This is a genomic window from Candidatus Solincola tengchongensis (assembly GCF_015711935.1).
Taxonomy (GTDB): Bacteria; Actinomycetota; Geothermincolia; order Geothermincolales; family RBG-13-55-18; genus Solincola_A; species Solincola_A tengchongensis.
Genome location: NZ_JACVJJ010000031.1, coordinates 57,672 through 115,342, shown reverse-complemented (window position 1 = coordinate 115,342; position 57,671 = coordinate 57,672). Strand labels below are relative to the sequence as shown.

The window sequence follows — 57,671 nt, the reverse complement described above, 5'->3', positions numbered from 1 at the left end:
GCTGCGGACCTCCAAGGGGGTCCCGGAGCGCCTACTGGGAGGGCCCGGGAAGGCGGCGGAGATGGAGCGCCTCGGCCTGCTGCTTAAAAGAGGGGGGCGCGTGTACCTCACCCCGCGCGGGATGTTGCTCTCCAATGCGGTAATCGTCGAGCTCCTGTCCGCTTGACGTGCCATCATCGCTGCGGGTAACTTATTTATTGAGTAGCACTCAAAGGAGGAGAGTGCTAATGCTCGACAAGAGGCAGCAGAAGATACTGAAGGCGGTCGTCTACAAGTATATAATGACCGGGGTCCCGGTGGGCTCCAAGTCCCTGGCGGAGAGCCTTAACCTGGGCATCAGCCCGGCCACCATACGCAACGAGCTGAGCAAGCTGGAGGGGATGGGATACCTCTACCAGCCGCACGTCTCGGCCGGAAGGGTGCCCACGCCGCTGGGATACCGTTTCTACGTGGACTCCCTCATCGGCCGTACCCGCCTGAGGGAGGAGGAGAAGGAGGCCATCCTCACTCTTTTCTCCAGCAAGACCAAGGAACTCGAGGACCTCCTCCAGGAGACCACGAACCTCCTCTCCCGGCTGACCAGCACCGCGGCCATGGTCATCGCTCCCACCCTCCGACGCAACCTAATCAAACACATCGACCTGGTGAGGCTGGCCGGGGAGGCCATGCTCCTGGTGATCATCACCGACACCGGGAGGGTGGAGAAGAAGCTCCTGGACCTGGAGCCGCAGGAGCAGGAATTGGACCTGGAAGCGGTGCAGGGCTACCTGAACCGCCACCTGCAGGGCAAGGGCTCCGATGACCTGCGGGAGTTCCGCGTGGGCAAGGGGATGCGCGATCCCAGGGCAGTGCGGCTCGCGGAAAGGGTGGCGGAGGCCATAAGGGACATCCTCACCCAGGAGCAGTACGAGAAGATATACGTTGGCGGGACCACCAACCTGCTACGCTATCTGGATGAGGAAGGAAGGAGCCGCATAGAGAGCCTGCTCCGCCACTTCGAGGAGCACTACTTCCTCCTCAACCTCCTCGGCGAGGTCATCCGGGCAAAGGAGCTCACCGTGCGCATCGGTGACGAGAACGTCTTCAAGGAGCTGCAGTACTTCAGTCTGGTGGCCACGCCGTACGCGGTTGGCGAGGAGACCATGGGCACGGTGAGCGTCCTGGGGCCCACGCGCATGGACTACGCCAGGGTGATCCCCACCGTCGACTTCATCGCCAAATCCCTCAGCCGGACCCTGGAGATGCTGAGGGGTTGAGGGGGTGAAGTGCGGGTAGCATGAAGGACTATTACGCCGTTCTGGGAGTCTCCCGCCACGCGGACCAGGAGGAGATAAAGAGAGCCTACCGCAGGCTGGCCCGCCGCTACCACCCCGACGTGAACCGTGGCGACCGGGAGGCTGCGGAGCGCTTCAAGGAGATAAACGAGGCCTACGAGGTGCTCGGGGACCCTGCGAAGAGGAGGAGGTACGACCTCTACGGGGAGAGCGGCGGGATCCCCTCCGTCTTCGAGGGGGGGTTCGAGGGGTTCGGGGATCCCTTCAGCGACCTTTTCAACCTCTTCTTCGGGAGGGGTCGCACGCGCGCCGCGCACGCCCCGCGCCGGGGGAGCGACCTGGTGACGGTGGTGGAGATATCCCTTGAGGAAGCCTATCGGGGGGTGAAAAGGGTCGTGGAGGTCCCCCGCCGCCAGACCTGCGACTCCTGCGGCGGGACCGGCGTGGAGAGCGGATACGCCATGGACCTCTGTCCGGAGTGCGGCGGGGAGGGGAGGATCACCCACACGCGGCGCAGCGCCTTCGGCACCTTCACCTCCTCCACCACCTGCCGCCGCTGCGGCGGTATGGGAGAGATAAACACCCACCCCTGTACCCGCTGCGGTGGGGGTGGGGCGGTGGAGAGCCTGGATCCCGTGGAGGTGGAGATACCGGCGGGCATCGACGACGGGGACCGCATCCGCGTTCCGGGGAGAGGGGAGGCGGGCTACATGGGAGGCCCTCCCGGCGACCTCTACGTGGAGGTCCGCGTATCGGAGCACGAGTTCCTGGAACGTGATGGGCACGACCTGCGGGCGGTCGTCGAGTTGAGCATGGCCGAAGCCGCCCTGGGCACGGTGGTGGAGGTGCCCACGCTGGAAGGCACGGAAAGGCTCACCATTCCCGCGGGCAGCCAGCCGGGACAAGTCTTCAGGCTGCCGGGAAAGGGGATGCCCCGCCTGCATTCCCGCGGGAAGGGAGACCTCTACCTGGTCCTGGACGTCCAGGTCCCCCGCGACCTCACTGCGGAACAGAGGAGGCTCCTGGAGGAGTTCCAGAGGCTGGAAGCGGAGAAGCGCAGGGGGCAGGGCTGGCGGGAGCGCTTGAGAAAGGCGATGAGGCCGCAGCATTGACTATTGCCAGATTTTACCTTGAAGATCTCGCGGATACCGCGGACTGCGCCTTCCTTGAGGATGAGGAGCACCGTCATTCCCGCGTGCTGCGCCTGAGGCGCGGCGAGGAGGCCTTGATACTTGACGGCAGAGGGACTGTCTGCCGCGCCGTGGTGGCGGAAATAACTTCCAGCCGAACCAGGCTGGAGATCCTGGAACGCTATCGGGAGGAGGAGGAGAGGCCGCGTTTTTACCTCTTCCAGTCCACCCTTCCCTCCTCCCGGATGGAGGAGGCCCTGCGCCGCAGCGTGGAGCTGGGCGTGGCGGCGGTCATCCCCTTTCTGTCGCTGCGTTCGCGCCCCATGCCGGATACCGGTAAGCTGGAGAGGTGGAGGAGAGTGGCGCGGGACGCGTCGCGAGTGGCCGGTAGGGCCTACCTGCCGCGGCTGGAGGCGCCCCTTGCATGGGAGTGCCTCCTGGAACGCATAAACTCGTGCCCCGTCGCCCTCCTGGCCGACGAGCGGGGAGGCGTGCGCCCGGCGGAGGTCCTCGGAGGTGAGGAGGACGAGATTGCCTTTATCGTCGGCCCGGAAGGGGGGTTCCAAGGGACGGAGAGGGAGCAGCTGCTCGAGGCGGGAGCGGTCTCCGTTACCCTGGGGAAGTACAACCTGCGCGCCGAATCCGCCGGGGCGGTCATCCTGGCCGCGGCCAGGGCTTGCTACGGCCTCCTTTGATTTTCGGGTATTGAGGGGCCTGAGGCGTAGGGAGAGGCGTAGAGAAAGGTCGGAGAAACTCCGGAAGAAGATGGGAAAGGTCGCCCTGTACTGCCTGGGGTGCAAGGTAAACCAGGCGGAGAACGAGGAACTGGCCATGAGCCTCGCGAGGCTCGGACACCGGCTGGTGAGGGAACCGGCCGAGGCCGACCTCTGCGTGGTCAACACCTGCACGGTGACCGCGGAGAGCGACCGCAAGTGCCGGAAGCTCATCCGCGGTCTGGCCCGCAGGGGAGCCAGCGGCATCGTGGTCGCCGGCTGCTACGCGGAGACGGAGCCGGAGGCCCTGTCCCGGCTGCCTGGCGTCCAGGCCCTGATCCCCAACCATGAGAAGGGGGATTGGGTGGAGAGGATACATGCCATGCTCCCGCCTCCGGGAGAGCCGGATGCCCACCATGCTGGCCGTTCCCGGGGTTTCATCAAGGTACAGGACGGGTGCCAGAGGAAGTGCTCATATTGCGTGGTCCCTCTCGCCCGCGGACCGGAGCGTTCCCGGCCAGCGGGCGAGGTCCTGGAGGTCGCCTCACGCCTGCTGGAAAGGGGATGCCGCGAGCTGGTGTTGAGCGGGGTCAATCTGGGAAGATATGGAAAGGATGGCGAATACGACCTCGGGGACTTGGTGAGGGATGTCCTCGGCCTGGGGCGCGCTTTCCGGGTGCGCCTGAGCTCCATCGAGCTCGAGGACCTGCGTCCGGAGTGGCTCGAGGAGTGGTCAAGGGAACCCCGGGTCTGTCCCCACCTGCACATCCCGCTGCAGAGCGGCGACGACCGCATCCTGCAGGACATGGGCCGGGGATACGACTCCTCGCGTTTCCTGGCCCTAGCGGAGGCGTTGCGCCGGCTGTGGCCCGCCGCGGCACTGACCACGGAGGTGATAGTCGGGTACCCGGGCGAGGACGGGGCAGCCTTCCGGCGCACGGTGGAGGTGCTGGAGCGCGCGGGCGTATCCAGGGTTCACGTCTTCCGCTTCTCCCCCCGCCCCGGCACCCGAGCCTGGGGGAGGAGGGACGAGGTGGACGTCGCGGAGGCGGAGAGGAGGTCGGAGTTTTTGCGTGCGCTGGCCGAGAGGTGGCGTCTGGACCACATCCGGCGCCACATTGGTGAGGAACGAACCCTCCTGGTGGAGGGGGAGTGCCGCCGAGGAGGGGAAAAGGTGGCCTCGGGCACCACGGAGGATTACATAAAGGCCGTCCTGCACGGAGACGGCGGCCGTTTGCCGCCCGGCTCCCTCGTGCGGGTGAGGCTGGAGGGGGTGGCCGAGGGGAGGGCTCTGGCCGTGCCCTTGAGAGGTTGAGGGATAGACGGCCGGCGCTGGAGGGATCGAAAAAAGTCCTTTTAAAAGGGAGCCATCAAAGAATGCGGGAGCCCGTATCGAGGCGTGACGAACGGAGGAGGGGGCAAGGGAGGTGAAAATGGAGGACTGCATCTTCTGCCGCATCGCGAAGGGGGAGATGGACGCCGACATCGTCTACTCCGACGACCGGGTGGTGGCCTTCCGGGACATCAACCCCCAGGCGCCGGTGCACGTGCTGGTCGTTCCCCGCGAGCACCTGCGCTCGGCCTTCGACCTGGGGGAGGAGGACGGTGAGCTGCTCGCCCGGATCTTCAAGGTCATCCGGCGTATATCCGAGGATGAGGGTATAGCGGGCACAGGCGTGCGCATCCTGACCAACGTGGAGAGGGGCGCGGGACAGAGCGTCTTTCACCTCCACTTCCACGTCCTGGGAGGGAGGCCGATGCTCTGGCCGCCGGGTTGAGATAGGAGGTCGATAGGGACTTGTCGCAAAGAAAGAAGGCGCAGGAGACGGAGGGCGGCAGGAAGGAGCTCAAGATCCTGGTCCCGGGGAACCAGCCCATGGTCAACTTGCTGGGAGAGAGGGACGAGCTCCTCAAGATCGTCGAGAAGTCCTTCCGCAGTAGCATCCTGGTGCGCGGCAACGAGATCACCATCTCCGGGGAGGAGGAGGAAGAGCTCGAGGCCCTGGCCAAGCTCTTCGAGGAGCTCATCATGCTCCTCTCATCGGGGATGGACCTCACCCCGGAGAGCGTGGAGAGGGCCATAGAGATGGTACTGGCCGAGGAGGAGCTCAAGCCCACGGAGGTCTTCTCGGACATCATCATCTCACGCCGGGGAAAGGCCATACGCCCCAAGACCCCCAACCAGAAGCGCTACGTGGAGGCCATCCGCAACAACACCATCGTCTTCTCCATCGGGCCGGCGGGTACCGGGAAGACCTACCTGGCCATGGCCATGGCCGTGAAGGCCCTCCTCTCCCGAGAGGTGGGAAGGATAATCCTCACCCGGCCTGCGGTGGAGGCGGGGGAGAAACTGGGGTTTTTACCCGGCGACATCTACCAGAAGGTGGACCCCTACCTCCGCCCGCTCTACGACTGCCTCTACGAGATGCTCGATGTGGAAAAATTCACCAGGTACATGGAGCAGGGGGTCATAGAGGTGGCCCCTCTGGCCTACATGCGGGGTCGCACCCTCAACGATTCCTTCATCGTCCTAGACGAGGCACAGAACACCTCTCCGGAGCAGATGAAGATGTTCCTCACCCGGCTCGGTTTCGGCTCCAAGGCCGTGGTCACCGGCGATATAACCCAGATAGACCTCCCCGGCGGCCAGCCCTCGGGGATGAACGTGGTGCGGGAGATACTCGCCGGCATAGAGGGCATCGAGTTCGTCTACCTGGACGAACGCGACGTCGTGCGGCACAAGATAGTCCAGGAGATCGTCAAGGCCTACCGCCTTTACGACATGCGTTCCGGGAAGGGCGAAGATGGAGGGAGGTGAGCGTCGGCGCCCACCTTCTGGAAGAACCTGGGACCCCGGACGGCGGCGCCCTTAGAGCGGGCTGGTGTATAATATCCTTAAGGAGCCATGGAAGACAAGGAAGGTTCAAGACGGTCCCGCAGGGGACGGAAGGCAGGTTTTCCCGCCTCGGGAAAGGCAAGGTCGCTTCTGGTCTCCCTCACCACGCTTTTCATCCTCCTCGCCGTCCTGGTCCTCGAGTACCTGCCTCGTCCGGCGCGCTTCGAGGTGGGCAAGCCGAGCACGGAGACGGTCATCTCCCCGCGGGATTTCGAGGTCCTCGACGAGGAAGGCACCGAGGCCCTCCGCGAGCAGGAGAGGCGGAAAGTGCAGGACATCTTCGTCAACCGGGCGGCCCTCGACCGAGCCCTGGCGCGCCTGGAGGCCTTCTTCTCACGGGTGGCCGAGCTGCGAGGAGGGGAGAGAACGGGAACGGAGGGGACGGCGGCGCTTCGCCAGGAGTTCGGCGTGGGTATTAGTGATGCCACCTTGAACCTGATCCTGAACGCCTCACCGGAGGATTCCAGGTTGCTTCATTCCTCCGTCTCCCAGCTTTTGAGCCAGGCCATGTCCCGTCCCGTCTCTTACGACAACCTGGAGAGCGTGAAGGCCGAGGCGGCGGATAAGGCCATGTCCCTCTCGCTGCTTGAGGAATTCCGCAGGGCGGCGGCCGACCTGACCTCCGCTTTTCTGGCCATCAACACGGCCTACTCCGCGGAGACGGTGCAAAGGGACATGGAAGAGGCTGCCAGGGCCGTTCCCCCGGTCTACGTCCACTATGTGGCCGGGCAGAAGATTGTGGGCAAGGGGGAGATCATAACCCCCCTCATCCTGGCCTCCCTGCGTGAGGTGGGGGCGCTGTCGCCCATGGGCAGCTACCAGCAGGTGGTGGGGGTGGCGCTCATGGCCCTCCTGCTGTACGCGGGGGCGGCCTGGTTCTTCCTGCGCTACCGGGAAGCGATGCTCGCGGAGTGGAGGACCGTAGCCGCGCTGTGCCTGCTCTTCCTGGCCTACGTTTTCCTGTCGCGCCTCTTCGCTCTCTTCGCGGACCAGAACCCCCTCTGGGGATACCTCGTGCCCTCGGCGCTGGTGGGGTTGACCATGGCCGCCATGCTGGACAACCTCACCGCCCTTTTTACCGGGGTGCTGGCGGGCGTCCTGGGCGGGATCCTTCTCAAGGGCAACTTCCCCCTTGCTGCCTACGTCCTGCTCTCCGGGGTGGCCGGTGCCCTGGCCGTCACCCGCCTCAGGAAGAAGGAGATGCTCTTGAAAGCCGGCGTGGGGATCTCCCTGTTCCTCGCCGTCGGGGCCATGCTCACCGCCTCCCTTTTCAAGGAGTTGCGCCTGGTCTTCCTCTCCGGAGCCATAGGCCTGGGCAACGGGGCCCTGTGCATGCTCCTCGCTCTGGGGGCCATACCGGTGATGGAGAGGATATCCGGTGTCTTCACCCCCATGCACATGATGGAACTGGCCTCGCCCGACCATCCGTTGATGAAGCTCTTGATAAACAAAGCGCCGGGGACCTACAGCCACAGCATCGTGGTGGGAAACCTGGCCGAGGCGGCCGCCCAGGCCATCGGGGCCGATGCCATCCTCACCAGGGTGGCCTCCTATTACCACGACGTGGGGAAGGTTAAGAGGTCCTCCTTCTTCGTGGAGAACCAGCCCGAGGGATTCAACGGGCACGACGGTCTGAAGCCCAATCTCAGCGCCCTGGTGATAACCGCCCACGTGAGGGAGGGTGTGGAGCTGGCCAGGGAATACCGGTTGCCGCCGGAGGTGGTGGACATCATCCACCAGCACCACGGTACCTCTCTGGTGCGCTATTTCTACGCCCAGGCCCTAAAGGACAAGGGGCCCACGGAGAGGGTGGTCGAGACCCGCTTCCGATACCCGGGGCGCAAGCCGCAGACCAAGGAGGCGGCGGTGGTCATGCTGGCCGACGCCGTGGAGGCCGCGGCCAAGGCTCTGGAGCGGCCCACCCCGGTGCAGCTGGAACAACTGGTGCGCAACATGATCCGGGAGAGGTTGGACGACGGGCAGTTGGACGAGTCGGGGCTCACCCTGGCCGACCTGGAGAGGATAACCAGGGAGTTCACCCGCGTCCTCTGCGGCATGTACCACGTGCGCGTGGAATACCCGGCGCTGGTGAAAAGGGAGGGGGCGTGAATGCGGGTGCTGGTGAACCGCCGCTGCCGCTCCGTGCTAGACGAGGGGGCCCTGCGCAGGGCTTGCCTCAAGGCCTTGCGCTCCGAGGGAGCGGCGGAGAACAGCGTGCTGTCCCTGACCGCCCTGAGCGAGAGGGAGATGGCGGATTACAATCGAAAATACCTTAACAGGGATGGGCCCACGGACGTGCTGGCCTTCCCGCTGGGGGAGGACGACGGGGAAACCCGCCTCCTCGGGGACGTCCTCGTATGCCCTTCCTTCGTACGCCGCCACCGGCGGCGTTACGCGGTGGAGGAGGGGAGGGAGCTGGAGCTGGTGGCCGTGCACGGCGTGCTCCACCTCCTTGGTTACGAGGACGAGAGCGAGAAGGGCGCGGGGATCATGGATCGCAGGGCCAGGGAGATCCTGGGGTTGAGGGGGGAGGAAGGAAGGTGAAAGCGGCCGCGTCGTGCGCCATGGCCACAGCCGCCATCACGGGATGGGCCGTTGCCTGGAGGGCGGCGGCTCTGGTGGGCCTGCTCCTGGCGGCGGCCTTTCTGGCCATGGCGGAGATATCCCTGGTCAGCGTGAACCGCTATCGGGTACGTTCCCGGAGGGAGGAAGGGGATCGGAGGGCGGAACGTCTGGAAAGACTGCTGGAACACCCCAGCCGCTTCCTCTCCACCATCCTCATGCTCACCCTGCTTGTCCAGGTGGGGGCTTCGGCCCTGGCCACCGGACTGGCCCTGGAGCTGGGCCTTCCCGGCCCCACGGCCGTGGCCACGGGGGTGATGACCTTCCTCATCTTCATCTTCTCCGAGATGGCCCCCAAGACCTACGCCACCAACCACCCGGAGCGCACCGCCTTTCTGGTCGCCCCGGCGGTAAGGGCACTATCCGCCGTCTTCTACCCTCTGGTCCGTTTTCTCATCGCCATCTCCAACGGGGTGATCAGGCTATTCGGGGGAAAGACCATGCGTGAGGGGCCCTTCGTCACCGAAGGGGACATAAAGGCCCTGGTAACCGCTGCGGAGGAACAGGCGGTCATCGAGGAGGAGGAAAAGAAGCTCATCCATTCCATATTCGAGTTCGGCGACACTCTGGTGAGGGAGGTCATGATCCCGCGCACGGACATGGTCATGCTGGAGGAGGGGGCGAGCATGGAGGAGGCCCTGGAGGTCATCATGAGCTCCGGTTTTTCCCGCATTCCCGTGTACCGGCGCGACTTCGACCACATCGTGGGGGTGCTCTACGCCAAGGACCTGCTGCCATACCTCAAGCGCGGGGAGAGCGACGCCCGGCCCAGGGACCTCTTGCGCGAGGCCTATTTCGTCCCCGAGACCAAGCGGGTGAGCGAGTTGCTCAACGAGATGCGGGCCCTCACCATCCACATGGCAATCGTTCTCGACGAGTACGGAGGCACCTCCGGGCTGGTGACCATAGAGGACCTCCTGGAGGAGATCGTGGGGGAGATCTTCGACGAGTACGACAGCGCGCGAGAGCTCTACGAGAGCCTGGGGGACGGGCGGTACACGTTCGACGCCCGCATCTCCATCGACGACCTCAACGAGTTGCTGGGGACCAAGCTCCCCGCCCATCAGTGGGATACCCTGGGAGGGCTCATGTACAACCTCATGGGAAAGATTCCCAAGCAAGGGGAGGCGGTGGAGTTCGAGAACCTCAGGCTCACCGCCCAGAAGGTGGTGGGGAGGCGGATAGCCAAGGTCCTCCTCGAGGTGCTGGACCGTGAGGGGAACGGAGGAGAAGGGCATCAGGGAGGGTAAAACGGGCTGGCTGGAAGCGGGCCGCCTTCTCGGCGAGGGCATGGCCCTTTATTTCACCCTCCGCTGGGGAGGAGTGAGCCCGCCGCCCTTCACCTCTCTCAACCTCTCCCTGAGCGACGGCGACCATCCCCGCAACGTAATGGAGAACCGCGCCCGGGTGGCGCAGAGGCTGGGGGTGGAGCTGCGGGACGTGGTCTTCATGCGCCAGGTGCACGGGACCAGGGTGTGCAGGGTCTTCAGGGGCGGGAGGCATCGGGAGAGGGTCGTGCCGGCCGCCGACGGCCTCTTCACCACCAGACCCGGTCTGGTACTGGCGGCTCTGACCGCAGACTGCGTTCCCCTGGCCCTCGGTTTCCCCTCCCCGCGGGGTGTGGCCATGCTCCACGCCGGATGGAGGGGGACCATCAACGACATCGCCGGAGAGGCTCTCCGCAAGCTGCGCGCCATGGGGGTGAGTCCCGAGGAGGTCCGCGCGGTGATGGGTCCGGCCATAGGTCCCTGCTGCTACGCGGTGGATGAAGGCAGGGCACTCCTCTTCGTCGAAAAATACGGGGAGGAGAGCGGCGTAGTGAGCGGAGACGGGGTGTCCCGAGTGGATCTCTTCCGCGCCAACCGCATAAACCTGTTGCGGGCCGGACTGCGCGAGGAGAACATCCACCAAGTGGGTGGGTGCACGTGTTGCGACGGTGATTTCTTCTCCTTCCGCAGAGAGGGCGTGACGGGCCGGCAGGGAGCCTTCGTCCTGCTGCTCCCGGGCGAGCGGCGGTGAGGCACGTGAGGCGGCAGGCGGTGGGGAGGGCCCTCTCCGGAGAAGGCCTCGGAAAAGTCTTCCAGAACAAAGGGCCGGCGGCGGGAGACGGTTTCGGTTCGCAGAGGGTAACGGCGAAAGGCAGGGAGCGAGGATGGCCGAGGTAAGGGCACACGTATGGGTGAGCGGACGCGTACAGGGGGTTTACTACCGCTCCTACGCCCAGGACGCCGCCCGCCGGCTGGGCGTTCGGGGTTGGGTGCGCAACAACCGCGACGGTCGAGTGGAGGCGGTCTTCGAGGGCGAGGAGGAGGCGGTGAGGAGGATGATCGACTGGTGCTGGAAGGGTTCCCCGTCCTCCCGGGTGAGCGACGTAGAGGTTGCCTGGGAGGAATACCGGGGGGAGTTCGACGATTTCCGTATCACCTACGGCGGTTGAGGGTCGAACGGTGAGGGAGACCGACATTCTGCTGCGCCTGCTCATGGCCACCGCCTGCGGGGGGCTCATCGGCATGGAGAGGGAACGTGGGGACCGTCCTGCCGGTTTCCGCACCTACATCCTGGTCTCGTTGGGCGCCGCCCTCTTCACCGTGCTCTCGCTCATCGCCTTCCCGGACTCCGACCCCGCCCGCGTGGCCGCGCAGGTGGTGGTGGGCATCGGCTTTCTGGGCGCCGGGGTGATCGTCATCTACGGGGGTACCCACGTGGTGGGCATCACCACGGCGGCCACCATGTGGGCCACGGCGGCGGTGGGGATGGCCTCCGGAGCGGGGTATTTTCTCACCGCGGGTTACTGCACGGGCATCGTCCTTCTGGTGCTCATCGCCCTTCCGTGGGTGGAAACGCGGATCATATCTCGCTTCCAGAGGAGGAGGCTCTACTTCACCGTGCGCTCACTCCCCAGGGAGGACCTGGTACAGGAGGTGCAGGGCGTCCTGGCTGCACACCACATCCCGCACATGTTGTTGAGGATGGAGAGCTGCAAGGCGGGGGAGGGGGAATGCATGCTCCTCCTCCGGGCCACGGTCTCCGGGAAGGTGGACCTCCTGAAGGTGGTCGAGGAACTGAGCGGGCTTACCGGCGTGACCTGGGTGGGCTTCGAGGAATGAGCGCCGCGAGGCGCGGAGGGTCGGAACGGACATGTCCATAGAGGAAAACCTGCGCCGGGTGAGGGAGCGCATAGCCCGGGCCGCCGCGAGGGCGGGAAGGGACCCCGCCGGGGTGGGGCTGGTGGTGGTCAGCAAGGGAAGGACGGTGGCGGAGATACGGGAGGTCCTCGCGGCGGGGCACCGGGTGCTGGGAGAGAACCGGGCCCAGGAGCTGCGGGAGAAGATGTCCTCCATCGCGGAGGACGTGGAATGGCACTTCGTTGGCCATCTGCAGACCAATAAGGTTAATATGGTGGTGGGGAAGGTGAGGCTCATCCATTCCCTGGACAGCCTGAAGCTGGCGGAAGCCGTCTCCTCTCGGGCATGCCGCCTGGGGACGGTGCAGGAGGTCCTGGTACAGGTCAACATCTCCGGAGAGGACAGCAAATTCGGAGTGGCCCCCGAGGAGGCGCGGGGGTTGCTGGAGAGGCTGGTCGAGCTCCCGGGGTTGCGGGTGAGGGGCCTTATGACCATAGCCCCCCTCTGGGCGGAGGGGGAAGAGGCCCGGCCTTATTTCAGGCGACTGCGGGAGTTGAGGGACGAGTTGAAGGAGGACTTCCCGGCAGTGGACCTGAGCTGTCTGAGCATGGGTATGACCCAGGATTACGAGGTAGCGGTGGAGGAAGGAGCCGATCTGGTCCGAGTGGGCACGGCCGTCTTCTCGGGTTAAAATCTTCATGGGAGGTATGCCATGGCTGGATTCTTTCGCAAGGCCCTGATCTACCTGGGGCTGGTGGAGGACGACGAGTTCGAGGACCTGATGGAATACGAGGAGGCCGAGGTCCCGGAGGCCCCTCCCTCCCGGCGCTCCATGCGCGAGGAGGCCAGGGTATCCTCCCTGCAGCCCGTGCCGAACCGTCAGGTGAGGGTGCACATGGTGGAGCCGAAGTCCTTCAACGACGCCGAACAGATCGGCCAGAAGTTCAAGGCGGACATACCGGTGATCATCAACCTACAGCAGGCGGACCCTGAGCTGGCCAAGAGGCTCATAGACTTCGCCAGCGGGCTCACCTACGGGCTCGACGGGGGGATACAGCGCGTCGCCGACCGGGTGTTCCTCCTCACACCGCACAACGTGGAGGTCTCCGCCGAGGATAAGCGCTGGCTCCGGGAGAGGGGCTTCTTCAACCAGTTCTGACCGCAAAGCCCGGAGCTCGCCAACGTCCGGGACGGGCGGCAGGCGGTGGAGTGGGATCTATCTTGTTTTATACGTTCCAAACGAGGTGCGCATGGCCAGGATAGCTTTTATCGGGGGCGGGAGGATGGCCGGGGCCATGCTCTCCAGGCTCGTCGGTTCCGGTTGGTGCCGCGGTGAGGATGTCGTGGTCTCCGACGTCGACCGGCGGAAGCTCGAGGACCTGGCGGCGGAATACGGCGTCGCCGTGACCACGGACAACCGGGAAGCGGCGGCCGGTTCGCAGACGCTGGTCCTGGCGGTCAAGCCCCAGCAGCTCGACGGGGTGCTGGAGGAGATAGCGGGAGTGCTGCACCCCGGCCAGCTCATCGTCTCCATCGCCATGGGCAAGTCCACGCGCCACATCGAGGGTAGGCTCCCGGAGGGCTTGCCGGTGGTGCGGGTCATGCCCAACAACCCGGCCATGGCCGGGGCCGCGGTGTCGGTCATCAGTCCGGGAAGGCACGCCCGCGAGGAGGACCTGGAGCGGGTGAAGGAGATCTTCGGTCTGCTGGGCGAGGTCTATCAGGTAGACGAGGCCTACCAGGACGCGGCCATGGCCGTCTCGGGATGCGGGCCTGCCTATTTCTACCTCGTCGCCGAGGCCCTCGCCGACGCCGGGGTGAAGCTGGGCCTGGACAGGGAACTGGCCCTGAGGCTGGTGGCGGGCACCATGCTGGGCGCCGCCCAGATGCTCCGCCTCTACGATTACGGACCCTCGAGGTTGAAGGACATGGTGGCCTCGCCGGGCGGGTCCACCATCATGGCCCTGGAGGCCCTGGAGGAGGGTGGTTTACGGGCCGCCTTCTTCAAAGCCGTGGAGGCCGCCTACCGGAGGGCCAAGGAGGTGTGAGTTGCGGCTGCTGGGGGAGGTCCTTTGGTGGGCGCTTTTCGTCTATATGTGGTTGATCATATGCCGGGTGCTCATAAGCTGGCTTCCGGTGCGCTGGCCCCGCGGGCTGCGCCCCATGGTGGTGCTGGTCTACGACCTCACGGAACCGGTCCTCTCCGGCTTGAGAAGGGTCATACCCGCCATACCACTGCGGGGCGGAGCCGCACTGGACGCGTCACCCTTCGTGGCCGTCTGCATCATCGCCCTGCTGCATTGGATAATCTCGTTGTTATTGAGATAGATACTGTAGACGATAAAGATGATCGGGTACCGTGAGGCGCTCTGGTTTGAGGAATACGGGGAGGACCCGGAAACGGGAGACGGTGGGTGGTTAAAAGGAGGCGGTTGAATTGGCTATCGGCCCCATGGATATCCATCACAAGGAATTCAGCACCGTGCGCGTGGGCGGATACAACAAGGAGGAGGTGGACTCCTTCCTGGACATGGTGGCGGACGAGCTGGACCGGCTGCTGCACCGCAACCAGGAGCAGGCCGAGCTCATCGAGAGCATGCGGGAGAAGGTTGCCCAGTTCGATTCCATGCAGCAGACCCTGCAGAACGCCCTGATCAACGCCCAGAGGAGTGCGGACAACATCGTCCAGGAAGCCAGGATGCAGGCCGAGGCGCAGCTCAAGGAGGCCCAGGAGAAGAGCCTGCGCATGCTGGAGGAGGCCAAGGCGGAGAGGGAGCGCATACTGCAATCCTTCGCCGGGATACGGGAGCAGGTGTTGAGGTATATCGCCACTATAAGGGAGATGTTGGACAGGAACCAGGGACTAATACGGGAATACGAGGCGCGCCTGGCCTCCGCCGAGGTCCGCGAGGCGGTGGTCGAGAGGCCAATAGCCGCCGGCGTAGAGGCTCCTGTGCCGCCTCCCCAGCCGGTTGCCGCACCGTCGGGCGTACCGGAACCGGAGGCGTTTGAGACACCGGCCCGCAGTGTGGGGGAAACGGCACCCGTAACCCCGGTCATGGAGGCTGCGCCCCAGGCGCCCCCCGTAGAGACGGTCCCTCCCCTCCGGGAGGAGAAGGCGCCCCCCGCCTTCGCGGCGCCGCCTTCCAGGCCGGAATCGGCCCCGGAGTCGCGGCCGGAACCCCAACAGCCCAGGCCCTCGGTGACCCCGGAGCAGGAGATGGAGATGTTGGAACGTTCCCTCAGGAAGGAGAAGAAGGAGGAACCGGCGCCTCCGCCCCCGGAGCCGCAGCGGGAGGAGAAGCATTTCTTCTGGGAATAAGGATGTGAGAGGGAAAAGGACGGGATCTTTAGAGGGTTGCGTCGGCGACGCGCGGGAGGGGAGCTCAAGAATCCCGTCAATCGAGCGTGTATGGGTATGTCGGGCCGGCCCACGGCTCCAGTAGAAGAGAAGGCCTCCGCGGACCGCAGGCGGAGACCTTGTCCTCTGGGAGCGGACGGGGGTGACTCGCGGTTCCGGTAGCCACGGATCTCAGAACCTGGCAGGGCGACTACGGAATAGCGGCTTTTAATAGTTAAAAGATTACTATTTAATGGTTATATATGCTGAGAGCCGGGCTTCCACCTCCTGGGTGGAGATTCCCCTCACCAGGATGGTCTTGTTGCGCGAGGCCGTCCCGCGTATCAGTTCCAGTTCGGATACCGCCTTACCCAGCATCCTGGCGAGGAGCCGCAAGGCCTCGCGGTTTGCCTTTCCCCTCTCCGGAGTCGCGTGAAGGGCGAGGACCAGCCGTCCCTCCCGCACCTCCAGCGGACCGCTGCGGGAGGAACCGGGACGTACCCTCAGCTCGATGAGCACCCCGTCGTCACAGGGCCTGAGAGGGGAGGCATTTCCTTCCATGAGGACGATTATAGGCCATTCAACGCTTCCGGTCGGCTACTTTCGCCGGACCGCAAATCAGCCGGCGCACGGCAGGGGTAGCGAGGCCACCCTCACTCGCCCGTAGGCGCCTCCCACCTTAGATGACCGCGGACCTTCCCCGGAGGAAGGGACTCCGCATGGGGGCACAGTTCCGGAACGTGGATGCCGTTCCCCACCGCGCACACCGCGGCGTTTCTGTTGCGCCCCGCCGGTCCGCGTGATAATAATGGAGCAAAATAGCCGGAGGATACGGAGTGAGGACGGTATGGACTACCGATCGACGCTGAACCTGCCGCGTACGGAATTCCCCATGAAGGCCGACCTGCCGCGCCGCGAACCGGAGATACAGCGCTTCTGGAAGGAAATGGATATCTACCGCCGGGTCCTGGACAAGAACCGGGGGCGGCCTTCCTTCATCCTCCATGACGGGCCTCCTTACGCCAACGGTGATATCCACCTGGGTACGGCCCTGAACAAGATACTCAAGGACATCATCGTCAAGTACAAGAGTATGCGGGGCTACTTCTGCCCCTACGTGCCGGGCTGGGATTGCCACGGACAGCCCATCGAACACGAGGTGGAGAAGAGGCTGGGAGAGGATAGGGGAAAGCTGGACGTCATGGAAGTCCGTAAGCGCTGCCGTGAGTACGCCCTGCATTTCGTGGAGCGGCAGTCCTCCCAGTTCCAGCGCCTGGGGGTGCGTGGGGATTTCGAGAACCCCTACCTTACATTGAGGCCCGCCTACGAGGCGGTGAACATACGCGTGCTGGGCGAGCTGGCCCGCAGGGGCCTGGTATACCGCAGCCGTAAGCCCATTCACTGGTGTCCACGATGCATGACCGCCCTGGCCGAGGCGGAGCTCGAATATCGCGAAAAGACCTCCCCCTCCATATACGTGAGGTTCCCCCTCCTGGACCCCGTCCCGGGTCACGAGGGCCGGGAAGCGGCCGTGGTTATCTGGACCACCACCCCCTGGACCCTCCCGGCCAACGTGGCCGTGGCTCTGCACCCGGAGATGGAGTACGTGCTCTTGGAGGCCGGAGGCTCGGTCCTGCTGGTGGGGGAGCCACTCCTGGAGGGGGCACTGCGGGACATGGGGCTGGAGGAATACCGGGAACTGGGGCGGCTTCCCGGTAAGAGGCTGGAAGGCCTCAAAGCGAGGCATCCCTGGAGGGAGAGGCCTTCCCTCTTGGTGGTATCCGAGTTCGTGACCACGGAGCAGGGGACCGGGGCGGTGCATATAGCCCCGGGTCATGGTGAGGAGGACTATCAGGTGGGGTTGGAATACGGCCTCCCCATGCCCATGCCCGTAGACGACAGAGGCCGTTTCACCTCCGAGGCCCCGGAGTTCGAGGGGCTGTACATCGATGATGCCAACCCGAGGATAACCGCGGACCTGCGCAAAAGAGGCCTGCTCCTGGGGGAGGGTGAGTTGAGCCATCCCTATCCCCACTGCTGGCGGTGCAAGGGCCCGGTAATCTTCCGCGCCACCCCTCAGTGGTTCGTGGGGGTGGACCGTGAATACGAGGGTTCCACCCTGCGCAAGAGGTGCCTGGAGGCTGTGGAGGGGGTGAAGTGGATTCCCGGCTGGAACATCCGCCGCATGGTGGGGATGCTGGAGAGCAGGCCCGACTGGTGCATATCCCGGCAGAGGGCCTGGGGGGTCCCCATCCCGGCCTTCTATTGCCTGAACTGCGGCCGGGAGCTTATGACCCCGGAGACGCTGCGGAAGGCGGAGGAGCTTCTGGCCTCCGAGGGGTCCGACGCCTGGTTCCTTCGGGAAGCGGAGGAGATCCTGGGGCCTGGTTTCCGCTGTCCGGAATGCGGCGGGACGGAATGGCGCAAGGAGACGGACATCCTGGACGTATGGTTCGAGTCCGGGGTCAGCCACGAGGCCGTGCTCCTGCAGTGGGAGGACCACTACTGGCCCTGCGACATGTACCTGGAGGGGAGCGACCAGCACCGGGGGTGGTTCCAGACCTCGCTCCTCACCGCGGTGGGGACGCGGGGGGAACCGCCTTACCGCTCCGTGCTCACCCACGGCTTCGTGGTGGACGGGGAGGGCCGCAAGATGTCCAAGTCCCTGGGCAACGTCATAAGCCCCCTGGAGATATGCGACAGGCTGGGCGCGGACATCCTGCGCCTGTGGGTGGCGGCGGCGGATTACACGGTGGACATCCCCGCATCGGGAGAGATCTTCGACCGGCTTGTGGAGGCCTACCGACGCATTCGGAACACCCTGCGCTTCCTTCTGGGGAACCTCTACGATTTCCGTCCCGGCGAGGACGACGTCCCCCCGGGGGAGATGGAGGAGCTGGACCGCTGGGTCCTCTCCCGGCTGCAGAGGCTGGTGAGCAGGTGCACCCAGGCCATGGACTCCTATCAGCTGCATGTGCTCTTCCATTCCCTCCACAACTTCTGCGCCGTGGACTTGAGTGCCCTGTACCTGGACATGCGCAAGGATTGCCTGTATACCTTCGCTGCCGGTTCGCGGGCCCGACGCTCCGCCCAGACGGCGCTGTACAGGCTGTTGAGGGCCATAACCCTGCTCATGGCCCCCGTCCTCTGTCACACGGCGGAAGAGGTGTGGCAGGCCATGCGCGCGGAGGGGGATCCGGAGAGCGTGCAGCTCGCCGACTGGCCGGAGGTGGACGAGGGGTTGCAGGACCCCGCCCTGGAGGACGTCTTCGAGGGACTGCTGCGGTTGCGCGAGCAGGTGACCAAGGCCATCGAGGAGAAGAGGGGCACCAAAGAACTTGGCACCTCGCTGGAGGCCATGGTGAGGCTCACCCTGCCCCGCTCGTGGGAGGAAGTGGTGGAGCCCAGGAAAGACCTGCTGCCCACCCTCTTCATAGTCTCCCATGTGGAGGTGCGCTACGGGTCGGGGGAGGAGATTAAGGTGGAGGTCGAGCGGGCACCGGGTCGGAGGTGCTCGCGGTGCTGGAACTACCGTCCCTCGGTGGGAAGCGATTCCGCCCATCCGGAGATCTGCGACCGCTGCCTCCCGGTGGTGAAGGCGGCAGAAGGGTGAGGGTTCACGGCGGGAAGGGGCTTCGCCAGGCGCGAGAGAGCACCGTTTCGGGGTTGTCGGCTCACGAAAATGGTGCATAATATTAGGGATAAACCGTTGGGTCGGACCGGAGGACAACGATCGACTTATGAACAAGAAGAAGATGGCCGCCTTCAAGAAGATCCTGCTCCGCGAGAAGGAGATACTGGAGAAGCAGTACCGCGACCTGGAACAGGGCAACCTGCTCGCCTCCCAGTCGGACTTCTCGGGCGAGATGCCCTTCGAGGAGGAATACGCGGCCAGCGGCACCAGCACCTTCGAGCGGGAGAGGGACCTATCCCTCTCCGAGAACGTGAAGGACCTCCTCCAGAAGGTCAACGAGGCGCTGGAGCGCATCGAGAACGGGACCTACGGGATCTGCGAGATGTGCGGCCTCCCCATACCCGAAGAGCGCCTCGAGGCGCTTCCCTACGCCAACCTCTGCATATCTTGCAAGCAGAAGGAAGAACAGGCTATGCGCTGATGGCGGCCACGACCGCCGCCGCCCTGGCCGCGGATCAGGCCAGCAAGGCGCTGGTACGCCGATTCCTTCCCCCGGGAAAGAGCCTGGATTGGGGACCCTTCTCCCTGCGGCAGGTTCGCAACCCGGGAACCGCCTTCGGGTTGATACGGGGACAGTCCCTACCGTTCTTCCTGGGCAGCGTGGCCCTGCTTCTGGTGCTCCTCCTGGTTCTCTGGAGGTTCCGAGGCACGGAGGGGAGAGCCTTCACCGCGGCCCTGGGCTTGATAATCGGGGGGGCCCTGGGTAACATCATCGACAGGATGTTCCTGGGGGCGGTGGTCGATTTCGTAGACCTCCGTTTCTGGCCGGTATTCAACCTGGCGGATACGGCCATAGTCCTGGGGGTGGGAACGGCCCTCGCGCTGGTGATCCGGGACGTGTGGAGGGAGGGGAAGGACGCGGCGCGGGGTTGAGGTCCAAGGCTCAGTTGTGGCGCCACACACCGGCATAGGCGAACCGAAGGAGAAACATTGCGTCCCGAACTCTTCAAGATAGGCCCCCTGACCGTCCATTCCTACGGCTTTTTCCTCGCCCTGGCCTTCATCGTGGGCATGCTGGTGAGTTTTATGTACCTGCGGCGTAAGTTCCTCGACGCCTACGTGGTCTTCGAGCTGGTCCTGGCCGCCGCCGTGGGAGGGATAGTGGGGGCCCGGCTCTTCTACGTCTTGGGCCACTGGAGAGAGTTCTCCGACCGCTGGTGGGAGGCCTTCAAGTTCTGGAACGTGCAGGGGCTGGTGTTTTACGGCGGCTTCATCCTGGGCATACTGGCCGCCGTGGCCGTGGTCAGGCTGAGGGGCGTCTCCGTGGGACAGGTCCTGGATTCGGGTGGGCTGGCCGTCCCCGCCGCCCTGGCCGTCGCCCGCGTGGGATGCTACCTAAACGGGTGCTGTTTCGGGAAGAGCTCCGGCCTCCCCTGGGCGGTGACCTTTCCCCTGCGTACCCAGATGGAGATGGGCATGCCCCGCAATCCCGTCCACCCCACCCAGATCTACGAACTGCTCATGGACCTGGGCATCTTCGTCATACTCCTCGCCGTACACCGGCGTTTCCGCTACCGCGGCGAGATAATGCTCTCCTTCATCATGCTCTACGCGGTGGCGCGGTTCTCCAACGAGTTCTTCCGCTATCACACCCAGTCCGGGGCCAACCTCTTCTTCCAGGCGCTGAGCGCCGCGGCCTTCCTGGCCGCTGGACTGGTCCTGGTTTTCCGGAGAAGGCTGCTTGCCGAGGACAGGTGACTTGCGCGTCTTCAACTTCACCGTAGACCCGGGAGATGCCGGCAAGAGGCTGGACGTATTCCTCACCGAGCGGACCGGCCTCACCAGGAGCAGGGTCCAGGAGCTCATCGCCGGTGGGAAGGCCAGGGCGGGAGGCGAGGCCAGGGATAAACATTATCGGGTACGCTGCGGCGAGGAGGTCGTCCTGGAGCTCCCGCCGCCCGAACCTGCAGGGCCGAGGCCGCAGGACCTGGGCATCCGGATACTCCATGAGGACAGCCACCTCGCGGTGGTCTCCAAACCGGCGGGCATGGTGGTCCATCCCGCCGCCGGACACCGGGAGGGGACCCTGGTAAACGCCGCCCTCTTCTCGCTGCGCGGGCTCTCGGGGGTCGGCGGCGTGGAACGCCCGGGCATCGTCCATCGCTTGGACCGCGACACCTCGGGCCTTCTGGTGGTGGCCAAGGACGACCGTGCCCACCTGCTCCTGCAGGAGTTGGTGAGAGAGCGTAACCTGAAACGCCTCTACCTTGCCCTGGTGCACGGAGTGCCTGCCTCCCCGCTGGGAACGGTGGAAGCCCCGGTGGGCAGGGATCCCCGGGACCGCAAGAGGATGGCCGTCACCTCGCGCGGAAGGCCCTCGGTGACCCATTTTCGGGTGCTGGAGGACTTAAGAGTGGCATCGTTACTGGAGGTGGAGCTGGTCACGGGGAGGACGCACCAGATAAGGGTGCACATGTCCTATATCGGACACCCGGTGGTGGGGGACGAAACCTACGGCAGAAAAGGGAGGCTGGAGAGGGAGCTGGGGCTCTCCCGGCAGTTCCTGCACGCCTACCGCCTGCGTTTCAACCACCCCTTCACCGGGGAGGAAATGGAATTCGAGGACCCACTGCCTGGGGACCTGGCCGGAGCCCTGGAACGATTGCGCGACATGACCTCCTGAATGCTTCCCCCGTCACTGCCGTTCCGGCCGCGGCTCACCTTTGGGACTTCGGGCAAAAGGAGCCTGCATCCTCGCGGATATCGAGTACCCGCGGGTAACCTTTTACGGCCCACGCGGCACCGTTCGCCCCCCGAAAGGTCACGTTCTCGGGGAACGTCTCAACCTCCATGTGGATTGTGAGGATAGTTTATGTAGAAAGGAGGCGAAATGTGCCGGCGTCCCGCGAAGAGCAAGGCAGCCATATATAACGGCACATCAGGAAGCCTGGTAAGGATCCAGCTGCTGACCCTCTTCCACCGCAACCCCGGGATGAAGGGCACCGCCGTCGAGCTGGCGGAGGCCATAGGGAGGGACCCGGATGCGGTGGAAGAACAGGCGCGCAAGCTAGCCCAGCTGAGGATCCTTGAGGAAGTGAACGAGGAAGGAGGCTCGTCCTACCGTTATCTCCCTCCCCGGAGCATCCCCGGCGTCAGTGGCCTCCGGCGCTCCGGTGCCCTGGAGTACAACTGACGGGCGAAGGGAAGGCCCAGGAGGAGGAAGGCCGGCGGGCCCTCATTCCCCGTCCTCTCGGGAGAGAAATTCGGGATCCAGCTCCAGGAGCTGTCTTTCCAGTTCCTGGATGAGACGGTCCAGGTTCCGGCGTCGCTCGAGCAGCGCCCGGCGCCGGGATTCCAGCTCCTCGCGCAGGTCTCCGGCGCTCGTCCGGGTGGGGCAGACGTCCGTGAAGGGGCACCAGGGACAGATGGGGTTGGGGTTGGGCGGGAACTTTCCCGCTCGGATACCCTCCGCCACGCGGGAGAGTCGCGCTCGCACGTCCAGAAGCGAGTCCTCGTCCCGCGGGGAGGTGGTGAACCTCTGGTTGATCAGGAGGTAATAGAAAGTGAGCTTGGCGGGGGTTATCCCCCATAGCTCGCGGCAGGCCATCTGGTAGATGGGAAGCTGGAGGTCCTCGCGCAGGCGCCTCAACTCGGGGAGCCTCCGGTTGGTCTTGTAGTCGATGACCTCGTAACTTCCGTCGGGATGACGGTCCACCCGGTCGATGACCCCGGTGAGCAGGTATCCGTCCATGGGTATCTCGAAGCGCTGTTCCACGGCCACCGGGAGGCGGAAATGGTCCCGGTTGCGGAGGTAGAAGGACTCCAGGACCTCCCTGGCGTGGGACAAGAAGCTCCTCTCCTCCTCCTCGTCGGCGTATCCCTCGCTCTCCCAGCATTCCTCGAGGCGGGTCAGGAGTTCCTCCAGGGAAGGGGGTTCGGGGACGTCGCGCCCGTAAAACCATTCCAGGGCGGCATGAAGGCTCCTCCCGAAGGAGAGGTAGGGCGACGGCGGGACCTCCAGTCCGTCCACGTACTGGAAACGGTAAGCGAGGGGGCACCTCTCATAGGTGCTCGCGGCCGTGTAGCTCAGCCTTAACTCCACTCTTGTCCTCCGTGCTCACTCGGGCTCAGGTGCGGCAATGTCCCGCCCTCTTTGCCTTCCCTTACCCGCACTCCGTCATCAATCTTCGCGGCGACCGCTCCACGCCCCTTTCCCTTCCGGGCAAGGGGTGTGTCGTAGGCGAAGGTTATAATAACCTAAGCCCGGGGCGAGCCGGAAATCCGCCGCGCGGGCGGCGAGGTCGGAGGTAGAAGACCCCCGGGGCTCCAGGAGGGCTGGGTGCCCGTCATATCCCCAGCGCTGCAGGCAGTGGGTGACCGGGAGGCGGGAGGTGAAGGTTGGGAGTACCCTTCGCGCATCTGCATAACCACACCGAGTATTCCATGCTCGACGGCGCAGCCCGCATCCCCGAGATGCTGGAGGCCGCCGTGGGGATGGGCTATGAGGCCCTAGCCATCACCGACCACGGTGGGATGTACGGGGTCATACCCTTTTACCGCAAGGCGCTGCAGATGGGCGTCAAGCCCATCCTGGGGGTGGAGGCCTACCTGACCGCCGGATCCCGCTTCGACCGCCGGCCGGCCAAAGAGGACCCCAACTATCACCTACTGTTGCTGGCCGAGGACCGGGAAGGATACCGCAACCTCATGAAACTGGTCACCCTCTCCTTCATGGACGGCTATTATTACAAGCCGCGCATGGACAAGGAGATCCTGCGGGAGTACCGGGGTGGCGTCATAGCCTTGTCCGCATGCATCAAGGGAGAGATAGCCGCCCGTCTTCTGGAGGACGACTACGAGGGGGCGAAGAGGGCGGCGCGCGAATACCTCTCCATCTTCGGGGATGGCAATTTCTACCTGGAGCTCATGGACCATGGCCTGCCCGAGGAGAAGAAGGTCAACCCCGGCCTGGTGCAGCTGGGGGAGGAGCTGGGCATAGGCCTGGTGGCCTCCAACGACCTGCACTACGTGCGCCGGCAGGACCACCTCCACCACGATGTGCTCCTGTGCATCCAGACCAACTCCACCCTGGACCAGGAGGACCGCCTCAGGTTCTCCAGCGACCAGTTCTATCTCAAGAGCTACGAGGAGATGCGCACTCTGTTCGCCGACCGGCCCGAAGCCCTCTCCAACGCCGCGGAGATAGCCGAGCGCTGCAACGTGGAGCTGGAGTTCGGGAGATACCTGCTCCCCAAGTACAAGGTCCCGGAGGGATACGACCTGGACGGTTACCTGGAGAAGCTGGCCTGGGAAGGCCTGCGGAAGAGGTATCCGGAGGTCACGCCGGAGCTGGAGGAGAGGCTGCGCCACGAGCTCTCGGTGATAAAAGACATGGGTTTTTCCGGTTATTTCCTCATCGTCTGGGACTTCATCAGGTTCGCCAAGGAGCAGGGCATAATCGTGGGGCCGGGAAGAGGCTCGGCCGCCGGGTCGCTGGTCTCCTACTGCCTGGGGATCACCACCGTGGACCCCATACGTTACGACCTCCTCTTCGAGCGCTTCCTCAACCCCGACCGCCGGACCATGCCGGACATCGACATCGATTTCTGCTACAAGCGCCGCCCGGAGGTCATCGAGTATGTGGCCCGGAAGTACGGTAAGGACCGCGTAGCCCAGATAGTGACCTTCTCCACCATGGCGGCGCGTGCGGCCATCCGCGACGCGGGAAGGGTGTACAACCTGGAATACGGCAAGGTGGACCGCCTGGCCAAGATGGTCCCCGAGCAGCAGAACATCACCATCGACAGGGCCCTGGAGCTCTCTCCCGAGCTGAGGGAGGCCTATGAGGGAGACGAGTTGGCCAGGAAGATCATCGACACCGCCCGCAAGCTGGAGGGCATCACCAGGCAGGACTCCATCCACGCCGCGGGGGTGGTGATAGCCGACGACGAGCTCTCCAGCTACACTCCCCTCCAGAGGCGCGGCCCCGAGGAGGAGGTGGTGACGCAGTACGACATGGAGGCCATCCAGGCCATCGGCCTCCTGAAAGTGGACTTCCTGGGATTGCGCACCCTCACCGTCATCAGCGACACCCTGGACAACATCCAGAGGCGACGGGGCATCCGCCTGGACCTGGACGAGCTCCCCCTGGACGACCCGCGCACCTTCGAGCTCCTGCAGAAAGGGGATACCGTGGGTGTGTTCCAGCTGGAGAGCCCAGGCATGCGTTCCCTGCTTCAGGACCTTAAGCCGGAGCGCTTCGAGGACCTCATCGCCGTCCTGGCCCTCTACCGCCCCGGCCCCCTGCGCAGCGGGATGGTCAAGGATTACGTCGACCGCAGGCACGGAAGGGTCCCGGTGACTTACCTGCACCCGGACCTCGAACCCATCCTCGAGCAGACCCGGGGAATCTTCATCTACCAGGAACAGGTCATGCGCCTGGCGGTGGAGCTGGCCGGGTACTCCATGGCTGAGGCGGACGGGCTGCGGGCGGTGGTGGCCAAGAGCAAAGCGGAGGAGATGAAGTTCCACCGCGACAAGTTCATAGGCGGGATGGTCTCCAAGGGCTATCCGCGTTCCCTGGCCGAGAAACTCTTCGACCTCATAAGCCATTTCGGCGAATATGGGTTCAACAAGAGCCATTCCACGGCCTACGCGGTCATCTCCTACCAGACCGCCTTCCTCAAGGCCCACTATCCCCAGGAGTTCATGGCCGCCCTGCTCTCCAGCGTCACCGGGAACAAGGACAAGGTGCAGGTCTTCGTCAACGAATGCCGCAAGATGGGCATACGCGTCCTCCCGCCGGATATCAACGAGAGTTACAAGGAGTTCACGCCGGTGGACGAGGGAATCCGCTTCGGGCTGGCCGCCATCCGCAACCTGGGAGAGGCTCCCGCCGAGCGCATTATCGCCGTGCGCCGGGAGGGAGGGCCCTTCCGTTCCCTCATGGATTTCTGCCTACGCGTGGGACAGGGCGTGGTGAACAAGAGGGCCTTGGAGAGCCTGATAAAGAGCGGGGCCTTCGACTTCCTGGGCTATTCGCGCAACCATCTCCTGAAGACCTATGAGAGGGTGGCGGACCTGGCGGCGGAGAAGCTCCGCCACCGGGAGGAAGGGCAGCACAGCCTCTTCGAAGCGGCGGGAGGAGAGGAGGAACCCGACCCCGTCGAGACCCAGCCCCCGCTGGAGGAACTGCCCCGGGACCAGCTTTTGGCCTACGAGAAGGAGATGCTGGGGATATACGTCACCGATCATCCTCTCATGCAGTACAGGGAGGCCCTGGAGCGCCAGGTGGAGAGCGAGATCGCCGACCTGGCAGGACTGGGTGACGGTGCCGTGAAGTGGATAGGGGGTATCATCACCAGCAAGACGCAGCGCATCACCCGCAAGGGAGAGCTGATGGCCAGCCTGGCCCTCGAGGACCTCACCGGAAGGGTGGAGGTGACCGTCTTCCCGGCCCTTTACCTGCAGCACCGCGAGGCGCTCCGGGAGGACAACATCATATGCGTGAGGGCCAGGGTGGAGTCCAGGTCGCGAACGGAGTCCAGGGAAGGCGAGGAGGAGGCGGCTACCCTCCGGGTGGTGGCCCTGGAGATCGCCGAGCCGCGTTTGAAGGCACCCGAGGAATGCGACCTCTTCATCCGCCTGGAGGACGGCCACGTGGAACCGGAGACCATGGACCGCCTGAAGGACATACTCTCACGCCATCCGGGCGGAACCCCGGTGAAACTGGAGCTGCGCTGTGGGGATTCCCTCCGGGTCTTCAAGCTCCCCGAGGGCCTGTGCGTCAATCCCGACGGCTCTCTATACGCGGAGGTTCTCTCTCTGCTGGGCGAGGGATGCATAACCCTGCGCTGAGGATGATGCCGGGATGCACGCTCCCGTGTACAATTATCTATACCCGTGGACTGAGGGCACTGCGGGTGAGTGTGAGGCGGAAGCGAACGGAGAGGGCGGGATGAAAGTCTGGAACAGCGAGGACTACGGGAACCTGGAGGAGCTCCGGAGGGCCCTGGGCTGGGACTACTGGTTGGAGGGGGGCCCTCTCGAGGAGGTCCGTTCCATCATCGACAGGGTGAGGCATGAAGGCGACGCCGCGCTTGTGGACCTCACCGCGAAACACGACGGCGTGGACCTGGCCAAGGTCGGCCTGAGGGTCACCGAGTCGGAATTGCTGGCCTCGCGGGAAAAGGTGGAGCCCGGCTTCGTGGACGCCCTGCGCGTGGCGGCGAGGACCATCACCGCTTTCCACCGTCGCCAGGCCTGGGAATCCCAGTTTTGGGATTCCGAGGAGGGTGCACGGGTGGGACAGATGTACCGTCCCCTCCGCCGGGTAGGGGTCTACGTGCCCGGCGGGAACGCCTCCTACCCCAGCACGGCCCTGATGACCGTCATCCCCGCTCAGGTGGCCGGCGTGGGGGAGATCGCGGTGTGCGTGCCCCCGGGAAAGGGGGGTGAGATCAATCCCTACACCCTCTACACCCTGCATCACCTGGGGGTCAAGGAGGTCTACAGGGTCGGCGGCGCGCAGGCGGTGGCCGCCCTGGCCCTGGGCACGGAGAGCATCGGACGGGTGGAGAAGATCGTCGGTCCCGGGAACATCTACGTGACCCTGGCCAAGCGCGAGCTCTTCGGGCTGGTGGGAATCGACATGCTGGCCGGGCCCAGCGAGCTGGTCATACTGGCCGACGATAGCGCCCGCCCGGAACTGGCGGCGAGGGAGATGGCCGCCCAGTTGGAACACGGGGGAGGCGCGAGGGCCTGCCTGGTGAGCCCCAGCCGGAAGGTCATAGAGGAGGCGGAGAGGGAACTGGAGGTGTGCCTGCGCAGGGATGCAGGATGGACCGAGCCGCAGGCGGTGTTGGTGAGGGACCTGGAGGAGGGAACACGCCTGGTGGATGTCCTGGCTCCCGAGCACTTGCTCATCGACACACAGGACCTCACCGGGACCCTCAGCCACATCCACAACGCGGGAGCGGTCTTTCTGGGACACGACTCCACAGTGGCCATGGGGGATTACGCCGTGGGGACCAATCACGTGCTTCCTACCAAGGGAGCGGCGAGATACGCTTCGCCGCTGGGAGTCTACGACTTCATCAAGCGTACCAACATCGTCTTCTCCAACCCCCGGGCGAACAGGAACCTGGCCTGGGTAGTGGAGACCCTGGCCCGGGTGGAAGGCCTGACGGAACACGCGGAGGCCATGCGGCGAAGGCTGGAGAAGGAGGGGGCATGAGCGAGCGCAGCTCCGTGGTGGAGCGGATCACGGGCGAGACGCGGGTGAGCGTGAACCTCCGCCTGGACGGAACCGGGGAGGTCGACGTATCCACGGGGATCGCCTTCTTCGACCACATGTTGACCCTCTTCGCCTTCCACGCGGGATTCGACCTCCGGCTGCAGGCGCGGGGTGACCTGGAGGTCGACCAGCACCACACCGTGGAGGACGTGGGCCTTTGCCTCGGGTCCGCCATCCGGGAGGCCCTGGGAGATAAACGAGGCATCCGGAGATACGGGTGGGCCCTCCTGCCCATGGATGAGGCCCTCTGCCTCACGGCGCTGGACATCAGCGGGAGGCCGCACCTCAGCTATGGAGTGGACCTGCCCGTGCAGCTCATATCGGACTTCGACCCCACATGCGTGCGAGAGTTCCTCCAGGCCCTGGTGAACCAGGGCGGCTTCACCCTGCACGTGCGGGGGATGGCCGGGGAAAACCCTCACCATATCCTGGAAGCGGTCTTCAAGGGTTTGGGGAGGGCTCTCCGCGAAGCAGTGCTGAGGGACGCGGGCATGGAGGTACCCTCCACCAAGGGATCGCTCTGAGCCCATCCCGGCAACCTTTCGATAAAGGGGCGGTGGTGCCGGCCCCCTCCTCGCGGAGGCGGACAAAGCGTGAACCTTCCCGAGGTTGTATGTCATAATCGGAGCGGCATCTTTCTCGTACCGCGGCCCTCTTCCGGGAGGTATGCATGATCGCCGTCGTGGATTACGGCATGGGAAACCTGCGCAGCGTGGAGAAGGCCTTCGCCTTCCTGGGGCACCGGGTCAAGGTCACCGGCGATCCCCGTGAGGTGGCCGCCGCCGAGGGCGTGGTGTTGCCCGGGGTGGGGGCCTTCGGGGATGCCGTGCGCGAGCTGGAGGAGAGAGGCCTGACCGGTGCCCTCATGGAGGTCCTCGAGGAGGACCGCCCCTTCCTGGGGATATGCCTCGGCTACCAGTTACTGTGCGGGGAGAGCGAGGAGAGCCCCGGAGCGAGGGGGTTGGGTTTCCTGCCCGGACGCGTGGTCCGCTTCGGGGAAGGCCTCAAGGTTCCCCATATGGGATGGAACGACGTGCATGTCCTGAGGCCTCATCCCCTTCTCGAGGGCATCGAGGACGGGACCTTCTTCTACTTCGTCCATTCCTATTACGTTCTCCCGGATAGGGAGGAGGACATACTCATGCGCACCGAATACGGGGTGAGCTTCGCCTCCGGTGCGGCGGTGGGTAAGGTGGCCGCCTTCCAGTTCCATCCCGAAAAGAGCTCCACGGCCGGGCTGCGCATCCTGGACAACTTCGCCCGCTTTTGCCGGGAGGGATGGCCGGAGAGTGGTTATCCCCGGGAGTGGTGAGGGTTGTTCCGCATCTATCCCGCGGTGGACATCAAGGGTGGCAGGTGCGTCCGCCTGGTGCGCGGAGACATGGAGAAGGAGAGGGTCTTTTCCGACCGCCCCTTGGAGATGGCCGTGCGGTGGCAGGAGGAAGGAGCCTCCTTCATCCACGTTGTGGACCTGGACGGTGCGGTGCAGGGCCACCCGGTGAACCTGGAGAGCATCCGGGAGATATTGCGCAGAGTGCGGATCCCCGTTCAAGTGGGAGGCGGGGTGCGTACCCTGGACGATGCGCGGAGGCTGCTGGACATGGGAGCGGCCCGGGTGATAATGGGGACCCGCGCCCTGGCGGACCCCGCCTTTCTGCGCCGCGCTGCGGAAGACCTGGGCGAGATGCTGGTGGTGAGCCTTGACATGCGGGGGAAGAGGGCGGCGGTGGGGGGCTGGACCAGAGAGCTGGAGCGACCGCTGGAGGAGCTGGTGGAGGAGCTGGCGAGCGGAGGCGTGACGAGGGTCCTGTACACGGACATACTCCGGGACGGCACTCTCGAGGGATATGCCGGGCACGTCCCCCGTGAACTGCTGGGTCGCGGTCTCGGCGTCATCGTCGCCGGAGGTATCTCCACGCGCCAAGACATCCAGCGCCTCAAGGAGCTCTCTTCCCTCGGGGTCGAGGGAGCGGTTGTGGGACGTGCCCTGTACGAAGGGAGAGTCTCCCTCCCGGAGATCCTGGACCTCGAGGAGGGGGACGGGAGATGATGGAGTGGGGGAAAAGGAGGCCCGGTGCCGTATGACCAGCCCCTCCTAGGGGCGGAGCGCGCTACCCATCCTAGAGGATGGCTCTGATTCGCGCCGGGCTGTGCATGGGCAGCAGCCCTGACGTGGACGACGTGGAGGGAGTAAAAGCAGGGAATCCCCGAGCTCCCGGCTGGGGCGAGGGGGGCTTGCCGTGAACCGGAGGAGAGGCGGACGTGCATACCAAGCGCATCATACCCTGCCTGGACGTGGACAAGGGAAGAGTGGTCAAAGGGATAAACTTCGTCCGGTTGAGGGATGCCGGCGATCCCGTGGAGCTGGGGGAGATATATGACCGCGAGGGGGCGGATGAGTTGGTGTTCCTGGACATCACCGCTTCCCACGAGGGCCGGGAACTGGTCTTTGACATGGCGGCCAGGGTGGCGGAAAAGGTCTTCATCCCCTTCACCGTGGGCGGGGGGATAAGGAACCTCGACGACATCAGGCGCATGCTGGCCACGGGTGCGGACAAGGTCTCGCTCAACACCGCAGCGGTGGAGAATCCCTCCCTGGTGGAGGCAGCCGCCGGCAGGTTCGGCTCCCAGTGCGTGGTGGTGGCCATCGACGCCAAGAGAAGAGATGGAAATTCCTGGGAGGTATACGTGCATGGGGGAAGGACCCCGACCGGCCTTGACGTCCTGGAATGGGCACGCCGCGTCGAATCGCTCGGGGCGGGGGAGATACTCCTCACCAGCATGGACCGCGACGGGACCAGGTCGGGTTACGACCTGGAACTCACCCGCGCGGTGGCTGAGGCGGTGCGCATACCGGTCATCGCATCCGGGGGAGCGGGCAGCCTGGAGCATCTGGCGGAGGTGATCATCGAGGCGGGAGCGGACGCCGTTCTGGCCGCCTCCATATTCCATTACGGGGAATACAGCATACGGGAGGCCAAGGAATTTCTCCGCCGGCGCGGGATTCCCGTTCGCCTGTGAAGGAAAGGGGCGCCACGGAAGCGGTTTACATGCGCGGAAGGCATGTGGTAGAAATAACATCTAAAGCGGCCTCTCGGGCTTTAACAGGCTGGAATGAGGCTCTTTAAGGCGGGAAGGCCTCGCTGGAGGCCGGAAAGAGGTAAGGGGGGTCGAATGAGATTTATGAAGGTCAGGACGTTCTTGATCCTTCTGGCGGTGGCCGCGCTGGCGGGTTCCTTGCTCGCCCTCGCGGGCTGCGGCGGCCAGGAGGGCGCCACGACAAAGGAACCCATAAGGATCGGGGTGGTTCTCTCCGAGAGCGGGGCCAATGAACCGCTGGGAAAGCCGGAACGCAACGCCATAGAGCTCTTCGTGGAGAGGCTCAACGCGAGCGGGGGCATTAAGGGTCACCCGGTGGAGGTGATCATCAAGGACGACCAGAGCGATTCCAACAAGGCACAGCAGGCGGTCATAGAGCTCCTGGAGCAGGAAGACGTGGTGGCGGTCATCGGCTCCAGCGGAACCGGCCCCACCCTGGCCATGAAGCAGGAGTGCACCAAGAGGCATATCCCTCAGGTATGCATGGCCGCCGGGGCGAACATCATGGAGGGGGATATAACCTGGATATTCCGCACCCCTCCCACCGCCACCGAGGCGGGCAAGAAGGCTCTCGAGTACATAAGCGAGGTCCTCAAAGTAAAGCGGGTGGCGCTGCTCTATGACACCAATGCCTTCGGGACTGACGGCAAGAACGTGGTGGAGAAGGAGGCATCCTCCTTCGGCCTGGAGGTGGTGGCCTCCGAGGGATACCAGACCAACGACACCGAGGAGACCATAGATACACATCTTACCAACGTTATGACCGCGAAGCCGGAGGTGATTCTGGTCTGGGGGACCAACCCGGGACCGGCCATCATCGCCAAGCGCATGCGTGACAAGGGCATCAACATCCCCTACGTGGGCAGCCATGGTATCGCCAACCAGCAGTTCATCCAGCTGGCGGGCGAGGCGGCCAACGGCGTGGTCTTCCCGGCCGGCAAGATGCTCATCTATCAAAAGGTCCTGGAACCCGGTTCCCCGGAGTATGAGTTCATAAAAGACTTCGACGAGGCCTACCGGGAGGCGTACGGGCAGCCCATCAACACCTTCGCCGGGCACGGCTGGGACGCCATACTCATCATCACCGAGGCGCTGAAGAGGGTGGGTCCGAGCGCCACCCCGGAGGAGCTTCGCGATGAGATCGAGAGGACTGAAGGCCTGGTGGGCACAGCAGGCATCTTCAATTACTCGGCTCGGGACCATAACGGCCTCTCGCCGGACGACCTTGTGATGGTGGAGATCGTGAACTCCCAGTGGGAGCCGGCCGGGCGTTAAGCCTAAGCCCATAGCGAGAAAGCGGCGGCGGGGAGGCTGGTTGGGAAGCCGGCCTCCCCTTTTTGGAACGCCGGCGCTGGGAAACCCGTTACTTTACCCCAGGGAACGGGGGTAAGGCCGGGGGAAAGGATTTTTCGCCGATGCTCGATTTTTTCAGGAATTGCCCCCAGTACCTGGCCAACGGCATGGCCAACGGATGCCTCTACATCCTGGTGGCCATGGGCTTCAACATCATCTACACCTCCACGGGGATCATCAACTTCGCCCAGGGAGAATTCTCCATGTTCGGGGGCCTCTTCGCCTACGCGCTGGCGGTCTCGGCCGGCCTTCCCATCCCCCTGGCCGCCGTGCTGGCCGTGCTGGCCACAGCGGCGATAGGGGGGGCCATGGAGAGGGTGATGATCTATCCGCTGCGCAGGGCGGGGGTCCTGACGGCCATCATCGCCACCATTGGAGCTTCCATATTCTTCAAGTCACTGGGGCGGGTCTTCTGGCCCAGTGAGGCCTATAAGGTCCCCGAGTTCACCCCGGGCACCTTCCGGCTTCCGGGAGCCACCGTCTCCAGGCAGTTCCTATGGGTGGTGGGGCTCACCGTAACCTGTGTCGTGCTGCTCTATTTCTTCTTCAACCGCACCAAGGCGGGGAGGGCCATGCGGGCATGTTCGGTCAACCGGCAGGCGGCCACCCTGGTAGGGATCAACGTATCCCGCATGTCCCTCTACTCCTTCATCCTGGCCGCGGCCCTGGGCGGGGCAGCGGGCCTTATAAGCTCCCCTTATGCCAGCTACGGCATGGGCCTGGAGATGGGGGTGAAGGGTTTCACGGCCTCTGTGGTGGGAGGTTTGGGCAACACCTTCGGGGCCGTGGTGGGAGGGTTGGTGCTGGGGCTCCTCGAGGAGCTCATTCCGGGGTTCCTCACCGTGGTGCTGGGCGTTTCCACGGGGTACAAGGGGGCGGTGGCGGCCGTGTTGCTCATCGTCGTGCTCCTCTTCCGGCCGCAAGGCCTCCTGGGGAGGGGTATGGTGGAGAAGGTTTGATGCCGGCTACGACGACTTGACGGCATGAAAAAAGGTCGGGCTTTCGGCGTGTTGGGATGAGGCGAGATGGTGAAGGGTTCGCGGGACGGCGGTGAATCCCTTAAAGGAGTATGGGCGGGGCGCGCGCTGGCATCCGCCGTGGAGACCGCGCGATCCCTCGTCCGCTCCTACTCCGTGTTTCTTGGGCTGGCCATCTTTTTGGGCCTCCTCCCCCTCTGGGCGGACCGTCTTTCCAAGCCCCTGGGCATACCCATCCTCATGGTCATGCGCCTGGTGGGGATATATACCATCGCCGCCGTGGGGCTGAACCTGCTCATGGGGTACGCCGGCCAGGTCTCCCTGGGACACGGGGCATTCTTCGGCATCGGTGCCTATACCTCGGCGCTGCTGTGCCTGAAGGCCAAGTTCCCGCCCTGGTTGGGAATCCCCGCGGCCGTTGTGGCCGCCGCCCTCATCGGCTTCGCCGTTGCGCCGGTGTTGAGATTGAAGGGCCATTACCTGGCCATGGCCACGCTGGGGCTGGGCATGGTGTTCTTCGTCTTCATGCGCGAGATGACCTGGCTCACGGGAGGGAACGACGGCCTACGGAACATACCCGCCCTCTCCCTGCCCGGACTGGCCGTGGGAGAGGGCAGGAACTACCTGCGCTCCGAGTACTTCTTCATTTGGGCGACCGCGCTTCTTGTGCTGCTCTTCTGCTTCAACCTGGTGCGCTCCCGTTCCGGGAGGGCCATGCGCGCCCTGCACCAGTCGGAGGTGGCTGCGGAGGTCATGGGGGTGGACGTCTCCTGGGAGAAGATAAAGGTCTTCGCCCTCTCCGCGTCCCTGGCCGGGCTGGCGGGCGGGATCTTCGCCCATATCCAGGGGTACATCGATCCCAACCTCTTCACTATCCTTCTCTCCATTCAGTTGGTGACCATGGTGGTGGTCGGGGGGATGGAGAGCATCTGGGGGGCGGTGGCCGGGGCGGGGGTCATTACCTTCATCCCCAAGGTGGTGGAAGCTATACCCAAGTGGCTGGGGGAAGTACCCCGATGGGTGGAGAAGTACAGCAACTACGAGGGCATCATCTTCGGGCTCATACTGGTGCTCACCATGATCTTCATGCCCTCGGGGATAACCAAGGGCCTGTCGGACATGATCCGCTTCCGTCGCAACCCATTCGTCAACCCGCTGCGCAGGAAGGGGCCGGAATGAGAGGGGCAACGTCATTGAGGTTAACGGCGGCATCGTGGAAGAAAGGGAGCGTACCGATCCCATGGAAGACATCCTTGTGGTCGAGGGGCTGACCAAGACCTTCGGCGGGCTGGCCGCGGTGAAGGAGGTCTCCTTCCGGGTGCGCCCGAACATCATCAAGGCCATCATCGGTCCCAACGGGGCGGGCAAGACCACCCTCTACGACTTGTTGACCGGCCTTTACCGCCCTGACGGAGGCAGCGCGGTCTTCATGGGCAGGGAGATACTTGGGCTGCCCCCGCACCGCGTCACCGCCCTGGGCATTGCCAGGACCTTCCAGACCGTGCGCATCTTTCCCGGGATGACGGTACGGGAGAACGTCATGGTAGGCCTGCATCACCGGACGCGTACCGGCATGTTCGCCTCGGCTTTTCGCCTTCCCAGGGCCCGCCGCGAGGAGTCCTGGATGTGGGAGGAATCCCTCGCCTATCTGGACATGGTAGGATTGGAGATGCAGGCGGACAACCTTGCTGGCTCCCTCCCCTTCGGCCAGCAGCGCCTTCTGGAGGTGGCCAGGGCCCTGGCCACATCGCCCCGGCTCGTCCTCCTGGACGAACCGGCCGCCGGGCTAAACGACTACGAGACCCGGGAGCTGGGGGAGGTCATCAGGCGCATAAGGGACGGTGGCGTGACCGTCCTCCTGGTGGAACACGACATGGGGCTGGTGATGAGCATCTCCGAGGAGGTCCTGGTCCTGGACCACGGGGAGGTGATCGCCGAAGGCACTCCCGAGGAGGTGCGCAACGACCCGCGGGTCATCGAGGCCTACCTGGGAGCGGAGATAAACGAGGGCCAAAGAGCATGAGAGGTGGGGCATGGTGGAGGGATTGTGTCACGCCATGGCTCTCGGGTGGAACGGCGCCTGGTTTGGGGTTCGGAGATTCAAGGCTCGAATGGCCGTTCGGTCAATGCCGCAAGGATGCGCCGAGACGGTTGAAGCGAGTGGAGCCCCCGGCTCCGCCCTCCCGGGGATGGAGAGGAAAGCGGCCGGGGAGTGCGGAGGACGGTCGATATGGAGGTGAAAGGCGTGTTTCCGCGTCGGGCGGGACAGGACGTGCGCCGAGGCGGACGCTCGGGCGGAATCGGCATGCCCCTGAGATGGAGGGAATGACTTGCTGGAGATAAACAACCTCTCCGCGTTCTACGGGAACATCGAAGCCCTGCGCGCCGTGGACCTCTGGGTTCGGGCGGGGAGGATCACCACCATCATCGGGGCCAACGGGGCTGGAAAAACCACCCTGCTGCGCGCCATATCCGGGCTGGTCCCCACCCGCTACGGCGAGATAAGGTACGTGGGGACCAACATCGCCAACCTGGAGCCGCACCGCATCGTGCGCATGGGCATCTCCCATGTTCCCGAGGGGCGGCAGGTCTTCTCCACCATGACCGTGGAGGAGAACCTCTACCTGGGAGCCTACCTGCGCTCGGGCCGGAGGCGGTCGCGGGAGGTGGAGGAGGACATGGAGTTCGTGTGCCGCCTCTTCCCCGCCCTGGAAGCCAGGCTGGGGCAAGTGGCAGGCACCCTTTCCGGAGGGGAACAGCAGATGCTGGCCATCGGGAGGGCCCTGATGGCCAGGCCGCGGCTTCTGCTCCTGGACGAGCCCAGCATGGGCCTGGCCCCTATGGTCATCAGGGACATATTCTCCTGCTTGAAGAGGCTCAACCAGGAAGGACTCACCATCCTGCTTGTGGAACAGGACGCCATGATAGCCCTGAGCATCTCCGATTACGCCTACGTCATGCGCGCGGGCAAGATACGCCTGGAAGGTGAGGCCTCCGAGCTACTGGGCCGGGAGGAGATAATCCACCTTTACCTGGGTGAGGAAGAGGCCATCGGAGGATAGCCCGGGCCCGTGGCCCGTGCCGGCCTCTGCCTCTGCTTCGCTCGCCGCGCGGCTCCGAGGAGAGGCTGCATCCTCTTGGAGCGAGGAAACAGGCGGCTTGACGGTAATTAGCCAGGGCGTGGGACAGCCTTCCTGGAAGTGGCCGGTCCGTTGCGTTGCACTGACGAGGTTAGAGGGAGGCAGGGGTTCCGGTGAGGTGAGGTTTTGGATGGCGTGCAGGCCCGATGCACCCGCCGGTGGCGTATACGGGGAAAAAGAGCCGGCGATGATATTGGTTCGACCGATGGGCGTTTTTGAGTTCATCAGGGGATGGGGGAGGGGAGAGGGGCCAGGGTGGACGCGGAGTAAGACCGCCGGGGCGGCCGCAAAGCCCCGGATGCGGACAGGGGCAGGGATGCGCGTCGATCGTGTTGGCTCGTAAAGCGGGTTTGGGGTTTGCGAACCCGGGAGGGAAGAGGGGAGTGTAATGGGAGCGGAGTAAGACCGCCGGGGCGGCCGCAAAGCCCCGGATGCGGACAGGGGCAGGGATGCGCGTCGATCGTGTTGGCTCGTAAAGCGGGTTTGGGGTTTGCGAACCCGGGAGGGAAGAGGGAATGGAGATGGAACTGCCGGAACTGAAGTTCGATGGTGAAGGGCTCATCCCGGCCATCGTCCAGGACCACGAGAACGGGGAGGTCCTGATGCTGGCCTATATGGACCGCGAGGCCCTGAGGCGCACCCTGAGCAGCGGGCGGACATGGTTCTGGAGTCGTAGCCGCCGAGAGTACTGGTGCAAGGGGGAGACCTCCGGACACCGGCAATACGTGCGCAGGATCCGCTACGATTGCGACGGCGACGCCCTTCTGGTGGAGGTACTGCAGGTGGGGCCGGCTTGCCACACCGGGAAGCGCAGTTGCTTCTTCAACGAGATCCGGGGGGCGAGGACGGACCTCTCTCCCGAATCGCAGTGACAAAGGCTCCATCGGTGACCCACCGCCGATTTGCCGGTAGGCCCCGGTGGGCACGGGCCTGCGGGCCGCATGGCGGAGGAGCCTGCGTCCCGTTCCGGCACGTTCTCCAGCAGGCCACTGTCTGGACGAAGCAATAGACGGAAGGGCAGGTGTGGGTTTTCCCGTCAACCCACGGGGGTGCAGACACATAGCTCGGAAGGAGGCAGAGCATAACGCTCCGCTTTACCGAAGGGCTTCGGTTGTCGATTAACTGATTGATTTGGATGGCTCCTCCGGGAGGCGGTCATCGGCGCGGATACGCCATACGCTCGGCCGGAAGGGAGGGGATGGACATGCCTTCCTGCCCGTACTGTGGGGCCTATAATCCTGAGGGGGCGTCATTTTGCTCGCTCTGCCTGGCGAGGCTGCTGACGGATGGTATCCCGCCCGTTGGACAGCCTGGGGTACCTCCGGCTCACGGAACCTTGTCGGGAGCCCAAGACGCTCCGACGAGGCCCCTGCCTGGAGCCCACGATGCCCGCACCGTTTACGTGCCATCCGGCGATTTCAGGCCTGTTGGTGAGAATGCGCCGGCTCCGCCGGCAGAGAGGACCCCTGGCGCCGGGAGGTTCGGGGGGGCTACGAAGAGGAGCGCCGGGCAGGTCGTCACCCTGGTGTTGAAGCACTCTCTGGTCGTCTTCGTGGTCCTGGTGATTTGCGGTTTTATCCTCGGCTTCTTCCTCGCCGGAGCACTCTTTTCCGGTGGAAGGTCCGGATTTTACTTCACCCTTGGTTTGGTCTACGCAGTGGAGGCCCTGTTGCTCATCTGGGGAGGATACCGTATCTCCGCAGAGGCCTTGGAGAGGGAAAGGGGCTGGCTCTACGGGACGGTCTGCGTGGCGGCGGTGATCTTCTTCTGGCAGCCTCTCATTTCCTTCCTCATCGGCCTGCTGGTCACGGAAAGGGTGGTTGTTCCCCAGACCTTCAGCCCGCTGGGGATACTGGTGGCCCTTTTCCTGTTCCTCCCCCTCGGAGCCCTTGGGGGTTGGCTGGCGGAGAAAAGGTATATGGGTTGAACCGTCGAAGCATAATCTTGGAGAAAGTTTGATTCGGGAGGCAGGTCGGACATGATCTGTCCCAACTGCGGCGCCGAGAACGCGGACAACGCGGAGTTCTGCACCCTGTGCCTGCAACGCCTGAGGCCTGCGGCGGGAGAGGGCATGCGTCCGGCTGGCGGTGGCTACGCCGCTCCGGGGGAGTGGAGACCGGATGTGGTCTCCACCGGAGAACGGATGCGTCCCGCGGCCAGGGAGAGGATGAGGCATTTCAGGCTACGGATGGCCATATACATCGCCGTTGCCGCTGCCCTGGTGGCCTGGTTCACCCTCAGCCTCACCGTGTGGGGTAATCCCCAGCCCGGCAAGAGGGCTTCTCAGGTCATCGAGGCTCTCAACGCCCGCGACGAAGCACGTTTCGTCTCCCTCTTTCATCCCTCCAGTGCCACGGGAGCGGAGAGGCTGTTCAAGGAGGTCACCGATTACCTTGGGGGAGGAGGTTCGTTTCTGGACCTCGAGCTACGCGTGGAAGCGGAAGACCCCTATACGGCCAGAGTGTTACTGGAAAGGGGGAGCATTCGCTTCGCCGGGGGCGAGGTGCTGGCCATCGAACCCTCAGATGGGCTGGTTATCCGGATGGAGAACCGGGAGGGCAGGTGGTTGGCGGTGGCGGCGGGCACCGACCTCCTTCCGTGATTTCCCCTCCGCCTGCCGGCAGGGTAGACATCGATGCCGCATCTCTCTCCTGGCGCTTTTGGGATTGGAAAAGGCCGAAGGCCACCTTATCATACTGGCGAAGCAAGCAAGTTCAAAAGGGTAGAAAGTGGCGGCCACTCCTGCTGAACTTCGGCGTGGATGAGGATACGGAGGGGTGATAAAATCATTCTGGACAAGGTCTTGGAGCCGAAGTGGCGGAATGGGTAGACGCGCTGGTCTCAAAAACCAGTGGGGTTTCCCCGTGCCGGTTCGAGTCCGGCCTTCGGCACCAGGAGAAAGCCCCTTATGGGGTTTTTCTTTTCCCGCAACGTCGTTGGGGGCGCCCTGTTCGAGGCGGTATGGGTTGTTCATGGGCTTCTTGTCCCCGCGTTACCTGCCCGGAACCTTCGGGAAAGCGGGCGGAGGGAGAACGTGAGCGTGTGGATTTACCGGGGGAAGTCGTTTCCCGGGTCCCGAAGGGCGGTTTGTCACCCCCTCGCCTTATCCTTAAAACTGCGTTCTCCTTGGATGCGGGGACGGGGCTCCAGCCCCGTCCCCGAACCTCGCCCTTTTGATGCCGATGAGGAAGGATGACGGACGTGAGCGAACGGCATGACGAGAGGTACGTGCTGGTGGACGGGCACAGCCTCGCCTACCGGGCCTATTATGCGCTTCCTGCCGATCTTTCCACCTCCTCCGGGCAGACCACAAACGCGGTGTACGGTTTCGTATCCATGCTCATAAAGATCCTGGAGGAGTTGCGCCCCGATGCCCTGGTGGTGGCCTTCGACCGGGGGAGGCCGGAATTCAGGCTGGAGCGATTCGAGGAATACAAGGCCCACCGCAAACCCATGCCGGACGATCTCAGGGAACAGATGGACATTATACGTGCCCTCCTGGAGGCCATGGGGATTCCTTTCTTGGAGGTAGAGGGCTACGAGGCGGACGACGTCCTGGCCACCCTCAAGGAGAGGCTGCCGCCACAGGCCGAGATTTACGTGGTCACCGGGGACCGCGATGCCCTCCAGTTGGTGGATGAGCGGGTGCGGGTGGTGGCAAACCGCAAGGGGATCACGGACATCGTGATCTTCGACCGGGAAAAGGTGGAGGAGAAATACGGCGTGACCCCGGAACAGATCGTGGACTACCTGGCGCTCAAGGGGGACACTTCGGACAACATACCGGGAATACCGGGAGTGGGGGAGAAGACCGCCGCCGCCCTCATTCGGGAGTTCGGAGGCCTGGACGAGATCTACCGTTCCCTGGAAAGGGTTTCCAACCCACGCTGGCGCCGCCTTCTGGAGGAGTACCGCGAGAGCGCCTACCTGAGCCGCGAGCTGGCGCGCCTGCGCCGCGACGTTCCCATTGACCTTCCCGGCCCGGAAGCCATAAAGCTCCGACCATGGGAAGAGGGGGAGGTAAGCCGGCTTTTCGAATCCCTCGAGTTCCGCAAGCCGGCGGAGAGGCTGGCGGCGCTGCGTCGGGAGCTCTTTCCTTCCATAGAAGGCCATTCATCCCCGCCGCAGGGTGCGACAGGCACTCCGGGCCGGACGGAAGCGGAGGAGGCCGATGTCTCCGCCCTCTTGGAGGCCGCTTTACGCCATGGCGAGATATACCTCTACCCCTCTCTGGAGGGGGAGGGATTCACCCGGGGAGAACTGAAGGCGGTCACCGCGGCCGCGGGGGGTAAGTATGTGCGTCTGGTGATGGACGCGGACAGAGAAGGGCTCAAGGCCCTCCTCGACGGACTGCAGGGGATGGATGGGGTACGCGTGGTATGTTATCGGGGCAAGGAGTACATGGTGCAATGCGCCAAGCTCTGGGGAATGTTCCCGCGAGTGCACTTCGACGTGCAGGTGGCTTCCTACCTGGTGAACCCCTCGAGTGCCGGCCATGAACTGGGAGACCTGGCGCTGCGTTACCTCGGTGTCGCCCTCAGGGAGGAGAGGAGCGGCCAGCTCGGTCTTCTGGAGGAGGAGGAGGCCGCGGCGGACGTCCGGTATGTCCTGGTCTTGAGAAGGCTGGACGAGGCACTGCGGGCGGAGATGAGCATCCGTGGCCTGACCCCCCTCTTCGAGGACGTGGAGATGCCCCTCATGGAAGTGCTGGCGGAGATGGAGGCCTGCGGCGTGCGCCTGGACTCCGCTTTCCTCTCCTCCATGGAGGAGGAACTGCGACGGGAGATAGCGGAACTGGAGGCTGAGGCGGAGAGGCTTGCAGGATGCTCCTTCAACCTCAATTCCCCCCAGCAGCTGGCCCACGTGCTCTTCGAGGTCCTTGGCCTGCCTCCGGTAAAGAGGACCAAGACGGGATACGCCACAGACGTGGGGGTGCTGAACGCGCTCCGCGGCAAGCATCCCTTGGTGGAGGTAATCCTCCGGCATCGGGAGCTCTCCAAGTTGCTTGGGACCTACGTCTCCGCCCTTCCCAGGCTGATCGACCCTCACACGGGCCGATTGCATGCCTCCTTCAACCAGACGGTGACCGCCACCGGGCGCCTTTCCTCCAGCAACCCCAACCTCCAGAACATACCCATCCGAACCCCGATGGGGAGGAGCATCCGTCGGGCTTTCATACCTACCTCCGAAGACGGGTGCATCCTCACCGCCGATTATTCCCAGATCGAACTGCGCCTCCTGGCCCACCTTTCCGGCGACCCCGGGCTGCGGCGGGCCTTCGAGATGGACTTGGACATACATGCCGCCACCGCCTCGGAGGTCTTCGGCGTACCCCTCGAAGAGGTGGACGAGGAGATGAGGCGCCGCGCCAAGACCATCAACTTCGGGGTCATCTACGGGATGAGCCCCTACGGTCTCGCCGAGCAACTCGGGATAGACAACGAGGAGGCGGAGAGGTACATCCAAGCATATTTCGGGAAGTACCCGCAGGTGAGGGCCTACCTGGACCGGGTGGTGGAGGAGGCCACCCGCACGGGCTACGTGACCACAATCCTGGGCCGCATAAGGGAGATTCCGGAGCTGCTGGAGGGCAACCATCGCCTGCGCCGCCTGGGGGAGAGATTGGCCTTCAACACTCCCATCCAGGGAAGCGCTGCGGACATCATCAAGGTGGCCATGGTCCGTGTGCACCGGCGCATCAAGGAGGAAGGCCTGTCCTCACGCATGATCCTCCAGGTACACGATGAACTGGTCTTCGATGTGCATGGAGGCGAGGAAGGCGTGTTGGAGGAATTGGTGAGGGAGGAGATGGAGAACGCCTACCCACTGGACGTCCCCCTCCGCGTGGAAGTGGGGAAGGGGCCTTCCTGGTACGAGGCCAAATGAGGCCTCTACGGCCCCCGAAAGAAGGCCCCGGCTCCGGAAACGACCCTACCGCAACAAGGAGGGCTCCGGGTTTCATGCGCGGGGCCCAATCGCCTTTTTATGGATGCCTTCGGCTGCTTGTCGTGACGGGAAGCCCTGGAGCTCCTCTCATGGCCGCGTGCATGCCGAGGCCGCACGCACCGCCGGCGATCCGAGGGAGGGTGAGGAGCAGGAGGGCTCCCGGACACGGAACGGCCGGAAACGGGTCCCGGGTTTGCCCTCTTAAAGAAGGTGCAAATCCGGAAAATTGATGTTAAAATAAGTTGTCCGTGCGCCGACGACGCGAAGGAGTGAGGCCATGGATAAATCTTACAATTGGAGGAAAGGATTAAATGCTGGATCAGTACGAAAAGGAACAGGAGCAGGAAACCCGCGTTAAGAACCCCGGTCTGACCACCCCCCTGACCAACTTCGATTACTCCGACAGCGAGGTCCCCGACTACGACCGTACCATTAAGGTCTTCTCCGAGGGTGACATCGTCGCGGGAACGGTGGTCAAGGTGGACAAGGACGAGGTCCTCCTGGACATCGGCTACAAGTCGGAAGGGGTGATACCCGCTAGGGAGCTCTCCATCCGTTACGGTGTCAAGGCGGAGGAAGTGGTCAAGGTAGGGGACCAGATCGACGCTCTTGTCCTCCAGAAGGAGGACAAGGAAGGCCGCCTCATACTCTCCAAGAAGCGGGCGCAGTACGAGCGCTCCTGGGGAGTCCTGGAGAAGTGCATGTTGGAGAACCAGCCCGTGGAGGGAGAGGTCATAGAGGTGGTCAAGGGAGGGCTGATACTGGACATCGGGCTGCGGGGATTCCTGCCTGCCTCCCTCATCGACGTCCACCGGGTAAAGGACCTGCATTCCTACCTGGGCACCAAGCTCACCTGCAAGATCATCGAGATGGACCGCAACCGCAACAACGTGGTCCTCTCCAGGCGCGCCTACCTCGAGGAGGCGGCAAGCGAGAGACGAAAGATCCTCCTGGAGAACCTGGAGAAAGGCATGCGGGTGAGCGGGAAGGTGTCCAGCCTGGTGTCCTTCGGGGCCTTCGTCAATCTCGGCGGCATCGACGGCCTCATCCACATCTCCGAGCTCTCCTGGTGCCACGTGGAGAAACCCAGTGAGGTGCTCTCCGTGGGGGACGAGGTGGAGGTGGAGATCCTGGACGTGGACAAGGAGAGGGAGCGCATCTCCCTGAGCCTGAAGGCCTGCCAGGAGGACCCCTGGGAAAAACTGTCCCGCGAGGTGCGCATAGGCGAGACCGTGCGAGGCCGGGTCACCAAACTGGTGCCCTTCGGCGCCTTCGTCGAGCTGCGGCCGGGAATAGAGGGCCTCATACACATCTCCGAGCTCTCCAACCGTCACGTCGAGCAGCCGGACGAGGTGCTGGAGGTGAACCAGGAGATCGAGGTGAAGATAATCGACATAGACATTGACCGCCGGCGCATAAGCCTCAGCCTCCGCCAGGCGGGGGGTGAAGCCCGCAGGGGAGCGGCGGTGGAGGAATCGGAGGCGGCGGAAGAGGGCATGCCGGCCGAGGAAGCTTTGGAAAGCGCCGTTCGAGAGTCCGCGTCCGAGCCGGAGGCGCAGGCGGCGGCCGAGGAGTCCGAGTCGCCCAAGGAGGAGGCTCCGGTAGTGCACGGCGAGCCCGAGGCTGTCGTTGAAGCGGGGGTGGAGGCCGAGACGTCGGAGGAGACGGAGACGGTCTCCGAGCCGGAATCCGGGGTTGCGGAGGAGGAAACGGCTTCTTCGGCTCGCGAGGTGCCCTCCGCCGCCGAAGGTGAAGCACTGGAGGAAGGCGAAGCGGAAGAGGCTAAGGAATACACGGAGGGAACCCTGGAGTCCATAATCGAGGACATGAAGAGAGGAAACCGTTAGGATACGCGAACCCGCGGAGAGGCAAAGGAGGGACGCCGAGGCGCCCCTTCTTTGATTATAGGAATTATGGCCGCCCGTGAGGATGTCCGTCGGGAGCAGAAATCCCGGCGGAAGAGGCAAAGCGGAAAGGCAAGGGCGCCCACGACAACCTTGGGGAATCCGGTTACCCAGAGGGCTACGGGTTACGGCAGAGAGGCCGCCTGTTGGGATAATATGGTAAATAGGTGGTTCGGGGATAGAGTGGTTGGACAGGGCCGGTTTCGCTTTCCGGTTTGCGAGGTCCCAGGGGAAGAAAGGGGGCGGGAGTCGTCTTGTTCTACGTAGCCCTGACCGGGGGGATCGCCAGCGGCAAGAGCACCGTATGCCGCCTCCTGGAGGAGAGGGGAGCCCATGTCATCGACAGCGACGTCCTGGCGCGGGAGGTGGTGCGCAAGGGCGCTCCGGCATGGGCGGAAGTGGTAGAGCACTTCGGCCCGGAGATATTGACTCCTGAAGGCGAGATAGACCGCGGGAAACTGGGAGAGATAGTCTTTTCCGACCCCGGGGAAAGGGAATTCCTGAACCGGGTGACCCATCCCCGTATCTTTCAGCTGATGGGGGAGAGGATGCGGGAGTTGGAGAGGCGTTGCGGCGGCGAAGGAGTGGTGGTCCTGGACATCCCCCTCCTCGTGGAGGCGGGAGCCGGAGGCCTCTTCCACCTCAACCTGGTGGTGGATGCCCCGGAGGAAGAACAGGTCCGGAGGTTGGTGGAGGATCGCGGGTTCTCGCCGGAGGCCGCATGGGCACGTGTCCGTTCTCAGGCCTCACGTGAGGAGAGGCTGGCCTGCGCGGACCTGGTTATTGCCAACGATGGGAGCCTGGAGAAACTGCGCAGCGAGGTGGACCGCGCCTGGGAGGAGATCTTGGCCAGGATGGAGGCCCGAAAAAAGTGCGGGGGCTGACCCCTCACCGGCGCCCCAGAGCCCTTTCCCGCAGTGCCTCCTCGATCTCCCGGCTGTAGCGTTCGTAGACCGGGCACCCATACTGGAGGCAAAGCCGGAGCTCAAGCGTGCAGCGGGGCTGTTCGACCTGCCAGCATTCCAGCCCCCTGAGGTAGGCATCGCAGGAAAGATACTGGCTGGCCGGGCATCCCCGCAACCGACTGCACTCGTTCATGTCCTCACCTCATCCTCTTGAGGTATACTAATGACAACGGGCTCAGGTGAGCCCTTTCTTACCTTAATACATGATAGGACCCGTGGAGGAGGGAATACAACCGGCGAAAATAGCGCGGTCGCCCGTGGGCTACGAGATGTTCGTGGCAGATGGTCCCGAAATAGGACTTTCGGGGTTCGTCCTGAGGAGGGCCATGGAAGAGGTCGCGGAGGGCCTCAAGTACGCCGGCGGCCCCGGTTTGAAATGCCCCTGGAGGAGGAATACATCCCGTTGAGCGGCAAAGGAGTACATGCGGTCTTCTTCGATGCCGGGGAGACCCTGGTGCATCCCGTCCCCTCTTTCCCCGAGCTCTTCAGGGAGGTGTGCCTCGCGCACGGCCTGGAGGTGGACATGTTGCAGGTCTCCAGGGTCACCCGCGGGCTCATGGCCGAGGTGGAGGAGAGGCAGAGGGAGGGTTTCACCTTCAGCGACGACCCGGAGAAGTCGCGCCGTTTCTGGCTCCGGTTCTACGCCAGGCTGGTCGGGGAGTTGGGATACCGTGGCGACGACGGCCTGGCACAGGACCTCTACCGCATATTCTCCGACCCGGAGAGGTACGACGCCTACCCGGATGCACGGGAGGCGGTGGCCTCGCTCCGGGACAGGGGATACCGGCTGGGGCTGATCTCCAATTTCGAGCCCTGGCTGGAGGACCTCTTGGTGCGGCTGGGACTGGCGGACCTCTTCTCCGTCCTGGTCATATCCGGAAAGGAAGGCGTCGAGAAACCTCACCCCCGCCTCTTCGAGATAGCCCTGGAGCGAGTGGGGGCGCGTCCCGAGGAATGCCTGCACGTGGGCGACTCGCCCAACTCCGATTACCGGGGTGCCCGCGAGGTGGGGATGCGCGCCGTCCTCCTGGACCGGTGGGGGAGGCACCCTTCCTTCGCCGGTGAACGTATCTCCGACCTGCGTGAGCTCCTCACCCTTCTGGACTGAGGTGCGAGATGGGGGGCTTCAAGCTGGAGACGGACCTCAAGCCGCGGGGCGACCAGCCCAAGGCCATCGCCCAACTCACGGAGGGCGTCCTGCGCGGGGACCGTTACCAGACCCTGCTGGGGGTGACGGGTTCGGGGAAGACCTTCACCATGGCTCACGTAATCAACAACGTGCAGAAACCCACCCTGGTGATCGCCCCCAACAAGACGCTGGCCGCCCAGCTGTGCAACGAGTTCCGTGAGTTCTTCCCGGACAACGCCGTGGAATATTTCGTCAGTTATTACGATTATTACCAGCCGGAGGCCTATGTCCCCCGCACCGACACCTACATAGAGAAGGACACCTCCATAAACGACGACATCGACCGGCTGCGACACCGGGCCACCTCAGCCCTCCTCTCCAGGCGGGACGTGATCATCGTGGCCTCCGTATCCTGCATCTACGGGTTGGGAAGCCCCCAGGAATACGAGAAGCGGGTGCTCATCCTCAAGCGCGGCGAGGACTACGACCTTAGAGAGATAGCGCGCAAGCTGGTGGACATGCATTACGAGCGCAGCGACCAGTTCCTGGAGAGGGGGCGTTTCAGGATCCGCGGTGATACTCTGGAAATATATCCCAGCTACGAGGAGAGGCTGTTGCGGGTGGAGTTCTTCGGAGACCAGTTGGACCGCATCACGGTGATCGACCCCCTCACCGGAGAGGTGGTCTCCCGCGAGGAGTCCGCGGCCGTATATCCGGCCACCCACTACCTCACCAGCGAGGAGAACCTGGAGAGGGCGGTGGCCTCCATACGCGCCGAGCTGGAGGAGAGGGTGGCCGAGCTGGAGTCCGCGGGAAAGCTCTTGGAAGCCCAGAGGCTGCTGCAGCGCACCACATACGACCTGGAGATGCTGCGGGAGACGGGGTACTGCCCGGGCATCGAGAACTACTCCCGGCATCTGGACGGCAGGAGGCCGGGCGAACCCCCCTATACCCTCCTGGACTTCTTCCCCGAGGACTTCCTGGTCTTAGTGGACGAGAGCCACATCACCGTGCCCCAGCTGCACGGTATGCACGAAGGGGACCGTTCGCGCAAGGAGACCCTTGTGGAGTACGGTTTCCGGCTCCCCAGCGCACTGGACAACCGTCCTCTACGTTTTGACGAGTTTTTGGAAAGGGTGCCCCAGCTCATCGCCGTCAGCGCCACCCCGGGGCCCTGGGAGCTGGAGGTTTCCACCCAGGTGGTGGAGCAGATCATCCGCCCCACCGGTCTGGTGGACCCGGAGCTTCTGGTGCGCCCGGCGGAGGGGCAGGTGGACGACCTCATCGGGGAGATACGCAAGCGGGTGGAAAGGGACGAGCGCGTCCTGGTCACCACCCTGACCAAGCGCATGGCCGAGAGCCTCACCGATTACCTCCTGGAGATGGGCCTCCGGGTCCGCTACCTCCATTCCGAGATCGATACCCTGGACCGGGTGGAGATAATCCGCGACCTGCGCCTGGGCGAATTCGACGTCCTGGTGGGCATCAACCTCCTCCGAGAGGGACTGGACCTGCCGGAGGTATCCCTGGTGGCCATCCTGGACGCCGACCGGGAGGGTTTCCTGCGCAACGAGCGTTCCCTCATCCAGACCATCGGAAGGGCCTCGCGCAACGTCAACGGCCAGGTGATCATGTACGCCGGCGAGGTCACCGAATCCATGCGGCGGGCGCTGGAGGAGACGGAGCGCCGGCGCAGGCTGCAGATGGAGTACAACCGGCGTCACGGCATCAACCCCCAGACGGTGCGCAAGAGGGTTAGCGACATCATGGACATGGTGCTCCTTCCCGACGAGAAGGTGCCCTACCGCGCGCGGCGCAGGGAGCGGGAGGAGATGCCCCCCGAGGAGATCGAGCAGCTCATCTTGGGCTTGGAGGATGAGATGCGCCTGGCCGCCGAGGACCTGCGCTTCGAGTACGCGGCCCGGCTGAGGGACGAGATCGCCGACCTCAGGAAGCGTCTGCGCCGCGCCACGGCGGGGGAGAAGAGGTGAGGCGCCCGTGGAATGGATAACGGTCAGCGGAGCGCGGGAGCACAACCTGAAGAACGTGAGCGTCAGGCTCCCCCGCAACCGGATGATCGTCATGACCGGGCTCTCGGGGAGCGGCAAGTCCTCCCTGGCCTTCGACACCATCTATGCCGAGGGGCAGAGGAGGTATGTGGAATCCCTTTCCGCCTACGCCCGCCAGTTCCTGGGGCAGATGGAGAAACCCGACGTGGACCACATCGAAGGCCTCTCCCCGGCCATCTCCATCGACCAGAAGAGCGCCAGCCGCAACCCGCGTTCCACGGTGGGGACCATAACCGAGATACACGACTACCTCCGTCTCCTTTTCGCCCGCGTGGGGAAGGCCCACTGCCCCTCCTGCGGCCGGCCCATCGAGAGGCAGACCGCGCAGCAGATCATCGAGAAGGTCTCCTCCCTGGAGCCCGGGACCAGGTTCTCCATCCTGGCCCCCGTGGTCCGGGGCCGCAAGGGAGAATATACCCGACTGCTCGCTGAGATCCGGTCCAGGGGCTTCTCCCGGGCGCGGGTGGACGGGGAACTCATGGACCTTGACGAGGAGATCCGCCTGGAGAGGTACAAGCGGCATGACATCGAGGTGGTTGTGGACCGCCTGGTGATGAAGGAGGGGGTGGAGAGGAGGCTCGCGGAATCCCTGGAGGCCGCGCTGGAGCTGGGGAAAGGGACGGTCATCGTCTCCCTGGAGGAAGGTGAGGACCGTTATTTCAGCGAGCACTTCACCTGCCCGGAATGCGAGGTTTCCCTCCCGGAGCTGGAACCCCGCATCTTCTCCTTCAACAGCCCCTACGGGGCCTGCCCGGAGTGCAGCGGGCTGGGCTTCCTGCAGGTCATCGACCCCGATCTGGTGGTCCCCGACCCCGACCTCAGCCTGGAGGAGGGGGCCATATCCCCCTGGCCGCGCACGGCCACCGTCTTCTACCGCAAGCTGGAGGCCCTGGCCCAGAAATACGAGTTCAGCCTGAAGACCCCCTTCCGGGAGCTGCCGGAGAGGGTGAAGGAGATAATCCTCTACGGGAGCGGGGAGGAGAAGATATACCTCCGCTACCGCAACCGGCGCGGTTTCCTCCGCTCCTATTTCACCCATTACGAAGGGGTGGTGAACTGGCTGGAAAGGCGTTACCAGGAGACGGATTCCGAATACGCGCGGGCGCGCATCTCCCAGTACATGAGCCTGCGCCCCTGCCCGGCCTGCGGCGGGGCGCGCCTCAAGCCCGCCAGCCTGGCGGTGACCGTCGGCGGGCTGAACATCCACCAGGTATCCCAGATGTCCGTGCGGGAATGCATGCGCTTCTTGCGGGAACTGGAGCTCACCCCCACGGAGAGGACCATCGCCGAGCGCGTGCTGCGCGAGCTGGAGGCGAGGCTGCGTTTCCTGGTCGACGTGGGCCTCGATTACCTCACCCTGGACCGCACCGCTTCCACCCTGGCCGGGGGTGAGGCTCAACGCATCAGGCTGGCCACTCAGATAGGCTCGGGACTGGTGGGTGTCCTCTACATACTGGATGAACCTTCCATCGGCCTGCACCAGCGGGACAACCACCGCCTCATCGCCACCCTGCACGGGCTGCGCGACCTGGGCAACACCCTCATCGTGGTGGAACACGACGAGGCCACCATCCGCTCCGCCGACTGGGTGGTGGACATCGGGCCCGGGGCGGGGGAACACGGAGGAGAGATAGTCTTCAGCGGCCCCCTGGAGGAACTTCTCAGGCATCCGGACTCCATCACCGCCCGCTACCTCCGGGGGGACATGAGCATACGCGTCCCGGAGAGGAGGAGGAAGCCCTCGGGGAAGAGCCTGGTGATAAGGGAGGCGCGCGAGCACAACCTCAAGGGCATCGACGTGGAGATCCCACTGGGCCTCCTGGTCTGCGTCACCGGGGTCTCCGGCTCGGGAAAGAGCACCCTGGTCCACGACGTCCTCTACCGCGGAGTGGCGAGGAGGCTCTACCATTCCCGGGTACCGCCGGGAAAGCACCGCGGCATCGAAGGTCTGGAGCACGTGGACAAGGTCATAAACATCGACCAGAGCCCCATCGGGCGCACGCCACGCTCCAACCCGGCCACCTACACCGGGGTCTTCGACCACATACGTGCCCTCTACGCCCAGACCAGGGAGGCCAAGGTGCGCGGGTACAGGCCGGGGCGCTTCAGCTTCAACGTCCGGGGCGGGAGGTGCGAGGCCTGCCGGGGGGAGGGGACCATAAAGATCGAGATGCATTTCCTACCCGACGTGTATATACCCTGCGAGGTGTGCAAGGGGAAGCGTTACAACCGCGACACCCTGGAGGTCACCTACCGGGGGAAGAACATCAGCGAGGTCCTGGACATGTCCGTGGAGGAGGCCCTGCATTTCTTCGAGGCCGTACCCGCCATCCACCGCCGCCTGCGCACCCTCTACGACGTTGGATTGGGTTATATAAAGCTGGGCCAGCCGGCACCTACCCTCTCCGGAGGTGAGGCGCAGCGGGTGAAGCTGGCGGCGGAGTTGAACAAACGTCCCACCGGAAAGACCCTCTACCTCCTGGACGAGCCCACCACCGGGTTGCATTTCGACGACATCAACAAGCTCCTGGCCATGCTCCAGGGGTTGGTGGATGCGGGGAACACGGTGCTGGTCATCGAGCACAACCTGGACGTCATCAAGTGCGCGGACTGGATAATCGACCTGGGTCCCGAGGGAGGCGAGGAAGGGGGGTGGGTAGTGGCCGAGGGGCCGCCGGAGGAGGTGGCCCGGATACCCCGTTCCTACACCGGTTACTACCTCCGGCCCCTCCTGGGCCTGGAAGAGGCCAGTGCTATGGGCGGTTAGACACGCCGGGTCGTCTTTATGGGAGTTCTAAGGGTTGAGAGAGATCGGGCCACTGAGGATCGGAAAGCACAATAATTCCGTTAATTGCCAATTATTGCTGGTGCCGACGCTGCGCAAGAGGTGACCGTCTATGGGTGTCGAGCCGCGACGGTGCGATGAGGGAATTGCAGGAGGACGCCGGAGGTCGGCGGTGGTGCGCTGATGACCGAGGCCCGCAGAAAGGCGGAATCACTGCCCGACGCGCCCGGAGTATACATCTTCAAGGATGACCGGGGGAGGGTCATCTACGTGGGAAAGGCCGCCTCCCTGCGCAAGAGGGTGGCCTCCTACTTCCATTCCCGCGAGGAGGAGAACCCCAGGCTGGCCGGCCTGCGGTCGCGGATCTCCGACCTCGACTTCATCGTCACCGCCAACGAGGCGGAGGCTCTCCTTCTGGAGGCCAACCTGATAAAGAGGTTCCACCCGGACTACAACATCGACTTCCGCGACGACAAGTCCTATCCCTACATGGTCATACGCACCGGAGACTCCTATCCTCGGGTGATGTTCGCGCGGGGGAGCCGCCGCCCCGACGCCGTGTATTACGGTCCCTTCGCCCACGCCGGGGCGGTGCGGGAGACCATAGAGACCCTGCGTAAGGTCTTTCCCTTTCGCGCCTGCCGGGGGAGGGAGCCCGGCAGGCCGACCGGCGGCCCGTGCCTCGACTACCACATACGGCTGTGCTGTGGCCCGTGCACGGGGAAGGTGTCCGTGGAGGAATACGGCAGGATCATCCAGGGCGTGCGGCGCTTCATGGAAGGGGATCACCGCTCCGTGATGGAGGACCTGGAGAGACGCATGCGCGAGGAGGCCTCGCGCCAGGAGTTCGAGCTCGCCGCGCGGACGCGCGACCGTCTGCTGGCCCTGCAGCGCATCCTGGAAAGGCAGCAGGCCCATAACCTGAAGGAAGGAGACCAAGACGTCTTCGCTGTGGAATGCGGCGACCTGGATGCCTGCGTGACGGTGTTCTACGTGCGCGGGGGTAAGATACTGGGAAAACAGGATTTCTTTTCCACGCCCCCGGCCGGAAGCGGCGAAGGGGATATCCTGGCCGCCTTCCTGGCCCAGTTCTACGCCCAGGCGACGCATATACCGAGGGAGATACTCCTCTCTCACGACCTTCCGGAAGCCGAACGCTCCCTTCTCGAGGAATGGTTATCCGGGAAGGCGGGGAGGAAGGTGCGCCTTCTCGTCCCGCGCAGGGGCGAGAAGCGGAGCCTGGTGGAGAAGGTCTCGCGCAACGCCCGCATGTCCCTCGAGGTCCACCTGGCCAAGCAGGCTTCCGATCTGGGGTGGATCTCCCGGGCGGTGCAGGGGATAGCCGAGGGCCTGAGGTTGAGCCGCCTGCCTTACCGGATAGAGTGTTACGACATCTCCAACCTGGGGCCGCTGGACGCCGTGGGCTCCATGGTGGTCTTCGAGGGAGGCATACCCCTGCGCCGCGACTTCCGCCGTTTCCGCATCCGAGGCGAGGAAGGCAAAGGCGACGTGGCCATGATGGAGGAGGTTCTTGACCGGCGCCTGTCCCGCCTGGCGTCCTCCGCAGGGGGCACGGAGGGCGAAGCCGGGGCCAGGGTGCGCCTGGACACCTTCCATAAGAAGCCCGACCTCATCCTGGTGGACGGGGGCCTTCCCCAGCTGGGGGCCGCGGTGCGCTCTCTGGCTCGGCATGGGCTGAGGGACGTGGAGGTTGCTGCCCTGGCCAAGCGGCTGGAGGAGATCCACCTTCCGGGAAGGCGGGAAGCCGTGGTCCTTCCGAGAGACTCGGAAGCGCTGCACCTCCTGCAGCGCATCCGCGACGAGGCCCACCGCTACGCGCTGGAATACCACCGACAGCAGAGGGAGAGGAGGACGCGCCGTTCCTTCCTGGACGAGGTGCCGGGTATAGGACCGCGCCGCAAGCAGAGGCTCCTCCGCCACTTCGGCAGCCTGGCCCGCATCGCGGAGGCCACCCGGGAGGAGCTGGCGAGCCTGAGTTTCCTGGACCGCCGGACGGCGGAGAGCCTCTATCGCGCCCTACATCCCGAGGAGTCGATGGCGCAGGAGCATGGCTCCGAGGAGGGGCAGAAAGCGGGGCGCTCTATGTAGCGCCCACGGAGACCGCGGGGCGTGACCGTTGGCTTGGGCGATACTGGCGAGGGAAGGATAGGGGTCGGGCCGAGCGGCCTGATCAGGAGGAGGACATGAGCTCGGGAACCGCATCAAGGAGATGTCATCGGCTGAAGAGCGTGATCGGCGACATATACGTGCATACGCTGGGAGGGGCGCCGGTCCGGATAGGCTTTGACCCGCCGGTCAAGGAGGCTGGCGGAGAGGAGGCGCCTCCCTCGCTCGAGGCGAAGAGGCTAATGCATGCTCTGACCGAGCTCCTGGACGGAAAAGATGTGGATCGCGGCCTGGCGGAAAGGCTGTTGGCCTCCGCCGGGCTCACCGAGTTCCAGTGGCGCGTGTACCGCGTGGTCCTCTCCATCCCCCGCGGCTCCACCTTATCCTACGGGGAGGTGGCCGAGCTCGCGGGGAGCCCCCGTGCAGCTCGTGCGGTGGGAAACGCCATGCGCCGCAACCCCTTCCCGCTTATCGTCCCCTGCCATCGTGTCGTGCGCTCCGACGGAAGCCCGGGAGGATACGCAGGCCCGCGCGGCATGAAGGAAAGGCTGCTCAAGATGGAGGGCACCATGTGAGGAATACCGACTTCATCAGTCCTGCACAAGACGGTGTATCGCATCAGCGGGCGGTTTCCGGGTTGAAGAAGGCTGAGAGACCGCCCTGTCTCCCGCATGAGGAAAGGGTCGCCGTGAAGGCGCGGCGCAATCTATAATCAACTCTAAGCGAGAAAGAACGTCGTCTTCCGCCATGGCGGTTCAAAGCGGCGCCGGAAGAGGGACACGAATGGCGAGCTGGGAAGTTGTCGGAGGAGATGAAACGCCCTTGGAGCAGACGCCGCCCGGAAAAGGGAGATTGAAGGAGGAGGAAAGAACTGGAAATCACCATCATAACCGGTCTGTCCGGAGCCGGTAAATCCGTGGCTATCAAGAGCCTGGAGGACCTCGGCTACTTCTGTGTGGACAACTTTCCGCCCTCTCTCCTTCTGAAGATGGTGGAATTGTGCTCGCAGGGGGCCTCCAGCCTGGACAAGCTGGCCGCGGTCATCGACGTGCGGGGGGGCGAGTTCTTCCGCGACCTCAACCATGCACTGGAGGAGTTGGACCGCGGCAACATCCCTTACCAGATAATCTTCCTGGAGGCGGACGACGATACCCTGGTGCGGCGCTTCAAGGAGACGCGCCGGGCTCACCCCCTGCATAGCGAGGGGGGCATCCTGGAGAGCATCGCCAAGGAGAGGGACCTCCTCCAGGGCCTGCGCGCCCGGGCTCACGTGGTGATCGACACCTCCCGCAGCAGCGTCCACCAGCTGCGGGAACAGATAATGAACCGCTACCAGGCACCTGAGGCCGCCGAGTCCCTGGAGATGAGCCTGATCTCCTTCGGGTACAAGTACGGTTTGCCCTTAGACGCGGACATGGTCTTCGACCTCCGCTTTCTCCCCAACCCCTTTTGGATTGACGAACTCCGGGAACGGGACGGGACCGACCCGGCGGTACGGGAATACGTACTCGGGCAGCCGGAGAGCGAGGAGTTTCTGTCCCGGCTCCATTCGCTGATCCTCTACCTCAAGGACCGTTTCGTTCGCGAGGGACGGCGCTACGTCACCCTGGCCATGGGGTGCACGGGAGGCCGGCACCGTTCGGTGGTCCTCGTGGAGGAGCTCGCCCGGAGATTACGCGACGCAGGGGTGACGGTGAGCGTGCGCCACCGGGACGTCGCTCGAGAGTGACCCATGAGTCATATCGCCGAGGTGAAGGACGAGCTGGCCCGGATCAGGGCCTCGAGGCGCTGTTGCCGGCTGGCCGAGCTCTCCGCACTGCTGCATCTCGAAGGGAGCCTGCACTTGGGGAGCGGCGACAGCTTGATCCTGCATACGGAGAGCGAGAACGCCGCCGTGGCCCGCAAGATGTTCCGGTTGCTCAGGGAACTATTCGGCCTGCTACCCGAGCTGCGCGTGGAGAGGTCGCCACGCCTCAGGGGCCACAACTGCTACCAGCTGTTCCTGGCCGGTGAGGGCCTCCCCCAGGTTCTCAACGAGCTGGGGCTGCTCGACGACTCTCTCCGCCCGGTGCTGGGGGTCCCGGCGCGCATGGTCAGGAAGCACTGCTGCGGCATATCCTACCTGCGGGGTGCTTTCCTCGGAGGGGGTTACGTTAGCCGGCCGGATCTCCCCGCACACCTGGAGATAAACACCCAGCACCGTGAGATGGCCGAGGGCCTCCGCGAGCTACTGGGGAGATACGGCATCCGCGCTCAGATCACGGAGCGGAGGAACATGGTGACCCTCTACGCCAAGAGCAGGACGGATCAGGCTGATTTCCTTGCCCTGGTGGGGGCTCACGATGCCCTTCTTCGGCTGCAGAGCGAATGCGTGTTGCGCGAGCTGAGGGAGAGCGTCAACCGCCGGGTGAACAGCGAGACGGCCAACCTGGAGAAGGCGGTGGACGCCGCGCAGAGGCAGATCCGGGACATCAGGCTGATAGAGAACAGCATAGGACTGGAAAACCTTCCCAGCACATTGCGCTCGGTCGCCACACTGCGCCTGGAGCACCCCGAGGCCACCCTGAAGGAACTCGGCGACCTCATGCACCCTGCTCTGAGCAAGTCCGCCGTGTACCACCGCATACGGCGCCTGAGCCGTATGGCCGCGGAGATGGAGAGGATGCCGGGTTCCGGAAATGGCTCTCCGGCCTGCCGGAATCGCGGCCGTGGAAAAGCCATCGACGCCACCTGACGGGCTTACGCGGAAAAAAGAAGGGCGTTTTTATTCCATTCCCGGCTCCTGGTATGTTCGGCCGACGGAAATGCCTTGACCTGCTACGATGCCGCTTAATTAAAGCGCTTCACCGGCGCCGGGCGAGTTTAAAAGCGCCCCTTTTCGCTTATAATGTCAGATGAGCGGTACAGGAAAAAATGGTTCGAGAACCTGAAGGAGGTCGGAGATGGGAGCGAAGGTAGGTATAAACGGATTCGGGAGGATAGGCAGATTATTCCTGCGCGCCGCGGTGGAAAAGGGCGTGGATATAGTGGCCGTGAACGACCTCACCGACCCCGCCACCTTGGCGCACCTCCTCAAATACGACACCGTGTTCGGAAGATATCCGGGAGAGGTATCCGCCGGGGAGGGGAAGCTGGTGGTGGACGGAAGGGAGATACTGGTCCTCTCCCAGTCCGACCCGGCCCAGTTGCCTTGGAAGGATTTAGGGGTCGAGGTCGTCATCGAGGCCACGGGGAGGTTCACCGACCGCCAGGGAGCCTCCAAGCACCTGGATGCCGGGGCGCGCAAGGTGATAATCACCGCGCCGGCCACCGACCCGGACATCACCGTGGTCATGGGGGTCAACCACGACAGGTACGATCCCTCTTCGCATCACATCGTGAGCAATGCCTCCTGCACCACCAACTGCCTGGCTCCGGTGGTCAAGGTGCTCATGGAGGCCTTCGGTGTGGAATACGGCTTCATGACCACAGTCCATGCCTACACCAACGACCAGCGCACCCTCGACTTCCCCCACAAGGACCTGCGGCGCGCCCGCGCTGCGGCGGGTAACATAATCCCCACCTCCACCGGAGCCGCCCGGGCCATAGGCCTGGTGATACCTGAGCTCAAGGGGAAGATGGACGGCATCGCTATGCGCGTCCCGGTAATGGACGGGAGTGTGGTGGACCTCACCGCCGTTCTGAGCCGCGAGGCGAGCAAGGAGGAGATAAACAAGGCCATGAAGGAGGCGGCCGAGGGGGACCTCAAGGGCATCCTGGAATACACGGAGGACCCCATCGTCTCCTCCGACGTCATCGGCAACCCGGCCTCCTCGGTCTTCGACGCCCTGTCCACGATGGTCATGGGCAGGATGTGCAAGGTGGTATCCTGGTACGACAACGAATGGGGATTCTCCAACCGCCTTGTGGACCTCCTGGGCATCCTCCTCTCCTGACGCGGAGGCGGCCATGGCCAAGAAGACCGTGCGGGACGTTGACGTCTCAGGGAAGCGCGTTCTGGTGAGGGTGGACTTCAACGTGCCCCTCTCCGAGCGGGGAGAGGTGGAGGACGACACCCGCATCCGCGCCGCACTGCCCACCCTGCAATTCCTGCTGGACAAGGGCGCTTCGCTGGTGGTCATGTCCCACCTGGGACGGCCCAAGGGACA

Annotated in this window: 54 protein-coding genes and 1 tRNA gene (2 of these 55 cut by a window edge); 52 read left to right on the top strand and 3 right to left on the bottom strand. The window is 64.4% G+C overall.

Going from position 1 to position 57,671, the window contains the following annotated elements:
- The 18 genes from hemW to H7007_RS02240 form a co-directional block, all read left to right on the top strand.
- Positions 1-166, top strand: the 3' end of a protein-coding gene (gene hemW / locus H7007_RS02325; protein WP_287152880.1) for a radical SAM family heme chaperone HemW. It extends 938 nt beyond the left edge of the window; 166 of the gene's 1,104 nt are visible here — the last part of the coding sequence; the start codon falls outside the window, past its left edge; it ends in the stop codon at positions 164-166.
- A 61-nt stretch (positions 167-227) separates the two neighbouring features.
- Positions 228-1,256 carry a heat-inducible transcriptional repressor HrcA gene (gene hrcA, locus H7007_RS02320; protein ID WP_287152879.1) on the top strand — a complete coding sequence of 343 codons (1,029 nt, stop codon included), beginning with the start codon at positions 228-230 and terminating at the stop codon, positions 1,254-1,256.
- A 20-nt stretch (positions 1,257-1,276) separates the two neighbouring features.
- On the top strand, positions 1,277-2,386 hold the full coding sequence (gene dnaJ / locus H7007_RS02315; protein WP_287152878.1) for a molecular chaperone DnaJ: 1,110 nt from the start codon (positions 1,277-1,279) through the stop codon (positions 2,384-2,386).
- On the top strand, positions 2,383-3,099 hold the full coding sequence (locus H7007_RS02310) for an RsmE family RNA methyltransferase (protein WP_287152877.1): 717 nt from the start codon (positions 2,383-2,385) through the stop codon (positions 3,097-3,099). The genes dnaJ and H7007_RS02310 overlap by 4 nt, the downstream gene beginning before the upstream one ends.
- A gap of 70 nt (positions 3,100-3,169) precedes the next feature.
- Complete coding sequence (locus H7007_RS02305; RefSeq protein WP_287152876.1) at positions 3,170-4,432, top strand: MiaB/RimO family radical SAM methylthiotransferase; 1,263 nt, start codon at positions 3,170-3,172, stop codon at positions 4,430-4,432.
- 118 nt (positions 4,433-4,550) lie between these two features.
- On the top strand, positions 4,551-4,895 hold the full coding sequence (locus H7007_RS02300; RefSeq protein WP_287152875.1) for a histidine triad nucleotide-binding protein: 345 nt from the start codon (positions 4,551-4,553) through the stop codon (positions 4,893-4,895).
- 98 nt (positions 4,896-4,993) lie between these two features.
- Positions 4,994-5,935, top strand: a complete 942-nt coding sequence (locus H7007_RS02295; RefSeq protein ID WP_350340605.1) for a PhoH family protein — start codon at positions 4,994-4,996, stop codon at positions 5,933-5,935.
- An 87-nt stretch (positions 5,936-6,022) separates the two neighbouring features.
- A complete protein-coding gene (locus H7007_RS02290; protein WP_287152873.1) occupies positions 6,023-8,122 on the top strand; it encodes an HD family phosphohydrolase in 2,100 nt (699 codons plus the stop codon).
- On the top strand, positions 8,123-8,557 hold the full coding sequence (gene ybeY / locus H7007_RS02285; RefSeq protein ID WP_287152872.1) for an rRNA maturation RNase YbeY: 435 nt from the start codon (positions 8,123-8,125) through the stop codon (positions 8,555-8,557).
- The gene (locus tag H7007_RS02280) at positions 8,554-9,885 is read left to right on the top strand and encodes a hemolysin family protein (protein ID WP_287152871.1); all 1,332 of its coding nucleotides are present in this window, start codon (positions 8,554-8,556) and stop codon (positions 9,883-9,885) included. Before ybeY ends, H7007_RS02280 begins: the two co-directional genes overlap by 4 nt.
- Positions 9,848-10,654 (top strand): peptidoglycan editing factor PgeF, encoded by an 807-nt coding sequence (gene pgeF / locus H7007_RS02275; RefSeq protein ID WP_287152870.1) that lies wholly within the window; start codon positions 9,848-9,850, stop codon positions 10,652-10,654. The genes H7007_RS02280 and pgeF overlap by 38 nt, the downstream gene beginning before the upstream one ends.
- 133 nt (positions 10,655-10,787) lie before the next feature.
- Entirely contained in the window at positions 10,788-11,072 is a 285-nt protein-coding gene (locus H7007_RS02270) for an acylphosphatase (protein ID WP_287152869.1), read from the top strand.
- Positions 11,073-11,082: 10 nt separating this feature from the next.
- Positions 11,083-11,742 (top strand): MgtC/SapB family protein, encoded by a 660-nt coding sequence (locus H7007_RS02265; RefSeq protein ID WP_287152868.1) that lies wholly within the window; start codon positions 11,083-11,085, stop codon positions 11,740-11,742.
- Positions 11,743-11,773: 31 nt separating this feature from the next.
- Entirely contained in the window at positions 11,774-12,451 is a 678-nt protein-coding gene (locus tag H7007_RS02260) for a YggS family pyridoxal phosphate-dependent enzyme (RefSeq protein ID WP_287152867.1), read from the top strand.
- A 21-nt stretch (positions 12,452-12,472) separates the two neighbouring features.
- A complete protein-coding gene (locus H7007_RS02255; RefSeq protein WP_287152866.1) occupies positions 12,473-12,919 on the top strand; it encodes a cell division protein SepF in 447 nt (148 codons plus the stop codon).
- 91 nt (positions 12,920-13,010) lie between these two features.
- The gene (gene proC, locus H7007_RS02250) at positions 13,011-13,808 is read left to right on the top strand and encodes a pyrroline-5-carboxylate reductase (RefSeq protein WP_287152865.1); all 798 of its coding nucleotides are present in this window, start codon (positions 13,011-13,013) and stop codon (positions 13,806-13,808) included.
- Between the two features lies 1 nt (position 13,809).
- Positions 13,810-14,088, top strand: coding sequence for a YggT family protein (locus tag H7007_RS02245; protein ID WP_287152864.1), 279 nt, complete (start codon positions 13,810-13,812; stop codon positions 14,086-14,088).
- Between the two features lie 109 nt (positions 14,089-14,197).
- Positions 14,198-15,082 carry a DivIVA domain-containing protein gene (locus H7007_RS02240; RefSeq protein ID WP_287152863.1) on the top strand — a complete coding sequence of 295 codons (885 nt, stop codon included), beginning with the start codon at positions 14,198-14,200 and terminating at the stop codon, positions 15,080-15,082.
- Between the two features lie 264 nt (positions 15,083-15,346).
- Here the strand turns inward: H7007_RS02240 and H7007_RS02235 are convergent, their stop codons facing one another.
- Entirely contained in the window at positions 15,347-15,661 is a 315-nt protein-coding gene (locus H7007_RS02235) for a DUF167 domain-containing protein (RefSeq protein WP_287152862.1), read from the bottom strand.
- 331 nt (positions 15,662-15,992) lie between these two features.
- Here H7007_RS02235 and ileS point away from each other — a divergent pair, with 331 nt between their 5' ends.
- The 6 genes from ileS (at position 15,993) to H7007_RS02205 (ending at position 21,927) form a co-directional block, all read left to right on the top strand.
- A complete protein-coding gene (ileS, locus tag H7007_RS02230; RefSeq protein WP_287152861.1) occupies positions 15,993-18,713 on the top strand; it encodes an isoleucine--tRNA ligase in 2,721 nt (906 codons plus the stop codon).
- 127 nt (positions 18,714-18,840) lie between these two features.
- Positions 18,841-19,215, top strand: a complete 375-nt coding sequence (locus H7007_RS02225; protein ID WP_287152860.1) for a TraR/DksA family transcriptional regulator — start codon at positions 18,841-18,843, stop codon at positions 19,213-19,215.
- The gene (gene lspA, locus H7007_RS02220) at positions 19,215-19,667 is read left to right on the top strand and encodes a signal peptidase II (protein ID WP_287152859.1); all 453 of its coding nucleotides are present in this window, start codon (positions 19,215-19,217) and stop codon (positions 19,665-19,667) included. The genes H7007_RS02225 and lspA overlap by 1 nt, the downstream gene beginning before the upstream one ends.
- A gap of 57 nt (positions 19,668-19,724) precedes the next feature.
- The gene (gene lgt, locus H7007_RS02215; RefSeq protein WP_287152858.1) at positions 19,725-20,492 is read left to right on the top strand and encodes a prolipoprotein diacylglyceryl transferase; all 768 of its coding nucleotides are present in this window, start codon (positions 19,725-19,727) and stop codon (positions 20,490-20,492) included.
- Positions 20,476-21,417: an RluA family pseudouridine synthase gene (locus H7007_RS02210; RefSeq protein ID WP_287152857.1), complete on the top strand. Its 942-nt coding sequence runs from the start codon at positions 20,476-20,478 to the stop codon at positions 21,415-21,417. Before lgt ends, H7007_RS02210 begins: the two co-directional genes overlap by 17 nt.
- Positions 21,418-21,624: 207 nt before the next feature.
- Positions 21,625-21,927 (top strand): hypothetical protein, encoded by a 303-nt coding sequence (locus H7007_RS02205; protein WP_287152856.1) that lies wholly within the window; start codon positions 21,625-21,627, stop codon positions 21,925-21,927.
- 42 nt (positions 21,928-21,969) lie between these two features.
- Here the strand turns inward: H7007_RS02205 and H7007_RS02200 are convergent, their stop codons facing one another.
- A complete protein-coding gene (locus H7007_RS02200; RefSeq protein WP_287152855.1) occupies positions 21,970-22,836 on the bottom strand; it encodes a RecB family exonuclease in 867 nt (288 codons plus the stop codon).
- Positions 22,837-23,132: 296 nt separating this feature from the next.
- On the opposite strand from H7007_RS02200, the gene H7007_RS02195 reads away from it, so the two are divergent.
- The 18 genes from H7007_RS02195 to coaE all read left to right on the top strand — a co-directional run bounded on the left by H7007_RS02195 (position 23,133) and on the right by coaE (position 45,332).
- Positions 23,133-26,591 carry a DNA polymerase III subunit alpha gene (locus tag H7007_RS02195; protein WP_287152854.1) on the top strand — a complete coding sequence of 1,153 codons (3,459 nt, stop codon included), beginning with the start codon at positions 23,133-23,135 and terminating at the stop codon, positions 26,589-26,591.
- A gap of 100 nt (positions 26,592-26,691) precedes the next feature.
- Positions 26,692-27,969, top strand: coding sequence for a histidinol dehydrogenase (gene hisD, locus H7007_RS02190; protein ID WP_287152853.1), 1,278 nt, complete (start codon positions 26,692-26,694; stop codon positions 27,967-27,969).
- A complete protein-coding gene (gene hisB / locus H7007_RS02185; RefSeq protein ID WP_287152852.1) occupies positions 27,966-28,553 on the top strand; it encodes an imidazoleglycerol-phosphate dehydratase HisB in 588 nt (195 codons plus the stop codon). The genes hisD and hisB overlap by 4 nt, the downstream gene beginning before the upstream one ends.
- 146 nt (positions 28,554-28,699) lie before the next feature.
- A complete protein-coding gene (gene hisH, locus H7007_RS02180; protein WP_287152851.1) occupies positions 28,700-29,341 on the top strand; it encodes an imidazole glycerol phosphate synthase subunit HisH in 642 nt (213 codons plus the stop codon).
- A gap of 3 nt (positions 29,342-29,344) precedes the next feature.
- Positions 29,345-30,079 carry a 1-(5-phosphoribosyl)-5-[(5-phosphoribosylamino)methylideneamino]imidazole-4-carboxamide isomerase gene (gene hisA, locus H7007_RS02175; protein WP_287152850.1) on the top strand — a complete coding sequence of 245 codons (735 nt, stop codon included), beginning with the start codon at positions 29,345-29,347 and terminating at the stop codon, positions 30,077-30,079.
- A 212-nt stretch (positions 30,080-30,291) separates the two neighbouring features.
- Entirely contained in the window at positions 30,292-31,050 is a 759-nt protein-coding gene (gene hisF / locus H7007_RS02170) for an imidazole glycerol phosphate synthase subunit HisF (protein WP_287152849.1), read from the top strand.
- A 153-nt stretch (positions 31,051-31,203) separates the two neighbouring features.
- Positions 31,204-32,403 carry an ABC transporter substrate-binding protein gene (locus H7007_RS02165; protein ID WP_287152848.1) on the top strand — a complete coding sequence of 400 codons (1,200 nt, stop codon included), beginning with the start codon at positions 31,204-31,206 and terminating at the stop codon, positions 32,401-32,403.
- Positions 32,404-32,543: 140 nt separating this feature from the next.
- Complete coding sequence (locus tag H7007_RS02160; protein WP_287152847.1) at positions 32,544-33,440, top strand: branched-chain amino acid ABC transporter permease; 897 nt, start codon at positions 32,544-32,546, stop codon at positions 33,438-33,440.
- Positions 33,441-33,506: 66 nt separating this feature from the next.
- Positions 33,507-34,637: a branched-chain amino acid ABC transporter permease gene (locus H7007_RS02155; RefSeq protein ID WP_287152846.1), complete on the top strand. Its 1,131-nt coding sequence runs from the start codon at positions 33,507-33,509 to the stop codon at positions 34,635-34,637.
- A gap of 61 nt (positions 34,638-34,698) precedes the next feature.
- Positions 34,699-35,481, top strand: coding sequence for an ABC transporter ATP-binding protein (locus tag H7007_RS02150; RefSeq protein WP_287152845.1), 783 nt, complete (start codon positions 34,699-34,701; stop codon positions 35,479-35,481).
- Between the two features lie 307 nt (positions 35,482-35,788).
- A complete protein-coding gene (locus H7007_RS02145; protein WP_287152844.1) occupies positions 35,789-36,520 on the top strand; it encodes an ABC transporter ATP-binding protein in 732 nt (243 codons plus the stop codon).
- A gap of 593 nt (positions 36,521-37,113) precedes the next feature.
- Entirely contained in the window at positions 37,114-37,470 is a 357-nt protein-coding gene (gene hisI, locus H7007_RS02140) for a phosphoribosyl-AMP cyclohydrolase (protein ID WP_287152843.1), read from the top strand.
- Positions 37,471-38,123: 653 nt separating this feature from the next.
- Positions 38,124-38,525 carry a hypothetical protein gene (locus tag H7007_RS02135; protein ID WP_287152842.1) on the top strand — a complete coding sequence of 134 codons (402 nt, stop codon included), beginning with the start codon at positions 38,124-38,126 and terminating at the stop codon, positions 38,523-38,525.
- Between the two features lie 51 nt (positions 38,526-38,576).
- The gene (locus tag H7007_RS02130; RefSeq protein ID WP_287152841.1) at positions 38,577-39,200 is read left to right on the top strand and encodes a zinc ribbon domain-containing protein; all 624 of its coding nucleotides are present in this window, start codon (positions 38,577-38,579) and stop codon (positions 39,198-39,200) included.
- Positions 39,201-39,406: 206 nt separating this feature from the next.
- Positions 39,407-39,492: transfer RNA gene (locus tag H7007_RS02125), tRNA-Leu, on the top strand.
- A gap of 298 nt (positions 39,493-39,790) precedes the next feature.
- Positions 39,791-42,484 (top strand): DNA polymerase I, encoded by a 2,694-nt coding sequence (gene polA, locus H7007_RS02120; protein ID WP_287152840.1) that lies wholly within the window; start codon positions 39,791-39,793, stop codon positions 42,482-42,484.
- A gap of 371 nt (positions 42,485-42,855) precedes the next feature.
- Positions 42,856-44,391, top strand: a complete 1,536-nt coding sequence (gene rpsA, locus H7007_RS02115) for a 30S ribosomal protein S1 (protein ID WP_287152839.1) — start codon at positions 42,856-42,858, stop codon at positions 44,389-44,391.
- 311 nt (positions 44,392-44,702) lie between these two features.
- Complete coding sequence (gene coaE / locus H7007_RS02110; protein ID WP_287152838.1) at positions 44,703-45,332, top strand: dephospho-CoA kinase; 630 nt, start codon at positions 44,703-44,705, stop codon at positions 45,330-45,332.
- A 4-nt stretch (positions 45,333-45,336) separates the two neighbouring features.
- Here the strand turns inward: coaE and H7007_RS02105 are convergent, their stop codons facing one another.
- A complete protein-coding gene (locus H7007_RS02105; RefSeq protein WP_287152837.1) occupies positions 45,337-45,546 on the bottom strand; it encodes a hypothetical protein in 210 nt (69 codons plus the stop codon).
- Positions 45,547-45,628: 82 nt separating this feature from the next.
- Here H7007_RS02105 and H7007_RS02100 point away from each other — a divergent pair, with 82 nt between their 5' ends.
- The 10 genes from H7007_RS02100 to H7007_RS02055 form a co-directional block, all read left to right on the top strand.
- A complete protein-coding gene (locus H7007_RS02100) occupies positions 45,629-45,820 on the top strand; it encodes a hypothetical protein (protein ID WP_287152836.1) in 192 nt (63 codons plus the stop codon).
- On the top strand, positions 45,817-46,521 hold the full coding sequence (locus H7007_RS02095) for an HAD family hydrolase (protein WP_287152835.1): 705 nt from the start codon (positions 45,817-45,819) through the stop codon (positions 46,519-46,521). The genes H7007_RS02100 and H7007_RS02095 overlap by 4 nt, the downstream gene beginning before the upstream one ends.
- An 8-nt stretch (positions 46,522-46,529) precedes the next feature.
- Complete coding sequence (gene uvrB, locus H7007_RS02090) at positions 46,530-48,533, top strand: excinuclease ABC subunit UvrB (RefSeq protein ID WP_287152834.1); 2,004 nt, start codon at positions 46,530-46,532, stop codon at positions 48,531-48,533.
- A 7-nt stretch (positions 48,534-48,540) separates the two neighbouring features.
- Positions 48,541-51,378 carry an excinuclease ABC subunit UvrA gene (gene uvrA / locus H7007_RS02085; protein ID WP_287152833.1) on the top strand — a complete coding sequence of 946 codons (2,838 nt, stop codon included), beginning with the start codon at positions 48,541-48,543 and terminating at the stop codon, positions 51,376-51,378.
- 201 nt (positions 51,379-51,579) lie between these two features.
- Positions 51,580-53,505 (top strand): excinuclease ABC subunit UvrC, encoded by a 1,926-nt coding sequence (gene uvrC, locus H7007_RS02080; RefSeq protein ID WP_287152832.1) that lies wholly within the window; start codon positions 51,580-51,582, stop codon positions 53,503-53,505.
- 260 nt (positions 53,506-53,765) lie between these two features.
- Positions 53,766-54,098, top strand: a complete 333-nt coding sequence (locus tag H7007_RS02075; RefSeq protein WP_287152831.1) for a methylated-DNA--[protein]-cysteine S-methyltransferase — start codon at positions 53,766-53,768, stop codon at positions 54,096-54,098.
- Positions 54,099-54,394: 296 nt separating this feature from the next.
- A complete protein-coding gene (gene rapZ / locus H7007_RS02070; protein WP_303646042.1) occupies positions 54,395-55,252 on the top strand; it encodes an RNase adapter RapZ in 858 nt (285 codons plus the stop codon).
- 3 nt (positions 55,253-55,255) lie between these two features.
- Complete coding sequence (gene whiA, locus H7007_RS02065) at positions 55,256-56,257, top strand: DNA-binding protein WhiA (RefSeq protein ID WP_287152830.1); 1,002 nt, start codon at positions 55,256-55,258, stop codon at positions 56,255-56,257.
- Between the two features lie 208 nt (positions 56,258-56,465).
- Complete coding sequence (gene gap / locus H7007_RS02060; protein ID WP_287152829.1) at positions 56,466-57,458, top strand: type I glyceraldehyde-3-phosphate dehydrogenase; 993 nt, start codon at positions 56,466-56,468, stop codon at positions 57,456-57,458.
- A gap of 13 nt (positions 57,459-57,471) precedes the next feature.
- Positions 57,472-57,671 carry the 5' portion of a phosphoglycerate kinase gene (locus tag H7007_RS02055; protein WP_287152828.1) on the top strand. The gene runs 985 nt beyond the window's last position, so the window shows 200 of its 1,185 coding nt (coding positions 1-200); the start codon lies at positions 57,472-57,474; its stop codon lies off the right edge, out of view.

Coding starts and splice junctions, on each gene's coding strand:
- hrcA (WP_287152879.1), top strand. CDS start 228: ATGCTCGACAAGAGGCAGCAGAAGATACTGAAGGCGGTCGTCTACAAG.
- dnaJ (WP_287152878.1), top strand. CDS start 1,277: ATGAAGGACTATTACGCCGTTCTGGGAGTCTCCCGCCACGCGGACCAG.
- H7007_RS02305 (WP_287152876.1), top strand. CDS start 3,170: ATGGGAAAGGTCGCCCTGTACTGCCTGGGGTGCAAGGTAAACCAGGCG.
- H7007_RS02300 (WP_287152875.1), top strand. CDS start 4,551: ATGGAGGACTGCATCTTCTGCCGCATCGCGAAGGGGGAGATGGACGCC.
- H7007_RS02295 (WP_350340605.1), top strand. CDS start 4,994: ATGGTCAACTTGCTGGGAGAGAGGGACGAGCTCCTCAAGATCGTCGAG.
- H7007_RS02290 (WP_287152873.1), top strand. CDS start 6,023: ATGGAAGACAAGGAAGGTTCAAGACGGTCCCGCAGGGGACGGAAGGCA.
- ybeY (WP_287152872.1), top strand. CDS start 8,123: ATGCGGGTGCTGGTGAACCGCCGCTGCCGCTCCGTGCTAGACGAGGGG.
- H7007_RS02270 (WP_287152869.1), top strand. CDS start 10,788: ATGGCCGAGGTAAGGGCACACGTATGGGTGAGCGGACGCGTACAGGGG.
- H7007_RS02260 (WP_287152867.1), top strand. CDS start 11,774: ATGTCCATAGAGGAAAACCTGCGCCGGGTGAGGGAGCGCATAGCCCGG.
- H7007_RS02255 (WP_287152866.1), top strand. CDS start 12,473: ATGGCTGGATTCTTTCGCAAGGCCCTGATCTACCTGGGGCTGGTGGAG.
- proC (WP_287152865.1), top strand. CDS start 13,011: ATGGCCAGGATAGCTTTTATCGGGGGCGGGAGGATGGCCGGGGCCATG.
- H7007_RS02235 (WP_287152862.1), bottom strand. CDS start 15,661: ATGGAAGGAAATGCCTCCCCTCTCAGGCCCTGTGACGACGGGGTGCTC.
- ileS (WP_287152861.1), top strand. CDS start 15,993: ATGAAGGCCGACCTGCCGCGCCGCGAACCGGAGATACAGCGCTTCTGG.
- H7007_RS02225 (WP_287152860.1), top strand. CDS start 18,841: ATGAACAAGAAGAAGATGGCCGCCTTCAAGAAGATCCTGCTCCGCGAG.
- lspA (WP_287152859.1), top strand. CDS start 19,215: ATGGCGGCCACGACCGCCGCCGCCCTGGCCGCGGATCAGGCCAGCAAG.
- H7007_RS02205 (WP_287152856.1), top strand. CDS start 21,625: ATGTGCCGGCGTCCCGCGAAGAGCAAGGCAGCCATATATAACGGCACA.
- hisD (WP_287152853.1), top strand. CDS start 26,692: ATGAAAGTCTGGAACAGCGAGGACTACGGGAACCTGGAGGAGCTCCGG.
- hisB (WP_287152852.1), top strand. CDS start 27,966: ATGAGCGAGCGCAGCTCCGTGGTGGAGCGGATCACGGGCGAGACGCGG.
- hisH (WP_287152851.1), top strand. CDS start 28,700: ATGATCGCCGTCGTGGATTACGGCATGGGAAACCTGCGCAGCGTGGAG.
- H7007_RS02165 (WP_287152848.1), top strand. CDS start 31,204: ATGAGATTTATGAAGGTCAGGACGTTCTTGATCCTTCTGGCGGTGGCC.
- H7007_RS02160 (WP_287152847.1), top strand. CDS start 32,544: ATGCTCGATTTTTTCAGGAATTGCCCCCAGTACCTGGCCAACGGCATG.
- H7007_RS02155 (WP_287152846.1), top strand. CDS start 33,507: ATGGTGAAGGGTTCGCGGGACGGCGGTGAATCCCTTAAAGGAGTATGG.
- H7007_RS02150 (WP_287152845.1), top strand. CDS start 34,699: ATGGAAGACATCCTTGTGGTCGAGGGGCTGACCAAGACCTTCGGCGGG.
- hisI (WP_287152843.1), top strand. CDS start 37,114: ATGGAGATGGAACTGCCGGAACTGAAGTTCGATGGTGAAGGGCTCATC.
- H7007_RS02130 (WP_287152841.1), top strand. CDS start 38,577: ATGATCTGTCCCAACTGCGGCGCCGAGAACGCGGACAACGCGGAGTTC.
- polA (WP_287152840.1), top strand. CDS start 39,791: ATGACGGACGTGAGCGAACGGCATGACGAGAGGTACGTGCTGGTGGAC.
- rpsA (WP_287152839.1), top strand. CDS start 42,856: ATGCTGGATCAGTACGAAAAGGAACAGGAGCAGGAAACCCGCGTTAAG.
- H7007_RS02105 (WP_287152837.1), bottom strand. CDS start 45,546: ATGAACGAGTGCAGTCGGTTGCGGGGATGCCCGGCCAGCCAGTATCTT.
- uvrB (WP_287152834.1), top strand. CDS start 46,530: ATGGGGGGCTTCAAGCTGGAGACGGACCTCAAGCCGCGGGGCGACCAG.
- uvrC (WP_287152832.1), top strand. CDS start 51,580: ATGACCGAGGCCCGCAGAAAGGCGGAATCACTGCCCGACGCGCCCGGA.
- H7007_RS02075 (WP_287152831.1), top strand. CDS start 53,766: ATGCATGCTCTGACCGAGCTCCTGGACGGAAAAGATGTGGATCGCGGC.
- whiA (WP_287152830.1), top strand. CDS start 55,256: ATGAGTCATATCGCCGAGGTGAAGGACGAGCTGGCCCGGATCAGGGCC.
- gap (WP_287152829.1), top strand. CDS start 56,466: ATGGGAGCGAAGGTAGGTATAAACGGATTCGGGAGGATAGGCAGATTA.